Annotated in this window: 53 protein-coding genes, 4 tRNA genes and 5 pseudogenes (2 of these 62 only partly in view); 45 read left to right on the top strand and 17 right to left on the bottom strand. The window is 62.0% G+C overall.

What is annotated here, in order from left to right:
• The 5 genes from ACN6NG_RS20105 to ACN6NG_RS20085 all read left to right on the top strand — a co-directional run.
• A protein-coding gene (locus tag ACN6NG_RS20105) for a TonB-dependent siderophore receptor (RefSeq protein WP_474315719.1) crosses the window boundary here: on the top strand, nucleotides 1–1,941 show its 3' portion. The gene continues 300 nt to the left of window position 1, outside the view; only the last 1,941 of its 2,241 coding nucleotides appear in the window; its start codon lies off the left edge, out of view; the stop codon is at nucleotides 1,939–1,941.
• 50 nt (nucleotides 1,942–1,991) lie between these two features.
• A complete protein-coding gene (locus tag ACN6NG_RS20100) occupies nucleotides 1,992–2,279 on the top strand; it encodes a hypothetical protein (RefSeq protein ID WP_028613446.1) in 288 nt (95 codons plus the stop codon).
• Complete coding sequence (locus tag ACN6NG_RS20095; protein WP_474315714.1) at nucleotides 2,276–3,796, top strand: PepSY-associated TM helix domain-containing protein; 1,521 nt, start codon at nucleotides 2,276–2,278, stop codon at nucleotides 3,794–3,796. The genes ACN6NG_RS20100 and ACN6NG_RS20095 overlap by 4 nt, the downstream gene beginning before the upstream one ends.
• Complete coding sequence (locus ACN6NG_RS20090) at nucleotides 3,793–4,131, top strand: DUF3325 domain-containing protein (protein ID WP_474315712.1); 339 nt, start codon at nucleotides 3,793–3,795, stop codon at nucleotides 4,129–4,131. The genes ACN6NG_RS20095 and ACN6NG_RS20090 overlap by 4 nt, the downstream gene beginning before the upstream one ends.
• A 111-nt stretch (nucleotides 4,132–4,242) precedes the next feature.
• The gene (locus tag ACN6NG_RS20085; RefSeq protein ID WP_474315708.1) at nucleotides 4,243–4,782 is read left to right on the top strand and encodes a histidine phosphatase family protein; all 540 of its coding nucleotides are present in this window, start codon (nucleotides 4,243–4,245) and stop codon (nucleotides 4,780–4,782) included.
• Between the two features lie 3 nt (nucleotides 4,783–4,785).
• Here the strand turns inward: ACN6NG_RS20085 and ACN6NG_RS20080 are convergent, their stop codons facing one another.
• The gene (locus tag ACN6NG_RS20080; protein WP_043204391.1) at nucleotides 4,786–5,571 is read right to left on the bottom strand and encodes a sulfite exporter TauE/SafE family protein; all 786 of its coding nucleotides are present in this window, start codon (nucleotides 5,569–5,571) and stop codon (nucleotides 4,786–4,788) included.
• Between the two features lie 105 nt (nucleotides 5,572–5,676).
• Nucleotides 5,677–6,270, bottom strand: a complete 594-nt coding sequence (locus tag ACN6NG_RS20075) for a helix-turn-helix domain-containing protein (RefSeq protein ID WP_474315704.1) — start codon at nucleotides 6,268–6,270, stop codon at nucleotides 5,677–5,679.
• A 115-nt stretch (nucleotides 6,271–6,385) separates the two neighbouring features.
• On the opposite strand from ACN6NG_RS20075, the gene ACN6NG_RS20070 reads away from it, so the two are divergent.
• The 3 genes from ACN6NG_RS20070 (at nucleotide 6,386) to ACN6NG_RS20060 (ending at nucleotide 9,136) form a co-directional block, all read left to right on the top strand.
• Complete coding sequence (locus ACN6NG_RS20070; RefSeq protein WP_474315701.1) at nucleotides 6,386–7,522, top strand: NAD(P)/FAD-dependent oxidoreductase; 1,137 nt, start codon at nucleotides 6,386–6,388, stop codon at nucleotides 7,520–7,522.
• 12 nt (nucleotides 7,523–7,534) lie between these two features.
• Complete coding sequence (locus ACN6NG_RS20065) at nucleotides 7,535–7,912, top strand: RidA family protein (RefSeq protein ID WP_016500580.1); 378 nt, start codon at nucleotides 7,535–7,537, stop codon at nucleotides 7,910–7,912.
• A 159-nt stretch (nucleotides 7,913–8,071) separates the two neighbouring features.
• Nucleotides 8,072–9,136: a YkvI family membrane protein gene (locus ACN6NG_RS20060; RefSeq protein WP_474315698.1), complete on the top strand. Its 1,065-nt coding sequence runs from the start codon at nucleotides 8,072–8,074 to the stop codon at nucleotides 9,134–9,136.
• 152 nt (nucleotides 9,137–9,288) lie between these two features.
• On the opposite strand, the pseudogene mcpA (ACN6NG_RS20055) reads toward ACN6NG_RS20060, so the two are convergent.
• The 3 genes and pseudogenes from mcpA (ACN6NG_RS20055) to ACN6NG_RS20045 form a co-directional block, all read right to left on the bottom strand.
• A pseudogene (gene mcpA / locus ACN6NG_RS20055) lies at nucleotides 9,289–9,885 on the bottom strand (methyl-accepting chemotaxis protein McpA); the annotation flags it as partial.
• Between the two features lie 258 nt (nucleotides 9,886–10,143).
• A pseudogene (mcpA, locus tag ACN6NG_RS20050) lies at nucleotides 10,144–11,175 on the bottom strand (methyl-accepting chemotaxis protein McpA); the annotation flags it as partial.
• 142 nt (nucleotides 11,176–11,317) lie between these two features.
• On the bottom strand, nucleotides 11,318–12,196 hold the full coding sequence (locus ACN6NG_RS20045) for a LysR family transcriptional regulator (protein WP_474315695.1): 879 nt from the start codon (nucleotides 12,194–12,196) through the stop codon (nucleotides 11,318–11,320).
• 102 nt (nucleotides 12,197–12,298) lie between these two features.
• Here ACN6NG_RS20045 and ACN6NG_RS20040 point away from each other — a divergent pair, with 102 nt between their 5' ends.
• A complete protein-coding gene (locus ACN6NG_RS20040) occupies nucleotides 12,299–12,727 on the top strand; it encodes a PACE efflux transporter (protein WP_016500576.1) in 429 nt (142 codons plus the stop codon).
• Here ACN6NG_RS20040 and ACN6NG_RS20035 read toward each other — a convergent pair.
• The 4 genes from ACN6NG_RS20035 to ACN6NG_RS20020 form a co-directional block, all read right to left on the bottom strand.
• Nucleotides 12,724–13,785: a hypothetical protein gene (locus tag ACN6NG_RS20035; RefSeq protein ID WP_016500575.1), complete on the bottom strand. Its 1,062-nt coding sequence runs from the start codon at nucleotides 13,783–13,785 to the stop codon at nucleotides 12,724–12,726. The two genes, ACN6NG_RS20040 and ACN6NG_RS20035, sit on opposite strands and share 4 nt — an antisense overlap.
• A 212-nt stretch (nucleotides 13,786–13,997) precedes the next feature.
• Nucleotides 13,998–14,666, bottom strand: a complete 669-nt coding sequence (locus ACN6NG_RS20030) for a GntR family transcriptional regulator (RefSeq protein ID WP_016500574.1) — start codon at nucleotides 14,664–14,666, stop codon at nucleotides 13,998–14,000.
• 16 nt (nucleotides 14,667–14,682) lie between these two features.
• A complete protein-coding gene (locus ACN6NG_RS20025) occupies nucleotides 14,683–15,387 on the bottom strand; it encodes a FadR/GntR family transcriptional regulator (protein WP_016500573.1) in 705 nt (234 codons plus the stop codon).
• Nucleotides 15,388–15,431: 44 nt separating this feature from the next.
• A complete protein-coding gene (locus ACN6NG_RS20020) occupies nucleotides 15,432–16,745 on the bottom strand; it encodes a C4-dicarboxylate transporter DctA (protein WP_016485879.1) in 1,314 nt (437 codons plus the stop codon).
• 456 nt (nucleotides 16,746–17,201) lie between these two features.
• On the opposite strand from ACN6NG_RS20020, the pseudogene ACN6NG_RS20015 reads away from it, so the two are divergent.
• From ACN6NG_RS20015 to ACN6NG_RS20005, 3 genes and pseudogenes are all read left to right on the top strand, one after another.
• Nucleotides 17,202–17,483, top strand: a pseudogene (locus ACN6NG_RS20015) (PAS domain-containing protein); the annotation flags it as partial.
• Between the two features lie 789 nt (nucleotides 17,484–18,272).
• Nucleotides 18,273–18,767, top strand: a pseudogene (locus ACN6NG_RS20010) (methyl-accepting chemotaxis protein); the annotation flags it as partial.
• 13 nt (nucleotides 18,768–18,780) lie between these two features.
• Nucleotides 18,781–20,469: a putative bifunctional diguanylate cyclase/phosphodiesterase gene (locus ACN6NG_RS20005; protein WP_061203050.1), complete on the top strand. Its 1,689-nt coding sequence runs from the start codon at nucleotides 18,781–18,783 to the stop codon at nucleotides 20,467–20,469.
• Between the two features lie 93 nt (nucleotides 20,470–20,562).
• Here ACN6NG_RS20005 and ACN6NG_RS20000 read toward each other — a convergent pair whose 3' ends face one another.
• The gene (locus ACN6NG_RS20000; RefSeq protein WP_474315691.1) at nucleotides 20,563–22,311 is read right to left on the bottom strand and encodes a sigma-54-dependent Fis family transcriptional regulator; all 1,749 of its coding nucleotides are present in this window, start codon (nucleotides 22,309–22,311) and stop codon (nucleotides 20,563–20,565) included.
• A 223-nt stretch (nucleotides 22,312–22,534) separates the two neighbouring features.
• Between ACN6NG_RS20000 and ACN6NG_RS19995 the strand changes: the two genes are divergently transcribed.
• The 6 genes from ACN6NG_RS19995 to ACN6NG_RS19970 are packed head-to-tail and all read left to right on the top strand — an operon-like array spanning nucleotide 22,535 to nucleotide 28,457.
• Complete coding sequence (locus ACN6NG_RS19995; RefSeq protein ID WP_063423871.1) at nucleotides 22,535–23,629, top strand: ABC transporter ATP-binding protein; 1,095 nt, start codon at nucleotides 22,535–22,537, stop codon at nucleotides 23,627–23,629.
• Complete coding sequence (locus ACN6NG_RS19990; RefSeq protein ID WP_063423872.1) at nucleotides 23,629–24,726, top strand: ABC transporter ATP-binding protein; 1,098 nt, start codon at nucleotides 23,629–23,631, stop codon at nucleotides 24,724–24,726. The genes ACN6NG_RS19995 and ACN6NG_RS19990 overlap by 1 nt, the downstream gene beginning before the upstream one ends.
• A complete protein-coding gene (locus ACN6NG_RS19985; RefSeq protein ID WP_016500567.1) occupies nucleotides 24,723–25,589 on the top strand; it encodes a carbohydrate ABC transporter permease in 867 nt (288 codons plus the stop codon). The genes ACN6NG_RS19990 and ACN6NG_RS19985 overlap by 4 nt, the downstream gene beginning before the upstream one ends.
• Nucleotides 25,590–25,592: 3 nt before the next feature.
• Nucleotides 25,593–26,393 (top strand): carbohydrate ABC transporter permease, encoded by an 801-nt coding sequence (locus tag ACN6NG_RS19980; protein WP_016500566.1) that lies wholly within the window; start codon nucleotides 25,593–25,595, stop codon nucleotides 26,391–26,393.
• Between the two features lie 12 nt (nucleotides 26,394–26,405).
• The gene (locus tag ACN6NG_RS19975) at nucleotides 26,406–26,678 is read left to right on the top strand and encodes a DUF2160 domain-containing protein (protein ID WP_016500565.1); all 273 of its coding nucleotides are present in this window, start codon (nucleotides 26,406–26,408) and stop codon (nucleotides 26,676–26,678) included.
• Between the two features lie 39 nt (nucleotides 26,679–26,717).
• Nucleotides 26,718–28,457 (top strand): ABC transporter substrate-binding protein, encoded by a 1,740-nt coding sequence (locus ACN6NG_RS19970; protein ID WP_016500564.1) that lies wholly within the window; start codon nucleotides 26,718–26,720, stop codon nucleotides 28,455–28,457.
• Between the two features lie 186 nt (nucleotides 28,458–28,643).
• Here the strand turns inward: ACN6NG_RS19970 and folD are convergent, their stop codons facing one another.
• The gene (gene folD, locus ACN6NG_RS19965) at nucleotides 28,644–29,498 is read right to left on the bottom strand and encodes a bifunctional methylenetetrahydrofolate dehydrogenase/methenyltetrahydrofolate cyclohydrolase FolD (RefSeq protein WP_063423873.1); all 855 of its coding nucleotides are present in this window, start codon (nucleotides 29,496–29,498) and stop codon (nucleotides 28,644–28,646) included.
• 270 nt (nucleotides 29,499–29,768) lie between these two features.
• Between folD and ACN6NG_RS19960 the strand changes: the two genes are divergently transcribed.
• From ACN6NG_RS19960 to ACN6NG_RS19910, 11 genes are all read left to right on the top strand, one after another.
• A tRNA-Arg gene (locus ACN6NG_RS19960) sits at nucleotides 29,769–29,845 on the top strand.
• A 42-nt stretch (nucleotides 29,846–29,887) separates the two neighbouring features.
• Nucleotides 29,888–29,963: transfer RNA gene (locus ACN6NG_RS19955), tRNA-His, on the top strand.
• Between the two features lie 52 nt (nucleotides 29,964–30,015).
• Nucleotides 30,016–30,100: transfer RNA gene (locus tag ACN6NG_RS19950), tRNA-Leu, on the top strand.
• A gap of 44 nt (nucleotides 30,101–30,144) precedes the next feature.
• Nucleotides 30,145–30,220, top strand: a tRNA-His gene (locus ACN6NG_RS19945).
• A 470-nt stretch (nucleotides 30,221–30,690) separates the two neighbouring features.
• Nucleotides 30,691–30,990, top strand: coding sequence for a DUF6388 family protein (locus ACN6NG_RS19940; protein WP_474315685.1), 300 nt, complete (start codon nucleotides 30,691–30,693; stop codon nucleotides 30,988–30,990).
• Nucleotides 30,991–31,240: 250 nt separating this feature from the next.
• Complete coding sequence (gene tig, locus ACN6NG_RS19935) at nucleotides 31,241–32,554, top strand: trigger factor (RefSeq protein WP_474315683.1); 1,314 nt, start codon at nucleotides 31,241–31,243, stop codon at nucleotides 32,552–32,554.
• A gap of 92 nt (nucleotides 32,555–32,646) precedes the next feature.
• Nucleotides 32,647–33,288, top strand: coding sequence for an ATP-dependent Clp endopeptidase proteolytic subunit ClpP (gene clpP / locus ACN6NG_RS19930; RefSeq protein ID WP_012271562.1), 642 nt, complete (start codon nucleotides 32,647–32,649; stop codon nucleotides 33,286–33,288).
• 108 nt (nucleotides 33,289–33,396) lie between these two features.
• Nucleotides 33,397–34,680 (top strand): ATP-dependent Clp protease ATP-binding subunit ClpX, encoded by a 1,284-nt coding sequence (gene clpX / locus ACN6NG_RS19925; protein WP_016485885.1) that lies wholly within the window; start codon nucleotides 33,397–33,399, stop codon nucleotides 34,678–34,680.
• 163 nt (nucleotides 34,681–34,843) lie between these two features.
• Complete coding sequence (gene lon / locus ACN6NG_RS19920; protein ID WP_049276841.1) at nucleotides 34,844–37,240, top strand: endopeptidase La; 2,397 nt, start codon at nucleotides 34,844–34,846, stop codon at nucleotides 37,238–37,240.
• Between the two features lie 152 nt (nucleotides 37,241–37,392).
• Nucleotides 37,393–37,665 (top strand): HU family DNA-binding protein, encoded by a 273-nt coding sequence (locus ACN6NG_RS19915; protein ID WP_016485887.1) that lies wholly within the window; start codon nucleotides 37,393–37,395, stop codon nucleotides 37,663–37,665.
• 181 nt (nucleotides 37,666–37,846) lie between these two features.
• A complete protein-coding gene (locus tag ACN6NG_RS19910; RefSeq protein ID WP_353455001.1) occupies nucleotides 37,847–39,718 on the top strand; it encodes a SurA N-terminal domain-containing protein in 1,872 nt (623 codons plus the stop codon).
• An 89-nt stretch (nucleotides 39,719–39,807) separates the two neighbouring features.
• On the opposite strand, the gene ACN6NG_RS19905 is transcribed toward ACN6NG_RS19910, so the two are convergent.
• A complete protein-coding gene (locus ACN6NG_RS19905; protein WP_063423876.1) occupies nucleotides 39,808–40,848 on the bottom strand; it encodes a patatin-like phospholipase family protein in 1,041 nt (346 codons plus the stop codon).
• Between the two features lie 178 nt (nucleotides 40,849–41,026).
• On the opposite strand from ACN6NG_RS19905, the gene ACN6NG_RS19900 reads away from it, so the two are divergent.
• The 3 genes from ACN6NG_RS19900 (at nucleotide 41,027) to ACN6NG_RS19890 (ending at nucleotide 42,973) form a co-directional block, all read left to right on the top strand.
• Nucleotides 41,027–41,305 (top strand): lipoprotein, encoded by a 279-nt coding sequence (locus ACN6NG_RS19900; protein ID WP_003250254.1) that lies wholly within the window; start codon nucleotides 41,027–41,029, stop codon nucleotides 41,303–41,305.
• Between the two features lie 14 nt (nucleotides 41,306–41,319).
• On the top strand, nucleotides 41,320–42,087 hold the full coding sequence (locus ACN6NG_RS19895; protein ID WP_016500555.1) for a CHAD domain-containing protein: 768 nt from the start codon (nucleotides 41,320–41,322) through the stop codon (nucleotides 42,085–42,087).
• A gap of 88 nt (nucleotides 42,088–42,175) precedes the next feature.
• The gene (locus ACN6NG_RS19890; RefSeq protein ID WP_016500554.1) at nucleotides 42,176–42,973 is read left to right on the top strand and encodes an acyl-CoA thioesterase; all 798 of its coding nucleotides are present in this window, start codon (nucleotides 42,176–42,178) and stop codon (nucleotides 42,971–42,973) included.
• 136 nt (nucleotides 42,974–43,109) lie between these two features.
• Here ACN6NG_RS19890 and ACN6NG_RS19885 read toward each other — a convergent pair whose 3' ends face one another.
• The 3 genes from ACN6NG_RS19885 to ACN6NG_RS19875 form a co-directional block, all read right to left on the bottom strand.
• On the bottom strand, nucleotides 43,110–43,478 hold the full coding sequence (locus ACN6NG_RS19885; RefSeq protein WP_016500553.1) for an Mpo1-like protein: 369 nt from the start codon (nucleotides 43,476–43,478) through the stop codon (nucleotides 43,110–43,112).
• A 75-nt stretch (nucleotides 43,479–43,553) separates the two neighbouring features.
• Complete coding sequence (locus tag ACN6NG_RS19880) at nucleotides 43,554–45,032, bottom strand: methyl-accepting chemotaxis protein (protein ID WP_474315677.1); 1,479 nt, start codon at nucleotides 45,030–45,032, stop codon at nucleotides 43,554–43,556.
• A 109-nt stretch (nucleotides 45,033–45,141) separates the two neighbouring features.
• Nucleotides 45,142–45,939, bottom strand: a complete 798-nt coding sequence (locus ACN6NG_RS19875) for a TatD family hydrolase (protein WP_197899552.1) — start codon at nucleotides 45,937–45,939, stop codon at nucleotides 45,142–45,144.
• Between the two features lie 156 nt (nucleotides 45,940–46,095).
• Here ACN6NG_RS19875 and ACN6NG_RS19870 point away from each other — a divergent pair, with 156 nt between their 5' ends.
• The 4 genes and pseudogenes from ACN6NG_RS19870 to greB form a co-directional block, all read left to right on the top strand.
• Nucleotides 46,096–47,502 (top strand): MltF family protein, encoded by a 1,407-nt coding sequence (locus ACN6NG_RS19870; protein WP_353455005.1) that lies wholly within the window; start codon nucleotides 46,096–46,098, stop codon nucleotides 47,500–47,502.
• Nucleotides 47,503–47,615: 113 nt separating this feature from the next.
• A complete protein-coding gene (locus ACN6NG_RS19865) occupies nucleotides 47,616–48,053 on the top strand; it encodes a DoxX family protein (protein WP_063423880.1) in 438 nt (145 codons plus the stop codon).
• Nucleotides 48,054–48,300: 247 nt separating this feature from the next.
• Entirely contained in the window at nucleotides 48,301–48,609 is a 309-nt protein-coding gene (locus ACN6NG_RS19860; protein WP_016500548.1) for a hypothetical protein, read from the top strand.
• A gap of 11 nt (nucleotides 48,610–48,620) precedes the next feature.
• A pseudogene (greB, locus tag ACN6NG_RS19855) lies at nucleotides 48,621–48,761 on the top strand (transcription elongation factor GreB); the annotation flags it as partial.
• A gap of 241 nt (nucleotides 48,762–49,002) precedes the next feature.
• Here the strand turns inward: greB and ACN6NG_RS19850 are convergent.
• Complete coding sequence (locus tag ACN6NG_RS19850) at nucleotides 49,003–49,467, bottom strand: helix-turn-helix domain-containing protein (protein ID WP_474315672.1); 465 nt, start codon at nucleotides 49,465–49,467, stop codon at nucleotides 49,003–49,005.
• A gap of 325 nt (nucleotides 49,468–49,792) precedes the next feature.
• On the opposite strand from ACN6NG_RS19850, the gene ACN6NG_RS19845 reads away from it, so the two are divergent.
• From ACN6NG_RS19845 to ACN6NG_RS19835, 3 genes are all read left to right on the top strand, one after another.
• Nucleotides 49,793–50,215, top strand: coding sequence for a hypothetical protein (locus tag ACN6NG_RS19845; RefSeq protein WP_474315670.1), 423 nt, complete (start codon nucleotides 49,793–49,795; stop codon nucleotides 50,213–50,215).
• 147 nt (nucleotides 50,216–50,362) lie between these two features.
• Entirely contained in the window at nucleotides 50,363–50,887 is a 525-nt protein-coding gene (locus ACN6NG_RS19840; RefSeq protein WP_474315667.1) for an HAD domain-containing protein, read from the top strand.
• A 98-nt stretch (nucleotides 50,888–50,985) separates the two neighbouring features.
• Nucleotides 50,986–51,327, top strand: a complete 342-nt coding sequence (locus tag ACN6NG_RS19835) for a hypothetical protein (protein ID WP_474315664.1) — start codon at nucleotides 50,986–50,988, stop codon at nucleotides 51,325–51,327.
• A gap of 79 nt (nucleotides 51,328–51,406) precedes the next feature.
• Here the strand turns inward: ACN6NG_RS19835 and ACN6NG_RS19830 are convergent, their stop codons facing one another.
• Nucleotides 51,407–51,697 (bottom strand): hypothetical protein, encoded by a 291-nt coding sequence (locus ACN6NG_RS19830; RefSeq protein ID WP_474315662.1) that lies wholly within the window; start codon nucleotides 51,695–51,697, stop codon nucleotides 51,407–51,409.
• A 181-nt stretch (nucleotides 51,698–51,878) separates the two neighbouring features.
• On the opposite strand from ACN6NG_RS19830, the gene ACN6NG_RS19825 reads away from it, so the two are divergent.
• The 6 genes from ACN6NG_RS19825 to ACN6NG_RS19800 all read left to right on the top strand — a co-directional run.
• The gene (locus ACN6NG_RS19825) at nucleotides 51,879–52,196 is read left to right on the top strand and encodes a hypothetical protein (protein ID WP_474315660.1); all 318 of its coding nucleotides are present in this window, start codon (nucleotides 51,879–51,881) and stop codon (nucleotides 52,194–52,196) included.
• A 384-nt stretch (nucleotides 52,197–52,580) separates the two neighbouring features.
• Nucleotides 52,581–52,874, top strand: coding sequence for a DUF6555 family protein (locus ACN6NG_RS19820; protein WP_008091005.1), 294 nt, complete (start codon nucleotides 52,581–52,583; stop codon nucleotides 52,872–52,874).
• Nucleotides 52,875–52,902: 28 nt separating this feature from the next.
• Complete coding sequence (locus ACN6NG_RS19815; RefSeq protein WP_008091007.1) at nucleotides 52,903–53,061, top strand: hypothetical protein; 159 nt, start codon at nucleotides 52,903–52,905, stop codon at nucleotides 53,059–53,061.
• 16 nt (nucleotides 53,062–53,077) lie between these two features.
• Entirely contained in the window at nucleotides 53,078–53,302 is a 225-nt protein-coding gene (locus ACN6NG_RS19810; RefSeq protein WP_008091008.1) for a DUF2188 domain-containing protein, read from the top strand.
• The gene (locus tag ACN6NG_RS19805; protein ID WP_474315656.1) at nucleotides 53,299–53,739 is read left to right on the top strand and encodes a DNA methylase; all 441 of its coding nucleotides are present in this window, start codon (nucleotides 53,299–53,301) and stop codon (nucleotides 53,737–53,739) included. The genes ACN6NG_RS19810 and ACN6NG_RS19805 overlap by 4 nt, the downstream gene beginning before the upstream one ends.
• A 288-nt stretch (nucleotides 53,740–54,027) precedes the next feature.
• On the top strand, nucleotides 54,028–54,355 hold the 5' portion of the coding sequence (locus tag ACN6NG_RS19800) for a response regulator (RefSeq protein WP_474315654.1). Its footprint extends 104 nt past the window's final position; only the first 328 of its 432 coding nucleotides appear in the window; the start codon lies at nucleotides 54,028–54,030; its stop codon lies beyond the right edge, outside the window.

Raw genomic sequence — 54,355 nt, 5'->3', positions numbered from 1 at the left:
AGCGGCGCACGGGGCAACAACCGCCAGATCGACCTGCGCGGCATGGGCCCAGAAAACACCCTGATCCTCATCGATGGCAAGCCCTCCAGCGCCCGCAACGCGGTGCGTTATGGCTGGAACGGTGACCGTGATACCCGGGGTGAAACCAACTGGGTGCCCGCCGAGGCAGTCGAGCGTATCGAGATCCTGCGCGGCCCGGCCGCCGCTCGCTACGGCTCCGGCGCCATGGGCGGGGTGGTGAATATCATCACCAAACGCCCCACCGACGAGCTCAAGGGCAGCGTCAGCCTGTTCACCCAGTTGCCGGAAGACAGTGCCGAGGGTGCCAGCCGCCGCGCCAACTTCAACCTCGGTGGCGGCCTCACCGATAACCTTGGTTTCCGGCTGTTCGGCGGCCTGGCCAAGACTGACGCTGACGACCTCGATATCAACGCCAGCCACGCCAACAGCGCACTGGTTGCCGGCCGTGAGGGTGTGCGCAACAAGGACATCAACGGCCTGCTCAGCTGGAAGCTGAACGATGAGCACCGCTTCGAAGCCAATGCAGGCTACAGCCGGCAGGGCAATATCTATGCTGGCGACACCATGAACAGCAACGGCGGCAGCGACGTCGCACTGATTTCCAGCCTGTATGGCCACGAAACCAACGTCATGCAGCGCAGCACCTACGACCTGACCCACCTGGGCGACTTCACCTGGGGTACCAGCAAGACCACGCTGGCCTACGAATACGTGCGCAACTGGCGCCTCAACGAGGGTTTGGCCGGTGGCCCGGAAGGGGCGATCAACGACAGCGGCGCGGCGATGTCGCGGTTGCGCAACACGCGCTTGAACAGTGAGGTCAACTTGCCGTTCGCCCTGGGCAGCACCGAGCATGTGCTGACCCTGGGGGGCGAGTACCTGTACGAGTCGCTCAACGACCAGGGCTCGTTCCGTCCGCAGAGCTTCGACCCGAGTGGCTCGGGCAATGACGCGATCAGCGGTTTCGACCGCAGCGAATCGAAGATGACCGCCAAAAGTTACGCGTTGTTCGTCGAGGACAATATCGTCATCGGCGACACGACGGTGACGCCTGGCTTGCGTTTTGACCATCACGAGATGTTTGGCGACAACTTCAGCCCGAGCCTGAACCTGTCGCACAAGCTCACCGAGGCGCTGTCGGTCAAAGGCGGCATTGCTCGCGCCTACAAGGTGCCAAACCTTTACCAGTCCAACCCCAATTACCTGCTGTACAGCCGCGGTAACGGCTGCAGTGTGGAGCAGACCAACTCCGGTGGTTGCTACCTGCAGGGTAACGCCGACCTCAAGCCGGAAATCAGCGTCAACAAAGAGATTGGCCTGCTGTACGACCGCGGCACCTGGCGTACCAGCGCCACCTACTTCCGCAATGACTACAAGAACAAGATCATCGGCGGTACCGATGTGCTCTATGCCATCAACAGCGGCCGCCGCGTGACCGAATGGGAAAACGCCGGCAAGGCGAGGGTGGAAGGCATCGAAGGCAACTTCTTCATCGAGCTGACGCCGACCCTGGACTGGAACACCAACCTGACCTGGATGCTGGACAACGACAATCGCGAGACCGGCGAACCGCTGTCGGTGATCCCTGAGTACACCGTCAACACCACCCTCGACTGGCGCGCCACCGAGCAGCTGTCGTTCCAGGTGGCGGGTACTTACTTCGGTAAACAGAAGTCGCCGACCTACAACTACCGCACCCAGCAAGACTATGACCAGGCCGCGCAGCAGGACGTCGAGGCCTATGGCCTGGTGGACGTGAGCGCGGGGTACAAGTTCAACGCCAACTACGACGTGCGGGTGGGCGTGAACAACGTGTTCGACAAGCAGATCCTGCGTGGCGGCAACGCCAGCAGTTCGGGGGCCAACACGTATAACCAGCCGGGCAGGGCGGTGTTTGCTGCGCTGAATATCAACTTCTGATCCCAGGGGCCGCTATGCGGCCCAATCGCCGGACCTCAAGGAACCCTCCGATGATCAAAGCCCCTGCCTGGCTACAACTACTCTCCCGCAGCGCCGCCGCACTGCTCGGCGGCTACGCCCTCAGCTACGCCGCCAGTGCCTGCCTGGCCCGCATCCTGCCGCTATCTGCGGCCGATGCGGTCATTGTTGCGACCCTGCCAGCGTTCATTTTTTACACCGTCGCCATCCTCTGGGCCTTCGCCTGCCGTGATGCCCTGCGCGCCTGGGCGCCGCTGGCACTGGCTGCGCCCCTTGCCCTGATCGGTTTCTGGCCGCAGGTAATGGAGCGGCTGGCATGAAGAACACTTTCACCCAATCGATGGCCTGGCTGCACACCTGGGCCGGGCTGATCTTCGGCTGGCTGTTGTTCGCCATCTTCGTCACCGGCACCCTGGCGGTGTTCGACAAGGAGCTCAACCACTGGATGCAGCCGGAAATCCCGGCCACCCAGGTGTCCCAGGCCGACGCTGCCCGGCGCGCTATCAACTACCTGCAGGCCCATGAACCACAGGCTGGCAACTGGGGTATCAGCCTGCCGAGCGAGCGCGCGCCAGGGCTGCGCGTTTCTACCGGCGAGCGCCGCCACGGCGGTGGCGTGCAGCTGGACCCGCGCACCGGCGAGGCCATCGAGGTGCGCGACAGTGTCGGCGGCAACTTCTTCTTCCGCTTCCACTTCACCCTCGACCTGCCGCGCAACTGGGGTATTTTCGTGGTCGGTGCGCTGGCGCTGGTGATGCTTGCGGCACTGGTGACCGGCATCGTCATCCACAAGAAGATCTTCAAGGAATTCTTCACCTTCCGGCCGAACAAGGGCCAGCGCTCGTGGCTGGATTTCCACAACGCCAGTGCGGTGCTGTTGCTGCCGTTCCACCTGATGATCACCTACACCGGCCTGGTGATCTTCATGCTCATCTACATCCCCGCCGGGGTCGACGCGCTCTTTGCCGGCGACGCACGCGCCTACTTCCAGGCCCAAGGCAATGCTCGCATGGAACAGCCCCGTGGCCTGGCCAGGCAGCCGGCCGCGCTGGTGGACGTAGCACCGCTGCTGGCCCAGGCTGAGGCGCGGCTGGGGCCGATTGGCGGCTTGAATATCCGCAACCCGAACACGGCGGCGGCGCGCGTCGAAATCCGCCCCGAACTGGGCAACCGCATCGCGCTGGCCAAGGGGCAGGCCATGGTCTTCGATGGCGTCAGCGGGCAACTGCTCAGCGACGTGCCTGAGTGGCGCGCGGTGCCTTTGACCCAGCGGGTCATGGTTGGCCTGCACTTCGCGCAGTTCGGCGGCTATCCGATGCGTTGGCTGTACTTCGTGTGCGGGCTGGTCAGCTGCCTGATGATCGCCAGCGGCCTGGTGCTGTTCTGCGTGAAGCGCGGGCGCAAGTATGCCAGCGCCACTGCCAATACTTCGGCACGGCGCTGGTACCGGGTGGCCGAGGTGTGCAACGTGGGCTTCATCAGCGGTTTGCTGCTGGCGTGCGTCGGGCTGCTGTGGGCCAGCCGCTTGTTGCCGGTGGAACTGGCACAGCGGGAGAGCTGGGAAGTACGTGCGTTCTTTGGTGTATGGCTGCTGGCGCTGTTGCATGCGGGTGTCAGGCCGGCACGCCGGGCATGGGCCGAGCAACTGTTGCTGACGGCGTTGCTGTGCATCGGCCTGGGTGCGTTTGGCGGCCTCGAAGATGCCATGCGCCTGGGCGTAGCGGCCTGTGCCTTGGTACTGGGCGTGTTGGTTGGGCTGGTGGCCTGGCGGGTGCGGCAAGCACAACCGGTGCAGCAGAAGGCCCGGGCAGGGCGGCGACAGGAGGCCGAGGCATGATGATGTGGATTGCAGGCGCAGTGTTGTTCGCTTATGCCGGTATGCTCGGGCTGTGCCAGGGGCTGGAGCGGCTTTACAAACAGGTGTGGAATCGCACCTGCCCGCGCGCGTGGAGGATCAGCCTGCGCAGTGCCGGTTGGTTGGCGTTGCTGGCGAGCCTGAAGCTGTGTGCCCAGGCCTGGGGCTGGGCCATGGGGCCGGTGGCCTGGTTCGGCGTGCTGTCGCTGGCGGGGTTGGTGCTGGTGATGTTGTTGCCGTACTGGCCGCGGCTGGCGGTGGGATTGGTGGGGGCGCTGCCGGTGTGGGGTTTGGTGCAGGTGGTTACCCATCTATGAACTGAACGGGCCTGCAAGGTATACGCGTTTGTGCGGGCGGCGACATTGTTGCAGCCAAAAGCCTCGCAGCATGCTAAACCATGGGCCCCTGCCCGCTGCGAGTGAGCCCCGGTGAAAGCCGTCCGCCTTACCCTGATCTGCCATGCCCTGACCCAGGCCCAGAAGACTGGGCGCCTGCACCGTGCAGATGACGGCATCTTGCCGTTGACCCAACACCCCGACGCCATCGTGCCCTGCATGCAGGTGCTGACTGGGCCAGAGCGGCGAGCCTGCGAGACGGCGGCGTGGTTGTCGGGGCCGGCGCAGATCGAGCCGGCATTGGCCGATTGCGACCTGGGGCGTTGGCAGGGTTTGCCGTTGAAGCAGTTGCAAACCGAACAACCGCAGGCGTTGGCAGACTGGCTGCAGGACCCGGCCAGTGCGGTGCATGGTGGGGAGTCGTTTGCTGCGCTATGCCAGCGTGTGGCCACCTGGCTGGCGGCTTTCGACACGCCGGGTGAGTGGCTGGCGGTGACTCACCCGATGGTCATGCGCGCCGTGCTGGTACAGGTGTTGGGGTGCCCGATGCAGGCCAGCCAGCGTATCGACGTGCTGCCGCTTTCGCGCCTTGAGCTGAGCTTTACCGGGCAGTGGCGCTTGCGCCTGGGCTGAAGGTCAGAACGCCAGCTTGTAGCCGATCAGCAGCAGCATCGCCGCCAGGCATGGACGCAGCACGCGGTCGGAGATCCGTCCGGTGAGGTGGCTGCCCAGGTAAATGCCCGGCAGCGAGCCCAGCAGCAGGTAACCCAGCAGCGACCAGTCCATGTTGCCCATGCCGGCGTGGCCCAGGCCTGCTACCAGGGTGAGCGGCACGGCGTGAGCGATTTCGGTACCGACCAGGCGGCGCGTGACCAGAAACGGGTACAGCAGGAACAGCGCCACCGTACCCAGTGCGCCAGCACCGATGGAGGTGAGGGTGACCATTACCCCCAGTACCACGCCAGTAAGCACGGTAAGGGTGTTCAGGCTACGGTCGCTGAGGTGGTAGTGGTCACCGGCATGGCGGCTGGCGAAAGCCTGCAGGCGCGATTTGAACAGGATGGCCAGCGCGGTCAGGATCAGTACCACCGCCAGGCCTTGCTTGATGATGGCGTTGAGCGCCGAGGTGTCGGTGTGCAGGGTGTTGAGGAACCACAGCGTCAGCGCTGCGGCGGGCACGCTGCCCAGGCTGAGCAGGCCGGTGATCTTCCAGTCGATGTTCTTGTGGCGCGCATGCACCCAGACGCCACTGGCCTTGGTGATTGCCGCATAGAGCAGGTCGGTACCGACGGCCGTCGCCGGGCTGATGCCAAACCACAACAGGATCGGGGTCATCAGCGAGCCGCCACCGACGCCGGTCATGCCGACGATGAAACCCACGACCAGGCCCGCAATGGTGAAACCGAAAGAACCTACATCCATACGCTACTCGACTGCCCATCTTTGCCCGTTATCGGATGCAGCCAGCATATAGATTTTTTTATAGCCAAATAGACTTGTTCGTTATTAGGTTATAACCGGGCGCCTTCAGCGATCGGTCATCACCACCATCACGTGCGCGTCCCCGCCATCCTCGCTTTCCGACAGGTAGATGTGCCCCACCTGGCTGTCGAAGTACGCGGTTTCCTGCGGCCCGATGCTCACGGCTTCCCCGGTTTCGAACTCGATGCGCACGCGCCCGCTCAGCACCAGGGCGAACTCTTGCCCGGGGTGGCGGATAAAGTCGTCGAACTGGCCCCGTTCGCGGGCGATGATGCGGGCATAGGCCGGGGTCATGCGCCGCTCGGGGAAGTCGCCAGCAATGGGGTGGTAGTCGTAGGTGCCGGTGGAGTACCCCGCCGCTGCAGGTAGCGAGTCGACCACCACGGTCACCGGCACCGGGGTGGTGACCGTACCGCCGGCGCGAAACAACTGGGCAATGTCGACATTCAACGCCCGTGCGGCGGCAGCCAGCTTCTCGTAGCTGACCGAGACTTGTGCCAGCTCCAGCTTCGACAGGGTGGACACCGGTACGCCACTGGCTTCGGACAATTGCTTGAGTGTCATCTGGCGCGCCTTGCGCACCTGGCGCAGGCGCTGGCCGACTACAGTGCGGTCAAGCAGGGGTAGGGCAGCGGGCATTCAGGGCTCTCGGCATACGGCGTGGGTCGGGCATCTTACCTTGGACACTTGCGTATTTCTAAATTCTCATATATTAGAATTCTCATAAATGATAATTAGCCTGGCAGGAGCGTGCATGACCCCAACCTACGACACCCTGATCATCGGTGCCGGCATTGCCGGTGCGTCGCTGGGCTATCGCCTGGCGGGCCAGCAGCGCGTACTGCTGCTCGAGCGCGAATCACAGCCTGGTTACCACTCCACCGGGCGCTCGGCGGCGATGTTCATGGAGGCCTACGGCACCGCGCAGATCCAGGCACTGACCCGCGCCAGCCGGGCCTTTTACGAAACGCCGCCGCAAGGCTTCTGTGAGCATCCGCTGCTGGAACCGCGCGGCTGCCTGTATGTGGCCAGCGTGGAGCAGCGTGAGCTGCTTGAGCAGACCCATGCGCAGAACCTGGCCAATGGCACCGAAGTCCGCCTGCTTGACCGTGACGCCGCCCTGGCCCTGGTGCCCAGCCTGCGGGGCGAAGCCCTGGCCGGCGCAGTGCTTGAACCGGGTGCCATGGACCTGGATGTTCACGCCTTGCACCAAGGCTTCTTGCGCGGTTTACGCGTCGCCGGCGGAGAGCTGCGCTGCAACGCCGAGCTTGTCCAGGCCTCGTACCTGGACGGGCTGTGGCAGGTGGAGCTGGGTGACGGCAGCCGGGTGCAGGCCCGTCAGTTGGTGAACGCTGCTGGCGCCTGGGCTGACCGCGTGGCCGAGCAGTGCGGCGTGGCGCGCATCGGCCTGCAACCTTGCCGGCGGAGCGCGTTCACCTTCCCCGGCCCGGCAGACCAGGACTTCGCCCGCTGGCCGGCAGTGATCGGCGTCGACGAAAGCTTCTACTTCAAACCCGACGCCGGCCAGTTGCTGGGGTCGCCAGCCAATGCCGACCCGGTGGAACCCCAGGACGCCGCGCCCGAAGAGCTCGACGTCGCCTTGGGCATCTACAACATCGAAGCCATGACCACCTTGGCGATCCGACGCCCCAGCCACACCTGGGCCGGGCTGCGCTCGTTCGTTGCCGACGGTGACCTGGTGATCGGTTTCGATGCGCACGCCCCCGCGTTTTTCTGGCTGGCGGCGCAAGGTGGCTATGGCATCCAGTCCGCCGCCGGCGCCTCGCGCCTGGCCGCCGACTTGCTGCTTGGCCAACACCTGTGCCCTAGTCTTGTCAGCCAGGGCGTGGCGCCCGAGCGCCTGTCCCCGGCCCGTTTCCAGCAACCCTGAAAGGAGCATCTCATGAGCAATGACATCCAGCGTTTCCCCAGCAGCCTGCCGTTTCCGTTTTCCCGTGCGGTGAAGGCGGGTGGTTTCCTGTTCCTCTCCGGCCAGGTGCCGATGAGTGCCAGCGGCGAAGTGGTGCGCGGTGATATCCAGACCCAGACCCGCGCCGCCTGCGAGCGCATCGCCGAAAGCCTGGCAGCGTGCGGCGCGCGTTTCGACCAAGTGGTAAAGGCCACGGTATGGCTGTCGGACATGAGCCATTTCGCCGGTTTCAACGAGGTCTACAAGGAGTTCTTCGGCGCGGCGCTGCCAGTGCGTTCGACTGTGGCCTCGGCGTTGGCACTGGGGGTGGACGTGGAGATTGAAGTGCAGGCGTTTGTCGGCGACGAGTAACCAAGCACGAAGCTTTTGTAGGAGCAGCCTTGCGCTGCGAAGAGGCCAGTAAAGCCAAAGCGCTTGCAACGACCTTACCGGCCTCTTCGCAGCGCAAGGCTGCGCCTACAAGAGATATGGGGTGTCAGTAAGACAACAACAATAAATCCAGAGGTTCACATGCAAGAGCAACTGAAGATTGCCGGCGCATTTGTCGGCGTGATCGTGGGGGCAGGGTTCGCTTCAGGGCGGGAACTGTTGTTGTTCTTTGTCGACTTCGGCGTGTGGGGGTTGGCTGGCGCACTGGTCAGCGCCGCCCTGTTCACCTTCCTCGGCATGGCCCTGGCGGCGTTGGGCAACCGCCAGCAGGCCACCTCGCACAAGGATGTGATCAAGGCCATCTGCGGCCGCCACCTGGGCCTGTTCGTCGACTGGCTGATCACCTTTTTCATGTTCGCCGTCACCGTGGTCATGCTGGCCGGCGGCGGTGCGCTGCTGGAGCAGCAGTTCGGCATTCCGGCACTGACCGGTAGCGTGTTGGTAACGCTGGTGGTGGTGGGCATCGTGTGCCTGGACGTGCGCAAGGTCATCCTGGCCATTGGCGCCATCACCCCGCTGTTGATCCTGGTGGCGTCGGCAATCGCGTTGTACGCCGTGTTCACCCGCGAGCAGAGCTTCGCCGCGCTCGATCACCTGGCCAGCCAGCAGCAAGCCGGCACCCGTCACTGGCTGCTGGGCGCGTTCCTGTATGTGTCCTACAACATCGTGGCGGGTGCGCCGATCCTGGCCATCTTGGGTGGGTCGGCCAAGGGCGAGAAAACCGCAGTGTGGGGTGGCCTGCTGGGTGGCGCGGCGTTAGGCGGCCTCATGCTAGTGATGAGTGCCGGGCTGTTGTCGCGCCTGGACAGCGTGGCCGACTTGCCCATGCCGATGCTGTCGATTGCCAACGAGGTGTCGCCGCTGCTGGGGCTGGTGATGTGCCTGATCATCTTCGGCATGATCGTCAACACCGCGGTGGGCACGATGTTTTCGTTTCTTTCGCGGCTGCTGCCGGCGGGCACGGCGAAGTTCCGCTGGGGCTCGGTGGTTACCGGGGTGGTGGCGTTTGGTTGCAGCCTGGTGGGGTTCATCAGCCTGGTGGGTGAGGTGTACCCGTTCTTTGGCTACCTAGGCTTCGTGCTGATGGCGGCGGTGTTGCTGGCTTGGGTGCGGCGGGGCAGGGCCGCGAAAGTGGCGGTGGCATAAGGGGCTGCTACGCAGCCCAATCGCCGGCAAGCCAGCTCCCACAGGGATATGCAGGGCTTATGTTCAGCGCTTTGGCTGTGGGAGCTGGCTTGCCGGCGATTGGGCCAGTACAGGCGGCAACAGGCGGTGGCCGTTGCCGTCTATGACAGGGCTTAAATCCTGAAGCTGCCCACCAGTTGCTTCAAGCGCCCGGCCTGCTGGGCCAGCTGGTCGCAATGGCGCAGGGTGTCGTTAAGGTTTTCCACACCCTGCTGGTTCAGGGCGTTGATCTGGGTAATGTCCAGGTTGAGGCTTTCGACCACGGCAGTCTGCTCTTCGGTAGCGGTAGCCACCGACTGGTTCATGCCATCGATTTCGCCAATGCGCTGGGTCACGCTGGCCAGGCGCGCACCGGCCTGGTTGGCCACCTGCACAGTCTGCTCGCTGGACACCTGGCTGGTGTTCATGGTGTGCACCGCTTCGCGCGAGCCTACTTGCAGGCTGGTGATCATGCGGTGGATCTCTTCCGCCGATTCCTGGGTGCGGTGCGCCAGGTTGCGCACTTCGTCGGCCACCACGGCAAAGCCACGGCCAGCTTCACCGGCACGGGCCGCCTCGATGGCGGCGTTCAGGGCCAGCAGGTTGGTTTGCTGCGAGATGCCCTTGATCACGTCGAGGATCTTGCCGATTTCGTCAGTGCTGGCGTTAAGCGTTTCGATCTGCGCGCAGGATTCGCTGATGCGCTGCGACAGGGCGGTCATGGCGCTGATCGCTTCCTCGACCACCTCACGGCCGCCGTGGGCCTGCTCGCTGGCGCCGCTGGCATGCTGCGAGGCATCGGCGGCGTTGCGGGCGATTTCCTGGGTGGCGGCACCCAGCTCATTGATGGCCGCGGCCACGCTGTTGGTGCGCATGCTCTGTTCTTCAGAACCGCTGATCGAGGCGTTGGAGGCGCTGACCACTTTCTCCGACAGGTCATGCACCAGGCGGGTGGCCGAAGACACTTCGCTGATCGAGGCATGGATGCGCTCGACAAAGCGGTTGAACGAGGTGGCCAGCTCGCCGAACTCGTCCTTGTTCTGCACGGTCAGGCGGCGGGTAAGGTCACCTTCACCCTCGGCGATGTCGCGCATGGCGCGGCCCATGGTGGTCAGCGGGCTCATCAGCACCGGGATCAGCAGGCCGAGCAGGCCGGCGATGACCGCCACGGCAATCAGCATGGCGATGATCGCCGAGGTGCGGAACTGGCTGAGCGCGGCGTAAGCCTTGTCTTTGTCGATCGACAGGCCGATGTACCACTGCGCCGACGGCAGCCCGGCCACCGGGGCGAAGGAGATGATGCGGTCCTGGCCGTTCAGGGTGACATCCTGCATGCCGGCGGCAACCCGCAGGTTGCTGCCGGGGTAGATGTCCTTGAGGTTCTTCATCACCTGGTCTTTGTCTGGGCTGACAATCACCTGGCCATTGGCGTCGGCCAGGAAGGCGTGGCCGATGCCACCGAAATCGACCGAGTTGATGATTTCGACCAGGGTGTCGAGGGTCACGTCACCACCGACCACACCCAGCAGTTCGCCATTGTTCTTGCTCTTCACTGGGGTGGCGATGGTCACCATCAGGCCACCGACGGCGCCCTGGTACGGGGCTGTCAGCACGGTTTGCCCGGCGTTGGCGGCGGCGCCATACCACGGGCGCTGGCGGGGGTCGTAACCGGCAGGCATCTGGGTGTCCGGGCGCTGGGTGAACACCCCGTTGGCCTGGCCCAGGTAGGTGAACAGGAAATTGCGCGTGTAGGAAGGCTGCTCGATCAGCCCGGCCAGGGTCTCGCCGGCACCTTGCTGGCCGATGTCCTGGGCCAGGTTTTCCAGCACCAGGATGCGCCCGCTCATCCAGTTTTGCACGCTGCTGGCGGTCAGTGCACCGGACTGCTGCACCGAGGCTTCGATGTTCTGGCGGATAGTGTTGCGTTGCAGGTAGTCGTTGTAGAGCGTGAACAGGGCAAATGCCAGGACCACGACGCCGCAGGCGCTGAGCAGGATCTTGTGGCGAAATTTCAGGTTCATGTTTCGAGACCTTGAGCCAATGAGGGGAGGGCGCAGCACGCTCATGACGCGATGCGGGGCCTGTCGACCGGGATATCGGCCCAAGGGGTAAAAGATTGAAGCACTTACAGTAATTTCTTAGGAGCGTTTCGACAGACGGCAGTCACTGATTCGCCAGCTGTTCGATCAACAGCCGTGCAGCCTGCTGCAGCGGTTGTTGTTTGCGCCAAAAAATGTGTACCGGCAACTGCAACTCGTTGCGGGTATTGCGAAAATCCAGGCGTACAAGGCGCCCGCTGGCCAGTAGCGGCGCGACCCGCGACAGCGGCAGGTCGCCCCAGCCCAGGCCGGCTTCGACCATCTGTAATGCCAGGTCGAAGCTGTCGGTGGACCAATGCGTTGCACCAATCAGCGGGCGCGGGTCGGCCAGCGGCAGGTCGCGGCTGCGTACAAGAACCTGGCGCACCCGGGTCAGGTCTTCGAGGTAGTGGATGCGCCCCTCGCGCAAGGCTGAGTGGGTGGGCGACAGGGTCGCCACCAGCGACTCCATGCCGATGTGCTGGAAGCCTCGGCGGGCATCGACCTGCAGGCCGGCAAAGGCCACACAGAGGTCGGCCCGCCCACTGTCCAGCAGATGCAGGGCTTCTTCGTGCGGGGCGCTGAGCAGGGCGATGTCCAGCAACGGGTGGCGCTCGCCGAGGCTGGCGATGGCGGCCAGCAACGGGCGGTGGTCGATGTCTGGCACAACGGCCACGCTCAGGCTGCTTTCCAGCCCCTGGGACAGCTCCAGGGCATGTACCTGAAGCAGCCCCAGCTGTTCGGCAATCAGCCTGGCGTGTGGCTCCAGGGCCAAGGCCTTTGCGGTAGGCCGGACCTCGCGTGAGCCGCGTTCGAACAGGCTGTAGCCCAGCTCGGCCTCAAGGTTGCCGATGGCCATGCTCACGGCCGAGGGCACCCGCTGCAGGGCGCGTGCGGCGGCGGAAAACGAGCCGCGGTCGAGCACGGCAAGAAACAGCTGGATGTTGTCGCTGGAAAAGTTCATGGCAGCCTCCTGTCAGTAGATCTGACAGCTGCTGACTTTTGCTGTCAAGCACGATGAAGCATGATCGCGCCCCATCGCTATTGTCATTGGAGGTAACCCCGGGTGCAGGGACTGAAACGCAAACTGGTCTACGTGACTTTCTATGAACTGATCGGGCTGTGCATGTCGACCCTCGGGCTGGCCTACCTGTCGGACACCCAGGCGTCGCATACCGGGCCACTGGCGGTCATGATCACCACCATCGCCATGCTCTGGAACCTGGTCTACAACACCCTGTTCGAACACTGGGAGAGCCGCCAGGCCAAGCGCGGTCGCAGCGTGGGGCGCCGAGTGGCGCATGCCATCGGTTTTCAGCTGACCCTGGTGGTGTACCTGATCCCGCTGATTGCCTGGTGGTTGGACATGACGCTGGTTGAAGCGCTGCTGGTGGACATGGCGTTCATCATTCTGGTGCCGTGTTACACCTTTGCCTACAACTGGGCGTTTGACCGGGTGTTTGGGCTGCCCAGCTCGGCCATGGCTACCGCCTAAGGCGGCAGGCGGATGATCAAAGGTTCTTGCTGCTGCTTCACCTGCTGCTCAGCCGGTTGCTCGGCTGGCCGCGGCATGCTGGCCAGCAAGCTGTCCTCAACCTGCCCCGACAGGTAATACACCCCCGCCATTGCCCCGCTCTGGCGGTTTTCCATCAACTCCTGCCATTCCTGGTTCAGTGCCACGTTGAGGATCACCCGCAACTGCTCGACCATCTGCGGCTGCTCGCGGTCATGGGTCATCATGCCGTAGCCGGCCGCGGCGATCGAAATCATGGCCCCTGCCACTTTGCCGACTGCCGATGCCACGGCGCTGGCGATGCCGCGTGGGGCCAGGGTAGCGCCGAGCTTGTCGCTCGCCTGGGTGGCCACCGAATTCAGCCCGACATCGGTCTTCCCGGGGCCTTTGCTGGCCAGTTGATGAAGGTGCTGGCGCATGGCTTGCCAGGCCGGCTGCTGGTCCAGCGGCTTGGCCCGTAGCAGTTGATACAGGCTGGCATTGCGGGCATCCGGTGGCCCCAGGGCGATGGCGGGGATCCGGTTGAGGCGCTGGCTGAGCTGCTCGGGCGGTGCGTTGTAGCGGCTGATGATGGCTGGCAGCTGCTGGCCGAACAGTTGCAGGTACAGCTCGCAGGCCCGGTCGCGGATGCCCTCGGGGTTGATCTGTTCGGCCACCGGCTCGATCACCCGCTCGTGGTACTGCTCCTGCAGGTACAGGGCCAGGCGCTTTTCCGCAGGTTCCCGGCCTTTGCCACTGTCCAGTTTGTACCAGGCCACCTTGAGGGTCAGCCACTGCTGGGTCCAGTAGCCGGTGAACCAGGGGATGAAGTCACTTTCAGTGCGCTGTTGCACCTGCTCCCGCCACACCCGCATGGAGCGCCGCGCATAGTCATTGGCCGAGCCGGCTGCACCGACCGAGGCGTCGATCAGTTCCTGGTCGATGCGTTGCCAGGCGGCGGGCGTGAGCACCGCAGGGGGTGGCGGGGCAGGCGGGCGCTTGCCCGCGCAACCGGCGAGCGCCAGCAGAAGGCACAGCAGCAGAGGGATTCGAGAACTCACGCAACCGCCTCCCTAGTAGAGGCTGGGGTGGTTCTCGCAGTATAGGGTGGGGTTATTGGAGCTGCTGTGCAGCCCATCGCCCGGCCACCGCGGCCCCTGTAGGAGCAGCCTTGTGCTGCGAAGAGGCCGGCAAGGCAAAAGATCATCTTCGCCAGCTATGGCCTCTTCGCAGCACAAGGCTGCTCCTACAGGGACCGCGTCAGCATGAGTGGCTATTTCAGGTCGAGCTTTTCTTCCAGGCGGTCCAGGTGCTTGTGCATCAGCCCAAGCGCCGCCTCGGCATTGCCTTGCTCCACGGCATCGATGATCGCCGCATGTTCCTGCCAGGCGCAGTGGTCGCAGCACGGCGATTCGTAGCGGGCGATGATCAGCGAGGTCATGGGAACCAGGCCATTGAGAAACCGCGCCAGTGGCGCATTGGCTGCCACCTGCGCCAGCTTGAGGTGAAACTCGCCGCCCAGGCGGATCGCCGCGCAACGTTCGCCGCTTTCATGGTGCTGGCGTTCGCGGTCCACCAGTTGCCGCAGCTGGCGCACCTGCGCCGGCCGGGCGCGCTGGGCAGCCAGGGTGATCAGTGTGGTTTCGGCCAGGCGCCGGGCACTGAGCACCTGGCGCGCCTGGTCCGGGTCGGGCGCGGCCAGGTGCGCGGTGTGGCTGGGGCGCTGCACCACCACCTGCTGGTCGGACAGGCGCCCAAGTACACGCCGAATCACGGTGCGGCTGACACCAAAGGCATGGCCCAGCGCCTGCTCGGGCAACAGGGCCCCCGGTGGCAGGCGCTGTTCGAGAATGGCGTCGAACAGCCGAGGGTAGATCTGCTCGGCCGACAGGCGGGTTTCGCCAGCAGCCAGCAGGGCTGGCAGGTGGGGGGCGGCGTTCATGGTCGCTCTCCTGGGGTCATGGGCGCGGGTGGTCGTCCGGGATGTTCAACGGGATGCCCATGCGCTGGCCTTCGGCCAGAATATGCTGGCGCATCTGGGCGCTGGCCTGGGCACTGTTGCGTTCGCGAATGGCGCGTACCACGGCTTCGTTTTCCTTGAGCCGCGCGGCCAGGTGTTCCGGCGAATTGCGCAGCATGTCGGCACTTTGCTTCAAGGCATTGCCGGTCTGCTGCACCACGCTCTGGAAGATCGGGTTGGTGGTAAGGGTGAACAACGCCTCATGGAACGCGATGTAGGCTTTTACCCCGGCTTCGCTGTCATCGGCCTCCAGCGCTTCACGCATGTCCATCAGGGTGAGGCGCAACTGGCCGACGTCCTGGCTGTTGGCCGACTGCGCCACCAGCCCGACGATGAAGGGTTCGAGGGTGTAGCGCAGCTCCAGCACATCGGCCAGGCTGGCCGCAGCGCTGGTGTCCATGCCTGGTTCCGGGATGACGGCGTCGGCGTCCAGTACCAGTACGCCCTTGCCCGGCAGCGAGCGTACCAGGCCCAGGGTTTCCAGTACGGTCACCGCTTCGCGCAGGCTTGGGCGGCTGATGCCCAGCTGTTCGGCCAGCTCACGCTGGCCCGGCAGCATGTCGCCGGTGCGCCATTGGCCCCGGGCCAGGGCCTGGCGCAGTTTTTCCACCACTGAGGTGACGACGGTCGATGAGCTGATCACGGTTCGCTCCTGCAAGGGCCGGCGTCATCGCCGGCCACTTTCGGTCAAAATTCCTGTTGATGATGTGTGTTGGGCTGTTTGCGCGGCGTCGGGGTAAAGCCGAGCTTGCCGTCGAGCACGTTCTGCGCGCGCTCCAGGTCAATGTCCTTTTCCCAACGGGCGATGGCCACGGTCGCCACGCAGTTGCCAATCAGGTTGGTCAATGCCCGGCCGATGCCCATGAACCAGTCCACCGCCAGCACCAGCACCAGGCCCACCACCGGAATCGCCGGCACGGCTGTCAGGGTGGCGGCGAGGATCACCAGCGCCGAGCCTGGGATGCCGTGAGCCCCCTTGGAAGTCACCAGCGACACCAGCAGGATGGTCAGCAGGTCGGTCATTTCCAGCGGCGTGCCGGTGGCGTTGGCGATGAACACGATGGCCAGGGTCAGGTAGATGGAGAAGCCGTCGAGGTTGAACGAGTAGCCGGTGGGGATGACCAGGCCGACCGTGGAGCTGCCAATGCCCAGGTGCTCCAGCTTGCGCATGATCTGTGGCAGCACGGCGTCGGACGACGCGGTGCCAAGGACGATGGTCAGCTCTTCACGCAGGTACTTGATCAATGGCAGCAGCTTCAGGCCCGACAGGCGCATCACCGTACCCAGCACGATCAGCACGAAGCCGGCGCAGGTCAGGTAGAACAGTGCCACCAACCCGCCCAGGTGCTGCAGCGACTCCAGGCCGTACTTGCTGGTGGTGAAGGCGATGGCGCCGAACACGCCGATGGGGGCCAGGCGCACGATCATGCCCATGATGCGGAAGATCACATGGCTCAGTTCGTTGATCAGCCTTGAGATGCCGGCGGCCGAGTCACCCACCAGGTTCAGTGCGCTACCGAAAAGCACCGAGAACAGCAGCACCTGGAGAATGTTGTTGTCGGCGAAGGCACCCACCACCGAGGTGGGGATCAGGTCCATGAAGAACGCCGTGGCGCCATGGATGTGCTGGCCGCGCTCGGCCAGGCCGTTGGCATCGGCGCTGGACAACTGGTCCAGGTGGATGTTGGCACCGCTGCCGATGCCGCTGCTGAAGGCGAACACCAGGCCGATCACCAGCGCCAGGGTGGTCAGCACTTCAAAGTAGATCACCGACTTCAGGCCGATGCGCCCGACCTTTTTCAGGTCGCCCGCGCCCGAGATACCGCTGACCACCACGCAGAACACGATCAGGCCGATGAGCATCTTGATCAGCTTGATGAAGCCGTCGCCGAGGGGTTTGAGTTGCAGGGAGAGGTCGGGAAAACTGAGACCGCAGGCGATGCCGAGGGCAAGGCCGAGCACGACTTGCAGGAATATCGAACGCGAGCACCATTTGAGCATGGGGGGAGTCTCTGATCGGTGTCCTTGCTTCGGTAGCCGCACGGGGCGAAAGAGCGCAGGACTTAATTATTGTGGTCTTACCGGTTTGTTCAGCGCGAAGCCATAAAAGCGCGAAAAATCCGACATTGCAAGGGTTTTTGGCCTTACCGGTCTGACCAGTTGTGGTGCAATTTGGCTTGCCAGGCTCTACTTCGGTGCGTGCCGTGAGGGGAGCCGGTACGCGTTTGTGCAGGGCCCGGCCACTGCCGGGAATACCGCTGCAATCAGCTTGCCAAGCGCAGCCGGGAACGTTGAATCATCGATAGCGCCATGATCCGTAAGGTTTATTTGCTTTATGTGGCGGGACTCGTAGAATCCCGCGCCTGACCGGGCAGTCACCAAGAGCGCATTGACGGATTTTTTTATCCCGCAAAGGCTCGCAGCAGGCGCCTGGCACCCCTTGAATGGAGTCTCATCGTGCGCCTCAACCTGCCGGTAACCCCGGTCGAGCAACGTTTTCCCTCTGGCCAGCGGCTGATTTCCGCTACCGATACCGCCAGCCTGATCACCTATTGCAACCCCGAATTCGCCGCCATCAGCGGCTACAGCGATGCCGAACTGATCGGCAGCCCGCACAACCTGGTGCGCCACCCGGACATGCCGCCGGCGGTATACGAGTTGATGTGGCGCTACCTGAAGGCTGGCAAGAGCTGGATGGGCATCGTCAAGAACCGCTGCCGTAACGGCGACTATTACTGGGTCAACGCCTACGTCACGCCTATCCTCGAAGGCGGGCGGGTGGTTGGCTATGAGTCGGTACGGGTGTGCCCCACGCGTGAGCAGGTGGCCCGCGCCGAGGCCCTGTATGCACGGATGCGTACCGGCCAGGCGGTACTGTCGGTGCCGCGTCGGCTGAGCCTGCTGGTGCAGGCCCTGGCGTTGCCCCTGGCCGGTGGGCTGTTGGCGCTGGGCGCCAACCAGCTGTGGCCTGGCCTGGTGGGGCAAGGGCTGACCGTGGGGCTGTTCATGGCCTATGGCCTGTGGGCACGCAACGCCCTCGGCCGCCAGATGCAGCAGGTGGTCGCGGGGGCCGAAGGTACCTTCGCCGACCCGGTCGCGGCGTTGACTTACAGCGACCTGCCTGGCGCTGCCGGGCAGCTGCAACTGATGCTGATCAGCGAAGAGGCACGGTTGAAAACTGCGTTGACGCGGTTGAGCGACCTGGCCGGGCAAATGGCCGTGGCGGCCCACGATGCCGGGCAGTTGTCACGCAGCACCGAGGCAGCGTTGCTGGAGCAGCGCGCAGAAACCGACCTGAGCGCCACGGCAATGAACCAGATGGCGGCCTCCATCGGTGAAGTGGCCAACCACGTGCAGTTGACTGCGGCCGAAGCCCACACGGCCCACCAGCTGGCCGAACAGGGTAGCCAGGTGGCCGATGCCAGCGGCGCGGCCATTCGCACCTTGGCCAGCACGGTGACCCAGATCAACCAGGCAGTCAGCCACCTGGCCGGTCAGACCGGTGCCATCGCCGAGGCGGCCGGGATGATCCGCGGTATTGCCGAGCAGACCAACCTGCTGGCCCTGAACGCAGCCATTGAAGCCGCGCGTGCGGGCGAACAGGGCCGTGGTTTTGCCGTGGTCGCCGATGAGGTGAGGGCGCTGGCTGACAAGACCCGCCAGTCGACCCTGCACATCCAGGCCATCATCGACACCCTGCGCAGTGGCGCCGAGGAAGCCGTGGCAATTGCCAGCCAGGGCATCACGGGCGCAGAGCAGGGCGTTGCCCAGGTACAGGAAACCCGCGAAGCACTGCATGGCATTCGTGATGCGGTGCAGCGTATCAGTGACATGAGCCAACAGATGGCCACCGCCTCGCAGCAGCAGTCGGCAGTGGCTGAAGACGTTTCGCGGCAGATCAATGGCGTGGCCGGCATTGCCCAGCACAGCGCTCAAAGCGCAAACGCTGCCGCCTCGCGCGGGGCCGAACTGGAACAGGTGTGCGTTGGCTTGCGCGCCCTGGTGGAGCGCTTCAACCGCTAAGGCAGGATGCTTCATGGATGATAACTATCGTGCGGCCGTGGACGCGGCCGCGATCTTCTCCGAAACCGACCTGCGTGGGAACATCACGTACGTCAACCAGCAGTTCTGCAGCATCTCGGGCTACAGCCGCGAGGAGCTGCTGGGCGCCAACCACCGTATTCTCAACTCTGGCCTGCACGAGCCGGCATTCTTCGTCGGCATGTGGCAGGCCCTGACCGCCGGGCGGGTGTGGAAGGGCGAAATCTGCAACCGGTCCCGGGACGGTTCGCTGTACTGGGTCGACAGCACCATGGTGCCACTGGTCGACCCGCTGACTGGCCAGGTGCGCAAGTATGTGTCGATCCGCTTTGACGTCACCGAGAAGCGCCAGCTGCTGCATACCTTGCAATGGCGGGTGGGCCACGATGTGCTCACTGGCCTGCCCAACCGCGCCTACCTGTCCGACCTGCTGAACCAGGCCCTGGCCTACTCGCGCCGCGAAGACATCTCGCTGGCGGTGTGCATGCTCGACCTGGATGGCTTCAAGGCGGTCAACGACGGCTACGGGCATGCCGTGGGCGACCTGCTGCTGGTGGAGGTGGCGCAGCGCTTGGAGAGTATCTTGCGCGGTGCTGATGCCGTGGCCCGGTTGTCGGGTGACGAATTCGTGCTGATCCTGCGCAATGTCGATGATGAGCGCCAGCTGCATGCAGCCCTGAGGCGGGTGTTGCGGGCATTGGCGGCGCCCTGTGTGGTACGCGAACACACGCTGTCGCTCAGCGCCAGCATCGGCGTGACCCTGTACCCCCAGGATGACGAAGATGCCGATACGCTGGTACGCCACGCCGACCAGGCCATGTATGTGGCCAAGCAGCGCGGGCGCAACCGCTATCACTTGTTCGACGTATCGCAGGAGCAGGAACTCAAGGCCACCCACCAGACGGTGGCGCGGGTGCGACGGGCCCTGAACAACCACGAGCTGTGCCTGTATTACCAGCCCAAGGTCAACCTGCGCAGTGGCCAGGTGCTAGGTTTCGAGGGCTTGCTGCGCTGGCAGCGGCCAGGCCGTGGCGTGGTGCCGCCCGGCGATTTTCTGCCCTGGGTTGAGCAGACCGACCTGATCGTCGAAATCGGCGAATGGGTGATCGGCCAGGCCCTGAGCCAGCTGCAGGCCTGGGGGCGCCAGGGGCAGCCTTGGTCATTGAGCGTGAACATCGCTGCACGGCATCTACAGCGCAGTGACTTTACCGAGCGCCTGCAGCAGCTATTGGCAGCGTACCCGCAGGTGGACCCGTCGCGGCTGGACCTGGAAATCGTCGAGTCAGTGGCCATCGACAACCTGCAGCACGTCAGCCGCTGCCTGGACGCCTGTCGTGCGCTGGGCGTGCGCTTTTCGCTGGACGATTTCGGCACCGGTTACTCGTCGTTGAGTTACCTGAAACGCTTGCCGACCCAGACGATCAAGATCGACAAGTCGTTCGTGCGGGACATCCTGCACGACCAGGATGACCTTGCCCTGACCGCCGCGGTGATCGGCCTGGCGCGAGCCTTCGGCCGCGAGGTCGTAGCCGAAGGCCTGGAGAGTGTGGAACACGGCAGGGTGTTGATGGGCCTGGGCTGCGAGCTGGCGCAGGGCTATTGCATCGCCAGGCCGATGCCGGCCAGTGAAGTGCAAGCTTGGGCGCAGACCTACCGCCAGCCGGTGCAGTGGCGCGACCCTTGAACGGCCATCAGCCGCTCTGACTGGCCTGGATGCAATAACAGCCAAATTGGCTGAATGAACGCGGTCAAGTGCAGCATTGGTGCAAATATGGCTTCATCGCGCCCGCAAACGCTTGTACAGCGTGGTGCGGCTGATCCCGAGCCGACGTGCGACCGCCGAGAGGTTGCCGTTGGCTTGCTCGACCAGCATCTGCAGGTCAGTCTCTTCGGCCGCCACCAGCACCGCCATCTGCGACTCGGCCAGAAAGCCGGCAGGCAGGTGCTCGACGCCGACAGGCCCGTTGCCCGCCAAGGCCAGCGCAACTTGCAGCACGCTTGCCAGTTCACGCAGGTTGCCTGGCCAAGGGTGTTGATCCAGCAGGTCGATAATGGCCGGGGACAGCCGCGCGGGTTGCCCGGGGTCGCGAAAACGCGCATGCACCTGCTCGATCAACTGGCGCCGGTCACCGCGTTCGCGTAGCGGCGGCAGTACCACGGCCAGGCCGGCGATACGGTAATACAGGTCTTGGCGAAAGCGCCCGGCGCGCACTTCTTCGGCCAGGTCGCGGTTGCTGGCCGACACCACGCGGATATCCACTGCCACCGGCTCGCCACTGCCCAGCGGCTGGATGCTCCGCGACTGCAGCACACGCAGCAGGCGTGCCTGTGTAGGCAGTGGCATGTCGCCGATTTCATCGAGAAACAGGATGCCGTGGTGGGCTTTGCGAATCAGCCCCGGGTTGCCCTTGTGGTGCGCGCCAGTGAAAGCGCCTTTGTCGTAGCCGAACAGCTCCGACTCCACCAGCTCGGCGGGGATCGCCGCACAGTTGACGGCGACCAGCGGCCGGTTGGCGCGGCTGCTGGCGCGGTGCAGGCTGTCGACGAACACTTCCTTGCCGACGCCGGTTTCACCTTGCACCAACACTGGGATGTCCTTTTCCAGTAACAGGCCGGCCTGTTGCAACGCTTTTTCCAGGCGCGGCTCGCCACTGTCGGCCTCGGGGCGGCGAGCGGTTTTGCCTGGGGGATGCCACTGGCAATGAAAGCGGTTGCGCCCGGTGGCTTGCAGGGCAAATGCCTGTTCTCGGGGATGACTGAGCAGCTGTTGCAGGGGCAACTGGAACAGCTGCTCGATGTTCTGCCGCAGCGGATTACCACCGAGCAGGCTGTCGGCCCGGTGATTGGCGGCCAGCACCTGCCCGCGCTCATCGAACACCAGCAGGCCGGCCCAAGGGCTGTCGAGGTTGTCGGAGGCGCTATTGAAGATCAGCTGCGCATGCCGGTCGGCATGCTCGGCGAGGATCAGGCGGTTTTCCAGGCTCTGGCCCATCATGCGCACCAGGCCAAGCGTCTGGCTGGCCGGCAGGTAGCCGTCGCTGGCAACGTCGAGCACCCCGACCAGCTGCCGCGCGGCGTCGAACAGGGGGGCGGCTGCGCTGGACATGTAGCGGTTCTGGCGCAGGAAGTGCTCGTCCTGGCCCACGTGGATCGCCTGGGCGCAAATCAGCGTGGTGCCCAGGGCATTGGTGCCGACGCCACGCTCAAGCCAATGGGCACCGGCGCTGAAACCCTGCTGCTGGTTCGGCTCGATGAAACGCCGCGAGCCCCAGCTATCGAGTATGCAGCCGCTGGCATCGGCCAGCATCACCAGGTAGCTGGCGTTGCCCAGCAGGTGTGTGTATTGCGGCAGTACTTCCTCGCGGGTCAGGCGCAGCAGAGCCTGGCGCTGTTCCAGCAGGGCGCTGAGCTCGGTGCGGGTCAGGCAGTCGAAATCCGGCGCGTGCTGCGGCTGCAGGCCGTGATCGCGGCAGCGGGCCCAGGAAGCCTGGATCAGCTGGGCGTGGGTGGAAGCGGATGCGGCCATGGGCCTGTCCTTTGGGTTGTTGTTATGGGCCGACCGCTGTTCAGTGTTGTCCACGGGTGTTCATTGTCAAACCGGCAAGTGTTCAGTTGTTCAGTGATTGTGTTCAGGTGTGAAGCCGCGATTTGCCAGCGCTGCCACCCAGGCCCCGGACCAGAGCACCGGGGGGGCGACTGGCACGGAACTGGCTGTGCACCGCAGACAACAATCACAAGAAGGCCACGCCATGTCCCTGGTGCTGGAGCAAGTCAGCCGCAGCGTCGATAACCAGCCCTGGATCGTCGAGGCTTCGCTGCGCTTCGAGCCCGGTTCGTTCAACGTGCTGCTGGGCCGCACCCTCGCCGGCAAGACCAGCCTGATGCGCCTGATGGCGGGGCTCGACCGCCCGGACCAGGGCCGGGTGCTGATGGATGGCCAGGACGTCACCGGTGTGCCGGTACGCCAGCGCAATGTGTCGATGGTGTATCAGCAATTCATCAATTACCCGACCTTGAGCGTGTTCGAAAACATCGCCTCGCCGCTGCGCCAGGCGCGCATGGCCGAGGACCAGATCCGCCGGCGGGTGCAGGAAACCGCCGAGATGCTGCGCATTGAAACCTACCTGCAGCGCCTGCCGCTGGAACTCTCCGGCGGCCAACAGCAACGCACGGCGATGGCCCGGGCGTTGGTCAAGGATGCCTCGTTGATCCTCTTCGATGAGCCGTTGGTGAACCTCGACTACAAGTTGCGCGAAGGCCTGCGCCAAGAACTGCGCGAACTGTTTGCGGCGCGTCATTGCATTGCCGTGTACGCCACCACCGAGGCCAACGAGGCGCTGGCGCTGGGCGGCACCACCACTCTCGTGCACGAAGGCCGGATCGTGCAGAGCGGGCCCACCACCGAGGTGTATCAGCGCCCGGGCAGTGTGCTGGCTGCCGAGCTGTTTTCCGAGCCGCCGATAAACCTGGTGGCGGGCCGTATCAGTGGCAACGAGGTGAGCCTTGCCCAGGCTGTACACTTTGCCCGCAATGCCGACTTGCAGCCGCTGGCCGAGGGCGACTACCGCTTTGGCGTGCGCCCCAGCCATATCACCCTGGTGCCGGCCCATGACGATGACCTGGAGCTGGCGGTGTTGGTGGAACTGGCAGAGATCAGCGGTTCAGAAACCTTCCTGCATGTGCGCAACGAATACTGGCGCATGGTCCTGCACCTGCCCGGTGTGCACGAATACCAGGTGGACACGCCGATTCGCGTGTTCATCCCCACGCACAAGCTGTTCGTCTTCGACAGCGCCGGGACGTTGGTGCAGGCCCCGGGGTTGCGCCAGGCAAGGAGAAGGTGATGGCCGAAATCCGCCTGCGCCAACTGGCGCACAGTTACAGCCGCCAGCCCGCCAGCGAGGCCGACTATGCCCTGCACGCACTGGATCATGTGTGGGAGCAGGGCGGTGCCTATGCCTTGCTCGGGCCGTCGGGCTGCGGCAAGTCGACCTTGCTCAATATCATTTCCGGGCTGCTGACGCCGTCCCATGGCGAAGTGCTGTTCGACGGCAAACCGGTCAACCAGCTGTCACCACAGGCCCGCAATATCGCCCAGGTGTTTCAGTTCCCGGTGGTGTACGACACCATGACGGTGTTCGACAACCTGGCCTTCCCCTTGCGCAACCAGGGGCTGGATGAAGCCCGGGTGCGTGCCCGGGTGGAAGAAATTGCCGAGGTGCTCGACCTGGCTGGCGTGCTGCGCAAGAAGGCGCGCAACCTCAGTGCCGACGAAAAACAGAAGGTCTCCATGGGGCGCGGCCTGGTGCGCGATGACGTGTCGGCGATCCTGTTCGACGAGCCGCTGACGGTGATCGATCCGCACCTGAAGTGGAAGCTGCGGCGCAAGCTGAAGCAGATCCACGAGCAGTTCAATATCACCATGATCTACGTCACCCACGACCAGTTGGAGGCCTCCACTTTCGCCGACAAGATCGCGGTGATGCACGGCGGGCGCATTGTCCAGTTCGGCACCCCGCGCGAACTGTTCGAGCGGCCGCGGCATACCTTCGTTGGCTACTTCATCGGCAGCCCGGGGATGAACCTGATCGACGTGCGTGCCAAGGCGGACGGGGTGGTGTTCGGCGATGTCCACCTGGCGCTGCCCGATGGCCTGCGCGAGCGCCTGGCGGTGACGGCGGGTGGGCGACTGCAGGTGGGCATTCGCCCGGAGTTCGTGCAGCTGTGGGACAGCCCGTTCGAGGGTGCCCACCCTGCACGGGTGCTGGATGTCGAAGACCTGGGCACCTACCGCATCGTCACCCTCGAACTGGGCGGTGTCGCGCTCAAGGCGCGGCTGGGCGAGGACCGTCCGTTGCCCGTGGAGCAGGCCTGGGTCAGCCTGCCGGCGCAGTGGCTGATGTTGTACGTCGACGATGTGCTGCTGGAGGCCGGGCCATGAGCAACAAGGTGCAGAACAACAAGGCCTGGTGGCTGGTGTTACCGGTGTTTCTGCTGGTGGCGTTCAGCGCAGTGGTACCGATGATGACGGTGGTCAACTACTCGGTGCAGGACATCTTCGATCAGTCCAACCGCTACTTCGTCGGTGCCGACTGGTACCGCCAGGTGCTGCGTGACCCGGCGCTGCACGATGCGCTGCTGCGCCAGTTCATCTACTCCGCCTGCGTGCTGCTGATCGAGATCCCGCTGGGTATCGGCATTGCCCTGACCATGCCGACCAAGGGGCGTATGGCCTCGGTGTGCCTGATCATCATGGCGATCCCGTTGCTGATCCCGTGGAACGTGGTCGGCACCATCTGGCAGATTTTCGGCCGTGCCGACATCGGCCTGCTTGGCGCCACCCTGGCCAAGCTTGGGGTCAGCTACAACTATGCCGGCGACCCGTTCGACGCCTGGCTCACCGTGCTGGTGATGGATGTGTGGCACTGGACCTCGCTGGTGGCATTGCTGTGCTATTCGGGGCTGCGCGCCATCCCCGACGTGTACTACCAGGCTGCACGCATCGACCGTGCCTCGGGCTGGGCGGTGTTCCGCCATATCCAGCTGCCCAAGCTGAAGAACGTGCTGCTGATCGCGGTGATGCTGCGCTTCATGGACAGTTTCATGATCTACACCGAGCCATTCGTGCTGACCGGTGGCGGGCCGGGCAACGCCACGACGTTCCTCAGCCAGACCCTCACGCGCATGGCCGTGGGGCAGTTCGACCTGGGCCCGGCGGCGGCGTTCTCGCTGGTGTACTTCCTGATCATCCTGCTGGTGTCGTGGCTGTTCTACACAGCCATGACCCATGCCGACAAGGACTAGGCCATGAGCACGCGCAAATCGCTGGCCCTGCTGCTGTACTTCTTCTTCCTGCTGGTGCCGATCTACTGGCTGCTGAACATGTCGTTCAAGAGCAATACCGAGATCCTGGGTGGCCTGACCCTGTGGCCGCAGGCGTTCACCCTCGACAACTACCGGGTGATCTTCACCGACGCCAGCTGGTACAGCGGCTACCTCAACTCGCTGTATTACGTGTGCCTGAACACGCTGATTTCGCTGCTGGTGGCGTTGCCGGCGGCGTATGCCTTCTCGCGCTACCGCTTCCTCGGCGACCGCCACCTGTTCTTCTGGCTGCTGACCAACCGCATGGCGCCACCGGCGGTATTCCTGCTGCCGTTCTTCCAGCTGTACTCGTCGATTGGCCTGTTCGATACCCATATCGCCGTGGCCCTGGCCCACTGCCTGTTCAACGTGCCGCTGGCGGTGTGGATCCTGGAGGGGTTCATGTCGGGGGTGCCTAAGGAAATCGACGAAACGGCCTACATCGACGGCTACAGCTTCCCGCGCTTCTTCGTGAAAATCTTCATTCCGCTGATTGGCTCCGGCATAGGCGTCACGGCGTTTTTCTGCTTCATGTTCTCCTGGGTCGAACTGCTGCTGGCGCGCACCCTGACCTCGGTGAACGCCAAGCCGATTGCTGCGGTAATGACCCGCACCGTGTCGGCATCAGGCATCGACTGGGGTGTGCTGGCGGCGGCGGGGGTACTGACCATCTTGCCGGGCATGCTGGTGATCTGGTTCGTGCGTAACCATGTGGCCAAGGGCTTTGCCCTGGGCCGGGTGTGAGGAGGGCAATGCATGGAGTGGATGGCCTGGACCCTGCCGACGGCGCTGTTCTTCGTCGCCGTTGGCGTGCTGCTGGTGGGCATGACCCTGCTTGAACTGCGCCGCCCCTGCGTAGCGCGCCGGGGCTTCTTGCCGCTGGTCACCAGCCGTGGTGACCGCTTGTTCATCGGCCTGCTGGCCAGCGCCTACCTGCACCTGCTGGTGGTCGGCGTCAGCGACTGGCCCTTGTGGGTGGCCTCGCTGCTATCGCTGGCGTGGCTGGTGGTGGTGCTGCGCTGGGGCTGAGCGAGCGGCCCTGTGGGATAACTGAAACGGGAGATCACAATGTTCGATAACAAGCACAACAGGCGACATTTGACCCTTGCCGCGTTGCTGGTACTGGCCAGCGCGCATGGCGCTGCCTGGGCCGACCAGTACGAAGATGCAGCAAAAAAATGGATCGGCAGTGAGTTCAAGCCCTCAACCCTTACCCCTGAACAGCAACTGGCTGAATTGCAGTGGTTCATCAAGGCCGCCGAGCCGTTCCGTGGCATGAAGATAAATGTGGTGTCGGAAACCATCACCACCCATGAGTATGAATCCAAGGTGCTGGCCAAGGCCTTCAGCGAGATCACTGGCATCCAGCTGACCCACGACCTGCTGCAGGAAGGCGATGTGGTGGAGAAACTGCAGACGCAGATGCAGTCGGACAAGAACATCTACGACGGCTGGGTCAACGACTCCGACCTGATCGGTACGCACTTTCGCTATGGCAAGGTGGAATCGATTACCGACCTGATGGCCAACGAGGGCAAGGCCTACACCTCGCCGACCCTCGACCTGAAGGATTTCATCGGCATTTCCTTCACCACTGCGCCGGATGGCAAGGTCTACCAACTGCCCGACCAGCAGTTCGCCAACCTGTACTGGTTCCGCGCCGACTGGTTCGAGCGCCCAGAGCTGAAGGCTAAATTCAAGGAAAAGTACGGTTATGAGCTGGGCGTGCCGGTGAACTGGTCGGCCTACGAGGACATTGCCAAGTTCTTCACCGAAGACGTCAAAGAAATCGACGGCAAGCGCGTTTACGGGCACATGGACTACGGCAAGAAAGACCCCTCGCTGGGCTGGCGCTTCACCGATGCCTGGTTCTCCATGGCCGGTGGCGGTGACAAGGGCCTGCCCAACGGCTTGCCGGTGGATGAATGGGGCATTCGCGTCGAGGACTGCCATCCTGTGGGTTCCAGCGTGACCCGCGGCGGCGACACCAACGGGCCGGCGGCCGTCTATGCCACGCAAAAGTACGTGGACTGGATGCGTGCCTACGCGCCCAAGGAGGCCCAGGGCATGACCTTCTCCGAAGCCGGCCCGGTACCGGCGCAGGGCAACATTGCCCAGCAGATATTCTGGTACACCGCGTTTACCGCCGACATGACCAAGCCTGGCTTGCCGGTGGTAAATGCCGACGGCACGCCGAAGTGGCGCATGGCGCCTTCGCCGAAGGGGCCGTACTGGGAGGAGGGGATGAAACTGGGCTACCAGGACACCGGCTCGTGGACGTTCTTCAAGTCCACCCCCGAGAAGCAACGCTTGGCGGCGTGGCTGTATGCCCAGTTCGTCACCTCCAAGACCGTGTCGCTGAAAAAGACCATCGTCGGCCTGACGCCGATTCGCGAGTCGGACATCAACTCCCAGGCCATGACCGACCTGGCGCCCAAGCTGGGCGGGCTGGTGGAGTTCTACCGCAGCCCGGCGCGGGTGCAGTGGACGCCGACCGGCACCAACGTGCCGGATTACCCGCGGCTGGCGCAGCTGTGGTGGAGCCATATCGCCGAAGTGGCCAGTGGCGAGAAGACCCCGCAGGAAGCCCTGGACGGCCTGGCCCGCGACCAGGACCGCATGATGGAACGCTTGCAGCGCTCCAATGCCCAGGCGACCTGTGCACCCAAGATGAACCCGGAGAAAGACGCCCAGTACTGGTTCGACCAGCCGGGCGCACCGAAGCCCAAGCTGGCCAACGAAAAGCCCAAGGGCGAGACAGTCAGCTACACCGAACTGCTGAAGTCGTGGGAGGCGGCGCGCAAGTGATCGGCTGAGCACCGCGTTGGTTTCTTCGCGGGCTCGGCCGCTCCCACAGGCACTGCACCGCTCTCAAGGGTTGCGGTGTTCCTGTGGGAGCGGGCAAGCCCGCGAAGAGGCCAGCAGGGCCAATGCATAAATCACAGGCAAAAAAAACGGCACCTGCCAGAGGTGCCGTTTTCGCATCACGCGCTATTACTTATGCAGCTCTTCCGCCGCATACAGCGTGTTTTCCAGCAGGCAGGCCCGGGTCATCGGCCCGACGCCACCCGGCACCGGGGTGATCCAGCCCGCGCGCGGCAGGGCGGTCTCGTAGACCACGTCGCCGACCAGCTTGCCGTCTTCCTGGCGGTTGATGCCCACGTCGATGACGATGGCGCCTTCCTTGACCCACTCACCCTTGACCAGGCCCGGCTTACCGGCAGCCACGACCACCAGGTCGGCACGCCCGACATGGCCGGCCAGGTCCTTGGTGAAGCGGTGGCAGACGGTCACGGTGCAGCCGGCCAGCAGCAGCTCCATGGCCATCGGGCGACCCACGATGTTGGAGGCGCCAACGATCACCGCATCCATGCCATACAAGTCCTGACCAGTGCTTTCCAGCAAGGTCATGATGCCTTTCGGTGTGCAGGGGCGCAGCAGCGGAATGCGCTGGGCCAGGCGGCCTACGTTATACGGGTGGAAGCCGTCCACGTCCTTGTCCGGGCGAATGCGCTCGAGCAGCAGCGAGGCGTCCAGGTGCTCCGGCAGCGGCAGTTGCAGCAGGATGCCGTCTACAGCCGGTTCGTCATTGAGGCGATCGATCAGCTCGGTCAGGGCCTGCTGCGAGGTTTCGCTGGGCAGGTCAAATGCCTGCGAAATGAAACCGACCTCTTCGCAGTCCTTGCGCTTGTGCGAGACATAGACTTGCGAGGCGGGGTCGGTGCCGACCAGGATCACTGCCAGGCCTGGCGTACGCAGGCCTTGCTGGCGACGCTCCACGACACGTTGAGCGATCTGCTTGCGCAGGCTGGCGGCGATCGCCTTGCCATCGATTAGGTGTGCAGTCATAGACGCGTGATTAACCATCGAGAAGGAAACAATAAAGAGCGCGTATTCTCGCACGACACGCGCCAAGGGCAAAGGCGGGTGGTCGGGCAAATCCCCTAACCCCTTAAATAATTTAAATTTTTTTGAAAAAGGTGTTGACGACTTTCGGGGTCGCCTATAAGATTCGCCGCACTTGTCGGGCACAGCCTAGCACTGGTTGGCTAAGTCGGGCAGAATGAGTGGTTTAGCAGTTACCTGTTAATGACTCGTTCGGTTAGGCTTCAAGCTTAAGCGCCCGTAGCTCAGCTGGATAGAGCATCCGCCTTCTAAGCGGATGGTCGCAGGTTCGAGTCCTGCCGGGTGCGCCATTAGGCAGCATGGGCAAGCAAGTAAGGTTGTAATGCAATATGGTGGGCGTAGCTCAGTTGGTAGAGCGCCGGATTGTGATTCCGGTTGTCGTGGGTTCGATTCCCATCGTCCACCCCATATTCTTCAAAGGCGCCTCGATAGCATCTGGCGCCTTTGTTTTAAGCGTTACGCGGACGTGGTGAAATTGGTAGACACACTGGATTTAGGTTCCAGCGGCGCAAGCTGTAAGAGTTCGAGTCTCTTCGTCCGCACCATGCTTCTGTAAAGCTGTACTGCAACACCGCAACACTGCAATATGGTGGGCGTAGCTCAGTTGGTAGAGCGCTGGATTGTGATTCCAGTTGTCGTGGGTTCGATTCCCATCGTCCACCCCATATTCCAGAAAAGGCGCCTTGATCGTGAGATCGGGCGCCTTTTTGTTTTGGGTTTTGAGTGGTTGTGGTGTGTATGGCTTGGGTGTTTCGGCGCCAGTGAGACCGAGCGCCGCCCGCGCGGCGCTTCGAAGCACAAGGCTGCTCCTACATTTGTTTCGGGCCAATTATTTCTGTGAGATTTGCGCGCGAACACCTTGGCGTATGACGCGATATCGCGCCGTACAAACAAGGCGGTCGCGTGCGTCTGCCACAGGATTGACTGGCCCGAAACAAATGTAGGAGCAGCCTTGTGCTGCGAAGCGCCGCGCGGGCGGCGCCCGGCCTCACAGGCGCTGAAAATGTCGTGGCGCACGCCCTCACGGCCAATTCACATTCGACCCCTTGCAATCCTCTAGTGGCATCCCAATAAAAGCTGTTAGATTTCAGCCGGTTGACACACCGGCCTGGTTGGCCGGCAGAGGAACAGCTCAATGATTGCAAAAGAATCCCGTCAGGCCCTGGCGCTACAGCGCTTTGCCGAGGCCAACCCGCAGCTGCTCGAAGAGATTCGTGAGCTGGATGCGCGCGAGCAGGCCCAGCAGATCGAGTGGGCATTCGAGGATGCGGCCGATGAGCAGGGCATTCAGCCCTGGGAGCTGGCGCTGCAATTGATTGCCGAAACCCCGGGGCAGCTGCAGGCCATGCGCCTGGAGACGCACCGCGAGGTGGCCGAGGCGCTGGGGATGGGGTGGGAAGAATATTGCCAGTTCAACGAAATCGATCCTGAGTAATAAAGGAAGCGAATTCGCCACTGGCAGTTGTTTGACAAGGTATTTCGGCTGCAGGTCGCCCCGGGCGTCGTGCGGCCCTTATTGAAGCAGGCTCGGCGGTAAGCCGTGCGGGCCTTGAAAGTTAATCGACCGGCGTGGTTTCCCGTCGTCCCGAGTGGGGTGACTTCTGCTGCGCGACTCACTAGAATGCTTGCCCTTGATTCTGGAGTCGGGCTAACGCCGGCTAACGTCTGTGCAACGAGGAATATCCATGCAAGTTTCTGTTGAAAACACTTCCGCTCTCGAGCGCCGCATGACCATCGCCGTTCCGGCCGAGCGCGTCGAGAACGAAGTCAACAAGCGTCTGCAGCAGACTGCCAAGCGCGCCAAGATTGCGGGCTTCCGTCCTGGTAAAGTGCCGATGAACGTGATCCGTCAGCGTTTCGAAGCTGACGCCCGTCAAGAGGCTTTCGGTGACCTGGTCCAGGCTTCCTTCTACGAAGCCATCGTCGAGCAGAAGCTGAACCCGGCTGGCGCCCCTGCTGTAGAGCCAAAGTCCTTCGAAAAAGGCAAGGACCTGGAATTCGTCGCCATCTTCGAAGTGTTCCCTGAGTTCACCGTTGCCGGCCTCGAGTCGATCAACGTCGAGCGCCTGAGCGCCGAAGTGGCTGACGCCGATCTGGACAACATGCTGGAAGTGCTGCGCAAGCAGAACACCCGTTTCGAGGCTGTCGAGCGCGCCGCGCAGAACGACGACCAGGTAAACATCGACTTCGTCGGCAAGGTTGACGGTGAAGTGTTCGCCGGTGGTTCGGCCAAGGGTACCCCGCTGGTGCTGGGCTCCGGCCGCATGATCCCGGGCTTCGAAGAAGGCCTGGTTGGCGCCAAGGCTGGCGAAGAGCGCGTTGTCAACGTGATCTTCCCAGAGGACTACCAGAACCTGGACCTGGCTGGCAAAGCTGCCGAGTTCACCATCACCGTCAACAGCGTTGCCGCCCCTGTGCTGCCAGAGCTGAACGAAGAGTTCTTCGCCCAGTTCGGTATCAAAGAGTCGACCCTGGAAGGCTTCCGCACCGAAGTTCGCAAGAACATGGAGCGTGAACTGCGCCAGGCGATCAAGACCAAGGTGAAAAACCAGGTCATGGACGGTCTGCTGGCCGCCAACCCGATCGAAGTGCCAAAGGCCCTGCTGGAAAACGAAGTCAACCGTCTGCGCGTGCAGGCTGTTCAGCAGTTCGGTGGCAACATCAAGCCTGAGCAACTGCCTGCCGAGCTGTTCACCGAACAAGCCAAGCGCCGCGTAGTGCTGGGCCTGATCGTGGCCGAAGTGGTCAAGCAGTTCGAGCTGAAGCCGGACGACGCCAAGGTTCGCGAGATGATCGAAGAAATGGCTTCGGCTTACCAGGAGCCTGAGCAGGTCATCGCCTGGTACTACAAGAACGACCAGCAAATGAACGAAGTGCGTTCGGTTGTGCTGGAAGAACAAGTTGTAGATACTGTTCTGCAGAAAGCGACTGTGACCGACAAGTCGGTCTCGTACGAAGAAGCCGTAAAACCAGCCGAGGCACCAGCCGAAGCCGAGTAATACGTTTTCTCTCGTAGGAAACCCCCACAAGCCAGCCTTCGCGCTGGCTTGTGCGTATTCAAGCCATGACTATTTGGGAGTGAGCGCAGGACATGTCCCGCAATTCTTATATTCAGCAGAGCTCTGACATCCAGGCCGCCGGCGGCCTGGTCCCGATGGTTATCGAGCAGTCCGCCCGTGGCGAACGCGCCTATGACATCTACTCGCGTCTGTTGAAGGAGCGAGTGATCTTCCTGGTGGGTCCTGTAGAAGACTACATGGCCAACCTGGTAGTGGCGCAGATGCTGTTCCTTGAGGCGGAAAACCCGGACAAGGATATCCATCTTTACATCAACTCCCCAGGCGGCTCGGTCACTGCAGGCATGTCGATCTACGACACCATGCAGTTCATCAAGCCGGACGTCTCGACCATCTGCATCGGCCAAGCCTGCAGCATGGGTGCGTTCCTGTTGACCGCCGGTGCCAAGGGTAAGCGTCACTGCCTGCCTAACTCGCGGGTGATGATTCACCAGCCATTGGGCGGCTTCCAGGGCCAGGCTACCGACATCCAGATTCACGCCCAGGAAATCCTCAGCATCAAGGCGCGTCTCAACGAGCTGCTGGCCTACCACACCGGCCAGGACCTCGAGACCATCCAGCGTGATACTGAGCGTGACAACTTCATGAGCGCCTCGCGCGCGGCCGAGTACGGCCTGATCGACTCGGTCTACGACAAGCGGCAACTGGCCTCCTGAACCGGGGTGTCAGAGCAGGTAGGCGCGGAAAGCGCCTACCTGCGGACTTGAAAAAGCCCGCAATTGCCTTCATCTTGTGTTGCAAGCCTACCGGATTGGATCGATCGAATGACTGACACCCGTAACGGCGAGGACAGCGGCAAATTGCTCTATTGCTCCTTCTGCGGCAAAAGCCAGCACGAAGTGCGCAAATTGATTGCCGGGCCCTCGGTATTTATCTGCGACGAGTGCGTCGACCTGTGCAACGACATCATCCGTGAGGAGGTGCAGGAAGCCCAGGCCGAGAGCAGCGCGCACAAATTGCCTTCGCCGAAAGAAATCAGCGGCATCCTGGACCAGTACGTCATTGGTCAGGAGCGCGCGAAGAAGGTGCTGGCCGTAGCGGTATACAACCACTACAAGCGCCTGAACCAGCGTGACAAGAAGGGCGACGAAGTCGAACTGGGCAAGAGCAACATCCTGCTCATCGGGCCGACCGGCTCGGGCAAGACCCTGCTCGCCGAAACCCTGGCACGCCTGTTGAACGTACCGTTCACCATTGCTGACGCCACCACCCTGACCGAGGCCGGTTATGTGGGTGAGGACGTCGAAAACATTATTCAGAAGCTGTTGCAGAAGTGCGACTACGACGTGGAAAAGGCCCAGATGGGCATTGTCTACATCGACGAAATCGACAAGATTTCGCGCAAGTCGGACAACCCGTCCATTACCCGTGACGTCTCGGGTGAGGGCGTGCAACAGGCGCTGCTGAAACTGATCGAGGGCACTGTGGCCTCGGTACCGCCGCAAGGTGGGCGTAAGCACCCGCAACAGGAATTCCTGCAGGTCGATACCCGCAACATCCTGTTCATTTGTGGTGGCGCGTTCTCGGGCCTGGAAAAAGTCATCCAGGGCCGTTCCACCAAGGGTGGCATCGGTTTTGGCGCAGAAGTGCGCAGCAAGGAAGAAGGCAAGAAGGTTGGCGAGTCCCTGCGTGAGGTCGAGCCGGACGATCTGGTCAAGTTTGGCCTGATTCCGGAATTCGTCGGTCGTCTGCCGGTGCTGGCTACCCTCGACGAGCTGGACGAGGCTGCGTTGATGCAGATCCTCACCGAGCCGAAGAACGCCCTGACCAAGCAGTATGCCAAGCTGTTCGAGATGGAAAGCGTCGACCTCGAGTTCCGCAGCGATGCGCTCAAGGCCGTTGCACGCAAGGCTCTGGAGCGCAAGACTGGCGCCCGTGGCCTGCGTTCGATCCTCGAAGGCGTGCTGCTCGACACCATGTACGAGATCCCTTCGAAGAAGGATGTCAGCAAGGTGGTGATCGACGAGAGCGTCATCGAAGGCACGTCGCAGCCGCTGATGATCTACGAGAACAGCGAGCCGCAAGCCAAGGCCGCGCCAGACGCCTGATTCAGGCAATGGCCGGTGACGGTTGCAAGCAAGAAGGGGGCCTACGGGCCCCTTTCTGCTTTTCCTGCGCTAGCGCTTGTAATTTCCCAAGCGTGCCCCCACATTAGGTCCAAGCATCATTTCCACCGGTTTCCGGCCATAAGGCCGCTGTAGAGGCGAAATCATGAAGACCACCCTCGACTTGCCTCTTTTGCCATTGCGCGATGTCGTTGTTTACCCGCACATGGTTATCCCGCTGTTCGTGGGGCGCGAAAAATCCATCGAAGCCCTCGAGGCAGCGATGACGGGCGAAAAGCAGATCCTGCTGCTGGCCCAGAAAAACCCGGCCGACGACGATCCGGGCGAGGACGCCCTGTACCGTGTCGGCACCGTTGCCACTGTGCTGCAGCTGCTGAAACTGCCTGATGGTACCGTCAAGGTGCTGGTCGAGGGGGAGCAGCGTGGCGCGGTCGAGCGTTTCACCGAAGTAGAAGGGCACATCCGTGCCGAAGTCTCCCTGATCGACGAAACCGACGCCGCCGAGCGCGAGTCGGAAGTGTTCGTGCGCACGTTGCTGTCGCAATTCGAGCAGTACGTGCAGTTGGGCAAGAAAGTCCCTGCCGAAGTGCTGTCCTCGCTGAACAGCATCGAAGAGCCAGGGCGTCTGGTCGATACCATGGCCGCCCATATGGCCCTGAAGATCGAGCAGAAGCAGGAAATTCTCGAAATTGTCGACCTGACCACCCGTGTCGAGCACGTGCTGGCGCTGCTGGATGCGGAAATCGACCTGCTGCAGGTTGAAAAGCGCATTCGTGGTCGGGTCAAGAAGCAGATGGAGCGCAGCCAGCGCGAGTACTACCTGAATGAGCAGATGAAGGCCATTCAGAAAGAGCTCGGCGATGGCGACGAAGGCCACAACGAAGTCGAAGAGCTGAAAAAGCGCATCGAAGCCGCTGGCCTGCCCAAAGATGCCCTGGCCAAGGCCCAGGCCGAGCTGAATAAGCTCAAGCAGATGTCGCCGATGTCGGCCGAGGCCACGGTGGTGCGTTCGTACCTCGATTGGCTTGTGCAGGTACCCTGGAAGGCCCAGAGCAAGGTGCGTCTGGACCTGACCAAGGCCGAGGAAATTCTCGATGCCGACCACTATGGCCTGGAAGAGGTCAAGGAACGCATTCTCGAGTACCTTGCCGTGCAGAAGCGCGTCAAGAAAATCCGCGGCCCGGTGCTCTGCCTGGTCGGCCCACCTGGCGTGGGCAAGACCTCGCTGGCCGAGTCGATCGCTGCTGCCACAAACCGCAAGTTCGTGCGCATGGCCCTGGGTGGCGTGCGTGACGAGGCCGAGATCCGTGGCCACCGCCGTACCTATATCGGCTCCATGCCTGGCCGCCTGATCCAGAAGATGACCAAGGTGGGTGTGCGCAACCCGCTGTTCCTGCTCGACGAAATCGACAAGATGGGCAGCGACATGCGTGGCGACCCGGCTTCGGCACTGCTGGAAGTGCTCGACCCGGAGCAGAACCACAACTTCAACGACCACTACCTGGAAGTCGACTACGACCTCTCGGACGTGATGTTCCTGTGCACCTCGAACTCGATGAATATCCCGCCGGCGCTGCTCGACCGGATGGAAGTCATTCGCCTGCCGGGCTACACCGAGGACGAGAAGATCAACATCGCTGTCAAGTACCTGGTGCCCAAGCAGGTCAAGGCCAACGGCTTGAAGAAAGAAGAGCTTGAGGTCGACGTTTCGGCGATCCGCGACATCATCCGCTACTACACCCGCGAAGCCGGTGTACGTGGGCTGGAGCGGCAAATCGCCAAGGTCTGCCGCAAGGTGGTCAAGGAACATACCGGGCAGAAGCAGGTCAAGGTCAAGGTGGCCAGCGAGCAGCTGGAGCACCTGCTGGGCGTGCGCAAGTTCCGTTACGGCCTGGCCGAGCAGCAGGACCAGATCGGCCAGGTCACCGGCCTGGCCTGGACCCAGGTGGGTGGCGAACTGCTGACCATCGAAGCCGTGGTCATCCCCGGCAAGGGCCAGTTGATCAAGACCGGCTCGCTGGGCGATGTGATGGTCGAGTCGATCACCGCCGCACAGACCGTGGTACGTAGCCGCGCCCGTAGCCTGGGGATTGCCGCCGACTTCCACGAGAAGCGCGACGTACACATCCACATGCCGGAAGGCGCCACGCCGAAGGACGGCCCAAGCGCGGGCGTGGGCATGTGCACCGCGCTGGTGTCAGCGCTGACGCAGATTCCGGTACGTGCCGACGTGGCCATGACCGGCGAAATCACCCTGCGTGGCCAGGTGCTGGCCATTGGCGGGTTGAAGGAAAAACTGCTGGCGGCACACCGTGGCGGCATCAAGACGGTGATCATTCCAGAGGAGAATGTTCGCGATCTGAAGGAGATTCCGGAAAATATCAAACAGGATCTTCAGATCAAACCGGTCAAATGGATTGACGAAGTCCTGCAAATTGCGCTGCAATACGCCCCGGAGCCCTTGCCAGATGTGGCTCCTGAGATTGTCGCGAAAGATGAAAAGCGCGACGGCGATGCTAAGGAAAGAATCAGCACGCATTAGTAGTTTTTGGCTGGGGGGCTTTCCTTGACAGTTTTTTCGGGCCCTTGCTATAAAGCGGCACGCTATTGTCATCAAGCCACCCAGCGCACGTTTCATAAGCTTTTCATTACATACTTAGAAACAAACTCAATAGAGAAATAAGGGGACTTAGAGTGAACAAGTCGGAACTGATTGACGCTATCGCTGCATCGGCTGACATTTCCAAAGCTACCGCAGGTAAGGCTCTGGACGCTGTGATCGACTCCGTAACCGGTGCCCTGAAAGCAGGCGACGACGTCGTTCTGGTTGGCTTCGGTACCTTCTCGGTCAAGGACCGCGCCGAGCGTACTGGCCGTAACCCGCAAACCGGTAAGGCGATCAAGATCGAAGCCGCCAAGGTTCCAGGTTTCAAGGCTGGCAAAGGCCTGAAAGACGCCGTCAACTAAGTCGTCTTTCAGCCGGATCTGGCTTTGCCGGGTCCGAGCACGCTGAAGGCGGGGCGCAAACGTTCCCGCCTGACACGTTTGCTAAGAAAAGGCGCATCCTCGGATGCGCCTTTCTTTTATCAGGATTCTACCCACGCTCCGCGGTTGTCGACGCAGTGGTACAGCCGTTTCTGGGGGACGCATGCTGCAAAATATCAGGGACAATTCACAAGGTTGGATTGCCAAGACCATCATCGGCCTTATCGTCGTCTTGATGGCGTTGACCGGTTTCGAAGCTATTTTCCAGGCCGCCACCCATAGCCAGGACGCCGCCAAGGTGAACGGCCAGACCATCAGCCAGAACGAGCTGGCCCAGGCGGCCGACATGCAGCGCCGTCAGTTGATGCAACAGTTGGGCAAGGATTTCGACCCAGCGCTGCTGGAAGACAAATTGCTGCGTGAAGAGGCGCTCAAGGGCCTGATCAGCCGCAAATTGCTGCTGCAAGGCGCCGAAGATGCCAAGTTTGCCTTCTCCGAGGCCGCGCTGGATCAGGTGATCCTGCAAACGCCGGAGTTCCAGGTGGACGGCAAGTTCAGTGCTGACCGTTTCGACCAGGTCATCCGCCAGATGGGCTACGGCCGCATGCAGTTCCGCGAGATGCTCGCCGAGGAAATGCTCATCGGCCAGCTGCGCACCGGCCTGGCGGGTAGCAGCTTTGTCACCGACCAGCAGGTCGATGCCTTCGCTCGCCTGGAGAAGCAGACCCGCGACTTCGCCTCCCTGACCTTCAAGGCCGACCCGGCCGCGGTCAAGGTCAGCGACGAAGAGGTCAAGGCGCATTACGAGCAGCACGCCAAGGAGTTCATGTCGCCTGACCAGGTGGTGATCGACTACATCGAGCTGAAGAAGTCGGTGTTCTTCGACCAGGTCAAAGTGACCGACGAAGAGCTCAAGGCCCAGTACGAGAAGGAAATCGCCAACCTCGCCGAGCAGCGCCATGCCGCGCACATCCTCATCGAGGTCAACGACAAGGTCACCGACGCCCAGGCCAAGGCCCGTGCCGAAGAGATCGAGCAGCGTCTGGCCAAGGGTGAAGACTTTGCCGCGCTGGCCAAGGAGTTCTCCCAGGACCCGGGTTCGGCCAGCAGCGGTGGTGACCTCGGCTTTGCCGGCCCGGGTGTGTACGACCCGGCGTTCGAGGATGCGCTGTACAAGCTGCAGGACGGCCAGGTCTCGACGCCAGTGCGCACCGAGTTTGGCTACCACCTGATCAAGCTGCTAGGTGTGCAGGCACCTGAAGTGCCGAGCTTCGCCAGCTTGAAGGACAAGCTGACCCGCGACCTGAAAACCCCGCTGGTCGAGCAGCGTTACGTCGATGCCAGCAAGCAGCTGCAGGATGCTGCCTACGAGGCTTCCGACCTGGCCCAGCCGGCCCAGGACCTGAACCTCAAGGTGCAGACCTCTGCAGCCTTCGGTCGCGAGGGTGGTGAAGGTATTACCGCCAACCGTTCGGTGGTGCAGGCTGCGTTCTCCGAAGAAGTGCTGGAGGAGGCTGCCAACAGCACCGCCATCGAGCTCGACCCAGAGACCACCGTGGTATTGCGCGTCAAGGAGCACCGCAAGCCGGAGCAACTGCCGCTGGAAGCGGTGGCCAGCAACATCCGCGAACACCTGGCCAAAGAGAAGGCGACTGCCGAGCTCAAGGCCAAGGCGGACAAGCTGATCGCCGGCCTGCGTGACGGTTCCATCGCAGCAGACAGCGTGCACGAAGGGCAAGGCTGGAAGGCCTATGAAGCAGTTACCCGTGGCGAGGACGGTATTGACCCGGCCGAACTGCAGGCGCTGTTCCGCCTGGGCAAGCCGCAAGCCAAGGGCAAGCCGGTGTATGGCAGCGTAGTGCTGCGTGACGGTAGCCTGGTGGTGCTGCAGCTCAAGGGCGTCAACGAAGGCGCTACCGCCACCGACGAAGAGAAGCAGCAGATCCGCCGCTACCTCGCGTCGCGTGCTGGCCAGCAGGACTTCGCGGCCTACCGCAAGCAGCTGGAAGCCAATGCGGATATCACCCGTTACTAAGGTGATCGCTGCATGAAGAAACAGGCCGCCTTGTGCGGCCTGTTTCGTTTCTGTCGCTTGTGCCGGCCTCTTCGCGGGTGCTACGACGCTTAGCGTTTCACCCCTTCATAGTTATCCAGCGTATCCCGCGCAATCTCCCGTCCCAGCGCAATCAGCTCGGGCGCTTTGTAGAACTCGAAGAACCGGCAGACCCGCTTGGGCACGTTGATCAGCACATCCGGTGGATACCCGGCGATCTTGTATTGTGCCAGAGACGTCTGCATGACCTCGAAGCTCTGGTTGATCAAGTCCAGCAGCGAAGCAGGCCCCACGTTGTCGATGATGAACGAGCCGGTCGCCGACTTTGGCGCGCCCTCGCGTTCCGGTGCCGCCGCCGGTTGCTGGCCTTCCGGGTCGGCGGCATCTGCCAGCCACGGGTTGGGCGGCGCCAGGCCTTCGGCGACTATTTCCTGTTCGATGCGCATCAGCTCTTCCGCCGGCTTGCGCCGGAACGGCAAGCGAGAGCCCAATGAGCTCAGCAAGGAGTCAAAGCGCATCTTGAACGCCGCGGGGCGCTCGATCACCGGCAACTGGTACTGCTTCTGGTTGGTGGCGTTGAGGTTGACGGCGATGATCAGGTCGCAGTGGCTGGACACCACAGGCACAATCGGCAGCGGGTTGAGGATGCCCCCGTCGACCAGCATACGGTTGCCCTGCATCACAGGGGTAAACAGGCTGGGGATGGCCGCCGAGGCGCGCATGGCCTGGTGCAGGCAACCTTCCTGAAACCAGATTTCCTGCTGGTTGGTAAGGTCGGTCGCAACCGCTGTATAGGGGATGCGCAATTGCTCGATGTTGATCTCGCCGACGATCTTGCGGATTTGCCCGAACACCTTGTCGCCACGAATGGCGCCGAGGCGAAAGCTGACGTCGACCAGGCGCAGTACATCCAGATAGTCGAGGCTTTCGATCCAGTTGCGATAGTCGCTCAGCTTGCCGGCAGCATAGATGCCGCCAACCACTGCACCCATGGAGCAGCCGGCAATGCAGGCAATGTCGTAGCCGCGCCGCTCGATTTCCTCGATCACACCGATGTGTGCATACCCCCGGGCTCCGCCCGAGCCCAGTACCAGTGCCACGCGTTTGCTCATGAATATTCCCCGTCCAGTGCAACCATGGTCCTACAATGCACCCATCACAGGCTGTGCTTCAATGTAGATCGCGCTGAGCTACTGTAATAAAACTGGCCAGGCACAGCCGGCCGGGCAGGGCACTTTTCAGCTGCCGGGGCGTCGAACAGCCACTGTTTTTTCCATTGAGGTATTACCGATGAAAGCCTGGATCTGCCTTCCACTGATTGCCTTGGCCCTTGCTGGCTGCGCGGGCAAGACGGCCTACCGTGACAGCTGCGCGACCCAGCTGGATGCCGCCTGGAAGGAACTGGACCTGGCCAAGGCCGAAGGCTTTGCCGGTGCAGTGAGTTACTCCAAGGCCTTGTCGCTGCTGACCGGGGCCAAGACCCAGCAGCAGTTCGAAGGTTACGAGAGCTGTACGCGCAAAGCCGAAAAGGCGCGCTTCTACATTCGTGAGTCGCGCGCCGGGCGCTGATCAAGGAGCGTCGTATGTCTGCCATGCTAGACCATGTAGTAGCCCAGATACTGGCCTTGCAGGTGCGCCTGATGGCCTGCCGCGAACGCCTGGCTGCCGATACCGACCGCGAAGCCTTGCACGACTTGCGCATCAGCCTGCGGCGCTTGCGCAGCCTGCTGCGGCCGCTGCGCGGGCTGCCTGGCGTGGAGCAGCTGGAGGGTGCCGCCAGCGCGTTGGGTACCCTGACCACGCCGCTGCGTGACCGGGAGGTGCTGGCAGCGGAGCTGATCGCGCGCGGCTATACCGCCGCCGGCCAGCGGCGCCTGGAAGGGCGTGGCAGGACCTTTGCCAGTGTCGCTGCCAGCCCGCAGCTGGCCCGGGTGCTGGCGATTGTCGACGCGTTTCCGTTGTTCCTGCGGGCGGCAGGCCGCGAGGGGCTGGTCAAGTCACTGGACAAACGCATTGACAAGCGCCTGGTCAAGCAATGGCGCAAGTTGCACGAAGCCTTGCAAGACCCCGCTCACGACCGCCACCGCCTGCGCTTGCTGATCAAGCGTGCGCGCTATGGCGACGAGGCCTACCCACAACTCGACCACGCCGGGAAGAAACTGCAGCGCCTGCTGAAAAAGGCACAGGGCGACCTGGGCAACTGGCATGACCGCCTGCAGTGGTTGCTGCAGGCACGCGAGCATGCTGACCTGGCCCCCTGCAAAGTCGCGTGGGAGCAAGAGCTGCACGAGGCCGAGCGCAAGTCGGATGTGACGCTGGATGCCCTGCTGCAGGCGCTGGCGCGTCGCTAGCCCGACAATTGACCGATATGCGGGCTGATCGCCCGGGGTTTGCTGGCTACGATGGGCAGACCTTTTCGCTGCGGGCAGGAGCCAGCCAATGAACTTCAACCAACTGCTAGAGGCCGTGCGGGGCAACCCGGATGCCGTCAGCATCCCGCCCAGCTGGGCCCAGGGCCGCGCCGCCTTTGGCGGGCTGATGGCGGCCATGGTCTACGAGGCCATGCGCCTGAAACTCTCCGACAGCCGCCCTGTGCGCTCGCTGGCCATCAGCTTTGTTGCGCCTGCGGCAGCAGATGTGCCAATTCGTTTCGAGGTGGAGGTGCTGCGTGAAGGCAAGGCGGTCAGCACCTTGCTCGGCCGCGCCGTTCAGGATGGCCAGGTGGTGACCCTGGTGCAGGGCAATTTCGGTGCAGGCCGGCCTTCGGTGGTCGAGGTGCCAGCGTTGCCGGCGATGGAAATGCCCGCACTCGACGACGCAGCGCCCGAGTTGCCCTATATCAAGGGCGTTACGCCTGAATTCATGCGCCATGTAGCCTTGCGTTGGGCAGTGGGTGGGTTGCCGTTCAGTGGTAATCAATCGCGCAAGATGGGCGGCTGGGTGCGCTTGCGGGATGTGGCTGAAGAGCAGGTCAATGAGTCGCACTTGCTGGCGTTGGTCGATGCCTGGCCGCCGAGCCTGATGCCGTTTCTCAAGCAGCCCGCAGCGGGCAGCACCCTGACCTGGACCATCGAGTTCATCCAGCCCACGGCGAAGCTGTCGACCCTGGACTGGTGCCGGTACTGCGTGGAGACCGAGCATGCGCGGGAGGGTTATGGGCATGCTGCTGCGGCGTTGTGGACGGCAGAGGGCGAGTTGCTGGCCCTGAGCCGACAGACCGTCACCGTGTTTGCCTGATCAATCTTGGGAGCGCTACGCGCTCCTTTCGCGACACAAGGCCGCTCCCACAAGGATCTCGCAATTTTCAGATTGCGCGTGATTCCTGTGGGAGCGGCCTTGCGTCGCGATTGGGCTGCAAAGCAGCCCCATGGCATCAATGGCGGTGTTTGTGCCGCTCCCGCCAGGCCTTCCACCAGGCCCCGCTCAGCACAAAGCGCGGAAAGGTGATGAACTGCTCCGTCAGCAAACGCTGCACGGCATCCTGGCGATTGGCGAACGGCTCAGGTTGTTCGGCCTCCAGGCGATGACCATGGCGCTGTAAGCCAAGGCCGGCAATCAGGGCAATCACGCCAACGGCAATCTGGCCCAGGTCCAGGCCGAACAGCCCCGACAGAATCAGCAGCGCGCCGAGAATGAACAGCGGCACGGCAATCAGGTGCAGCACCAGATTGGCCGGGTGGCGGTGGTTATTGTGGTAGCCGCGCCATTGCCAGGCGGGCAGGTTGGGCAGGCGTTTGCTCATGGGCATTTCCTCTCGGTCATGCTCAAAGCTTAGTGCGGCCCCCGGGCGGGGGCCAATCGAGGCTGGCTATGGTGACTATAGCTTGAGCTGGCCAATGGCCCTGTTCAGCTCGCCGGCCAGGGTCGCCAGTTCGCTACTGGTGGTTGCCGAGCCCACTGTCTGTTGCACGGTCTGTTCGGTGACATCGCGGATGCTGACCACGGCGCGGTTCATTTCCTCGGCCACCTGGCTTTGCTGCTCGGCCGCCACGGCAATCTGGGTATTGCTTTCGCGCATCTGCGCCACAGCACCGGTAATCTCCGCCAGCGCCTCGCCGGCCTCCTGGGCCTGGCGGACGCAATCGTCGGCCTTGTACGAGCTTTCCTGCATGAATTCCACTGCATCGCGGGTGCCCGATTGCAGGGCAGAGACCATGGTGGTGATTTCGTCGGTAGAGGTTTGCACGCGCTTGGCCAGGTTGCGCACCTCATCGGCCACCACGGCAAAGCCTCGGCCCAGATCTCCGGCGCGCGCCGCTTCGATGGCGGCGTTGAGCGCCAGCAGGTTGGTCTGCTCGGCGATGCTGTGGATTACACCGACCACGCTGTTGATCTTCTGGCTGTCTTCGGCCAGTTGGCGAATCATTTCGGCGGTTTGCTGCACACCGCTGGACAGCCCGGAAATCGAATCCTGCACCCGGCTGACCACCTCTTTGCCGCTGCCGGCCAAGGTGTCGGCGGTTTGTGACAGGTCACGGGTGGCACCGGCATGCTGGGCAATGTGGTGCACCGTCGCCGACATTTCGTTGATGGCGGTGGCGGCCTGGTCAGTCTCGCTCTGCTGGCCGAGCATGCCGGTGCGTACGTTGTTCATGCTGGCAGCTAGGCGTGCGGCGCCCGAGTCCAACTGTGCAGCGGTGTGGGCGACGGTGCTGACCACGCGGTGGTAGGTGGCCTGCATGGCATTGAAGGCCCCGGCCATCTGGCCGACCTCGTCGCCGCAAGCCAGCGGCACACGGGCCGCCAGGTCGCCGGTCCTTTCCACGTGCAGCATCACATCCTTCAGGGTATTGAGCTGGCTGAGCAGGAAGCGGATCAGCAATTGCGAAGCGCCGAGCATGGCCAGCATCAGGATCAGCACGCATACCGCGTAATTGCTGAAGCGCTCGAAGAATACCTGGCGCAGGCTTGGCGACTGGGCGAGCACGGCCACCTGTTGGTCGCCGTGGCGCACTACCTGCGCCCCGCGCAGCGGGTTTTCGCCGAGGATCCAGGCGCTTGGTAGCTCCACCCAGCCCTGGGCGTTGCGCAGGCTATCGAGCGCTTCACCGGCGAAAGCCGGCGTTTGCCCGGCCGACCAGCTGATGACGTTGTCCGGGCGCGGCAATGCTTGCCCGGCAGGCCAGGCAGCCAGCAGCTGGGCTTGCGCTGCCGCCTGCGCCTGCGCCGCTTCGGCGCGGGCGCGTTGCTCCAGGTGCACGGCATAGAGCACCAGCAGCAGGGTCGTGACAAAGGCCACCGCATTGACGGCCCAGAATTTGTACTTCAGGGAAACATTGCTAAGCCAGGCACCCATGGGCAGGTCTTCTCTGAGTTGAGCGGGAACAATATTGGCAAGGTGCCATCATTGTGCCTGCACCCACTCAGCGAGATGTTGACCCACATCAACAGCTAGCGCGCAGGGCTCAAGGGAGCTGGAAGAACGCCCGCGCCGTCGCGGTGGTATGCGCCGCCGTGTGCTCGGCCGATTCGCCCCGATGCAGCGCCACTTCGCGCAGCACTTCCGGCAGAAACGCCGGCTCGTTGCGCCCGTTCTTCGGCTTGGGTCGCAGGCTGCGTGGCAGCAGGTACGGGGCATCGCTCTCCAGCATCAGCCGCCCTTCGGCAATGTTGCCCACCAGCGGGTGCAGGTGGGTGCCGCGGCGCTCGTCGCAGATCCAGCCGGTGATGCCGATGTGCAGGTCCATGTCCAGGTAGGCGAACAGTGCCTCGCGCTCGCCGGTAAAGCAGTGCACCACAGCGCCGGTAAGATGGTCGCGGTAATGCTTGAGGATCGCCAGCAAGCGCTCGCTGGCGTCCCGCTCGTGCAGGAACACTGGCAGGCGCAGCTCTGCGGCCAGCGCCAACTGGGCTTCCAGGGCTTGTTCCTGGAGTAGGCGAGGGGAGAAGTCACGGTTGAAATCCAGGCCGCATTCGCCCACGGCGCGCACGCGTGGTTCATTCAAAAGCTGGCGCAACTGCCGCTCGCTGCCAGCATCCCAGGCCTTGGCATCGTGGGGGTGCACGCCTGCAGTGGCGAACAGGTGCGCACCGCTGGCGTCCAACTGCTGGCACAGCTCCAGCGCCTGTTCGCTGACTGCCAGGCTGGTGCCTGTCAGCACCATTTGTGTCACCCCGGCCTCAAGGGCGCGCTCAACGATTGCTGCCTGTTGGTCGTGGAAACTGCTGTTGGTCAGGTTGACGCCGATATCGATCAGTTGCATGGTGCTATCTCGTGCCGCGGGGCGGCCAGCATAGCAAAATCCGCGTTTTTTCTGAAAAACCAAGAACTTCATGCTGTTGCCGTGGTCTTTTATCGTCATTTCTCACTTGGCGGTGCAGTCCATGGATGCCGCCCAACCACCACGGACACGTTTTGCATGCTGCGATGCTGGCTTGTTTTCCTGCTGACGCTCGGGCTGACCCTGACCGGCCCGGCACAGGCGCGCGCGCCGGGGCCGCAGCAGAACATACCGCCAGCCAAGGTGCGTGACCTGCAGCAGATTCGTACCAGCAAAGTGCTGCGGGTGCTGGTCAACCAGAGCCGCAACAGCTCTGGCGAGGTCAAGGGCGAGCCGGTTGGCATCGAGTATTACCGCCTGCGGGCGCTGGAGCATTATCTCAATGCGCGTGCCGCCGATGACCAGCGGATCCAGCTAAAGCTCATACCGCGAGCCAAGGAGCAGTTGCTTGGCGCTCTGGCCCGCGGCGAGGGCGACCTGGCTGCGCCGGGCGAGCTGCTTGACCCCAGCGCGGTGCGCGGCGTGAGCAGCAGTGCGCCGATACTCGACCAGGTGCCGTTGATGCTGGTCGGGCGCAAAGGCGAGCGAAGCTTCAGCAAGGTCGAGCAGCTGTCCGGGCGTACGGTGGCCTTGACCAGCGCTAGTGCTGCCGGGCCGCTGATCCAGCAGGCTAACCAGCAACTGGCACTGCGCAAGCGTCCGCCGATCAAGGTGGAGTGGGTCGACTCGACGCTGGCGGTGGAGGATGTACTGGAGATGGTGCAGGCTGGCATCTACCACCTGACCGTGGTCGAGCAGCCCATTGCCCGGCGCTGGGCGCGGGTCATGCCGCGCCTGCGCCTGGACAGCCGGGTGCGCCTGGGGGCGCCGCAAGCCATGCGCTGGTATGTGGGGCGTGATGCGCCGCAATTGTTGGCCACGGTCGATCACTTCCTGCAAGGTTACCGCGCACCAGACAACCAGGATGCAGCCTTCGAGCGTATCTACCGGCGCCAGTACCGGGTGCACAACCCGTTGGCCAGCAAAGACCGCCAGCGCCTTGCCTCGGTGCGGGCGGTGCTGCAGAAGCATGGCCAGGCGCAGCAGATCGACTGGCTCAACCTGGCCGCCCTGGCCTTCAAGGAGTCGACGCTCAACCCGGCTGCACGCGGCACGGGAGGCGCCCATGGTCTGATGCAGATTACCCCTTCGGCCGCCCAGCGCGTGGGAGTGAGCAACACCGCCACGGTGGATGGCAATGTGCAGGCCAGCGCCCGCTACCTGGCGCTGATCCGGCGCAAGTTCTTCGCCAGCGCCAAGATCAACGAGCGTGAGCGCATGGCCTTTACGCTGGCGGCCTACAACCTCGGCCCCGAACGCGTCCAGGCGATGCGCTCCGAAGCCCGGCGGCGCGGCCTCAACGGGGACCAGTGGTTCTTCCAGACCGAACGCATCGCCATGGAGCAGGTGGGCATGGGGCCGGTCAACTTCGTCAACAGTGTCAACAAGTACTTTTTGGCGTTCAACCGCGAGCGGGCTGCGCTGGAGCGTGTGGCAAAGCGATGATGAATCGATTCTATCGATTGTTATGTTGGGTTTTTTGCGATTTTCATATCTATCAAATTGATTATGATGGCGCCCATCCCAACACAACTTCTTCGCTTCAAGGACGCTTCGACATGAACAACACTACCCTCAACGCCCTGTTCTCCACCCGCGCCGGCGCCGGTCTCAGCGTTATCCGCATCCTGGTCGGCATCATCTTCATGGCGCACGGCGCGCAAAAACTGTTCGGCCTGTTTGGCGGTTACGGCCTGGAAGGTACCGGCCAGTGGATGGAAAGCATCGGCCTGGCCCCGGGCTACCTGATGGCCCTGTTGTCCGGTAGCGCCGAATTCTTCGGCGGCCTGGCACTGGTGGTTGGCTTGCTGGCTCGCCCGGCGGCCCTGGCGCTTAGCGTAACACTGGTGGTGGCGATCCTCTCCGTGCACATCGGTAACGGCCTGTTCATGTCGAACAACGGCTACGAGTTCGCCCTGGCGCTGCTGGCCGGCACGCTTGCCGTCATGATCGAAGGCGCTGGCCGCTTTTCGCTGGACCGCCTGATCGCCCGGTAATCAGCTGCAAGCAGTGAGCTGCAAGCCGCAAGCAAGAGCGGGCCAGTACTCGGCCTGCTTTTGCTTGTGGCTTCTAGCTTGCAACTTGTAGCTCATCGCTCTAGCATACCGCCTGCGCCGATTTAAACAGCTACTTGCGGGGCGCAGGAAAGCCCCCCTCCGGGCCATCCGAAATACCGCTAAAGCGCTGGTTCGGTGACGCCTCCCACCGCTGCCCAGCGGGATTCGCGAGGCGGAGAGAAGCTCCATGAGTTGTCCACGTACCAGTGTCTGTTTGAGCCCTTTGCCTGCCAGCCAGGCGGCCCGCACACCGCGCATTCTGCTCGGCGGCCAGCATCAGCCCACCCTTTTGCGTCACCTCGAAGGCCTGTCCCGTCGCAAGGGCCAGGCGCGCGCCTTCCTGATCCAGTTCGTCGATATCGGCTGCCACCTGGCGCAATACGGCAATGACCGTTTCGACCTGGCCGTTATCCAGGCCCCGGCGCCGGACGAGGCCGCCGAAGTCATTGGCCACCTCACCCGCATTGCGCGCCAAGGCCTGATTACCCGCCGCTGAGGAGTGCGCTGTTGAGTACCAACATCATCACCACGGAAGGCCATGAGGCGCTGAAGAAAGAGCTGGACCACCTGTGGCGCGTCTATCGCCCGGAGATCACCCAGAAGGTTGCCTGGGCGGCGTCACTGGGCGACCGCAGCGAAAATGCCGACATCGCTCAATCACCCCACCGACCCTACTATTTCTGCTGAAACCCGCAGCAATATTAGGCTGCAGATATAGTAGGCCTACTCTTAAATGCCTACTATTTCCAGTAGGTCGAAATCTGATTTGCTGAGCTTTTTTCAGACAGCAGCCTAGTTTTAGCGTGCTACAGCTGCACGCTAGCGAGGTTTCTGGAGGATTGGGTAGTGTATGCCTGGTGGAAGATGCTTTGGATGCTAGCTTTTTCGTTCAGCTCGAAGGCTTCGTTAGGTAGCGCTGCACAGTGGACTTCGACACGCCTAACTCTCTGGCAATTTCAGAGTTCGACATGCCGGCCTCCTTCAAAAGAGGCGCGCGCACGAGTGCTTTCTGAACGTCGGGGGTAGCTGGTCGACCAGTGCGTCTGGCGGGCTGTGTGATGATTGCCTCGATGGCCCCGTCCTGTTTGAGAGTGTCGAGCTTCGACGAAATGCGCCTGAGCGCTATGTCAACAGGTTCGCCAGAGTGAGCAGAGTGGGCCAGCAGGAGTAACAGAGCGGCATCTACTTCGAGCATGGAGGCAACGTGGGATAGAGTCTCCATCGTCACGTTAGTCTTTCCACGCTCGATGCGATTTCTCCCTCTTCGCCCGATCATTGTCAGATCGTCCTGCGTCATTTTCCTGTTTTGTCGCAAGGCTCTGACAACTGCCGCAAGGGCCTCGTTGAGAGACATGTTCATCATCCGTAAAAGGCATGATGAAGCCACATTGCGCTGACCCATAACACGCCATATACTACCCGTTAAGAGTCGACAGTGACTATCCCGTACCCGCAGAAATCTTGCGAGGTAGCTCTGCACCCTGAATCTAGTTGGCTTAAATATATGCCATAAATTGACAAAAGTTGGATGCGGAGAAGTTGATGCACTGACTCCTGGCGGTAGCGATCACGTTACAGTCTGGACACACCAGTCAGAGTGGCGCGTTGCATTCATCGCGTAGTAACTGCTTTGGACTAAGGTTTTTGTGTGCGAGTAGATAACCGGAAGGATAGAGAATATGTTCGTTACTCATGAATCATGGAGCTCAAATGCATCTGCGTTGTTAGGTGAAGGCCACACATGCATGAGGATTGTGGAGTGGCAAAGCTTCTATCACTTGTATCAAATAGTCGTGAATGAAGTGCAGGACGGGAAAAAGGTTTCCCGGCAATATTTCCTAAGTGATGTGGATGAGCTGGAAAGCGTTCTTGAAAATCAGAGTGATAATTTTGAAGTGGCGGAGGTTTTGTTGCAAAGTCCTGGCTGGATGAACGGTAGTGGGGGATGGGCTCTTAATAAGGTTTTGAGTTTGATCGTGGGGCGTGGGCAAGAGGGCGGTAAAGTCATCATGCATAAAGTAGGTGAAGGCGTGGTTTACACGTCGCCGGCTGGGGGTAAGATTGATACGGTAGAGGAAGAGGGCTTCAAAGTCCTTCTCTAGCTTGGGTAAAGTTGGTTGTAGTGGGTTTGCTCGGCTAACCGCTAGGGTTATACAGCAGGCACGCTGCGCACGCTCGCGTGAAATGGCGAAATATACGGTGCCGTGGACGGTGCAAGACGAGATGCTGGGTTCGGTTGGGAGTGCGTCATGATTAGCTCAGTTCGACCACGGTTGATTAATCCAGGCGACGCCGTTCTGTTTCTAGATTTCGACGGCGTACTGCATCCTGATGCTGCATTCCGTACCAAGCACGGTATCGCGCTGCGGGCAGCCGGAGAGTTGATGATGCATGCAGAAGTGCTGCTGGGCATTTTGGATGACTTTCCAAGAGTTCGTATTTCCCTATCTACGTCTTGGGTTCGAATGCTCGGCTATCAGAGAGCGCGTGCGGCCTTGCCTGAAGGGTTGCGAAATCGAACAGTATCCGCGACTTGGCATTCTCGAATGCGCGCTACGGCGAGAGAAGGGTATGACCTTTTTACTCGCTATGAGCAAATTTGCGGTGCTGTAGCACGAGCTGGAATTACTCGGTGGGTCGCGATAGATGACGATCCAGATTTCAGTTGGCCCGACGGTGACACTCGTTTGGTTCGTTGTGACCCTAATCAAGGGCTGGGAAGTCCGACAACGCAAGAAGAACTGCGATTAAAGCTGGCGAAGCTGTTCAGCTGAACTCAATCCCACCGAGTAGGAATTTTCACCCGCTACAGGGTGCTCACCATCCTGTGCGCTGTGGCGATCGGACTCAATCACGCTTACCGAGGTTCCTGATGATAAAGAAGCGAGCTCCCCTTTCGACGCGTGATGCGGTTGATGATCCAGCGGTCACAATACCGCGCACCGTATTGAAGGCGATGGAGCTGAATTTTGGATTCCCGATCACGGCATATCTGTCGGCAGCTGCGTTCGGTGCAGGGGAGTTCTACATTGAGGGGTTCGTTTTTAAAGACAGCTGTAGACGCTTCGATGATGGAGCCAGGATTCGTAGCTCTATCATCATGTCGTCTCACACTGTCGAGGGGTACCTTGTTGCGCAGACGCTGAGTAGTACATATGTGATTTGTGATTGGGCAGGCGTCGACGCAACGGATCAAACAGGATTCAAGCATTGAAGTGACGCCTATGCGACGGACTCAATCCAGCCGGCCTGCAGCCGGAGAAGCGATAGGTCGAATTACAGATGCTGCTGCATCACAAAGTAGAGAGAAGATTTCTCAGAAAATTCTGGCGACGGTGAATGCTTCCGAGAATCTTGTAATCGCGCTCGCCGTCCTGGCTAAGGCTGCCCGCGTCCACCAAACCTAGGATATAGCCCTCGATTTTGTTCCTTGCCTCTCGGAGGTCAGATTCCGTTGCGCTGTTTTGAACATCATCAACAAGAATTTTCCATCGGCGAGCCTGGCTTTGGCCTGCCAAGTCGTTAGAAAACGTTGGAGCGTGGAGCAAGGTTTCGTAGTAACCCAAGACTGCTGGCGTGTTCAAGCAAGATCTCCAGTAGACAAATCTGGAGCGATTTTATCATGCGTACACTCAATCGCCTGTTAGTGCCCCGGCAGGGGCTGGCTTCTCGAGAGGTATTCAAACCTGAGCACTGAACTGTGGAGTCCCGCTAGGTCGAGACCAAGACGATGCCGCATGCGTTGAAAGGTGGAGGAGGTGCTGAATGAAGGTCACACAAGCAGGTCAGCTCGATGGGATCATCGATGTGGTATGCGATGTATGCGGGATGTCCACACGAAATGGTGACGGTGAGCTTCAGTACGGAACTATGCATGCGTCTTGGGGCAGGGGGGCAGTGCATTGCGGCGAAACGTATGAACTTCATCTTTGCGAAACCTGCTTCTTTTCTCAAGTGGCCGAGATGAAGCGGGCGCGATGGCTCGCTGCAATGTTCGATGAGCAAGGTGATGCGATTTTAGGTGATGAGGCTTACGGTCGGGTCACAGGAGCTACTCGAGATGGTGATGATAAGCGTAGCTAACAGTTAAGCCGCTCCCGTTTAGGACAAATTATGGCTCGGCAATAATTATCGCTGAGGAATAATTTATCCAAATTTTTGGAAGTGGGGCAGTCGCCGGGCCCGGGAAGATTGAAGGGAGTAGTGCGTGACGTACGGCACGGCTGTCGTGAACCGAGCCTAGGTTTACTTAGTCTCGGCCCTGCGGGGCTTCCATCCTCACGGCTGCGCGCACCGCTTACTCAGCCGCTTCGCGGAAAATGCGACGCTCTGAATTGATTGAGCGTGATGAGCCTGCCATCGATGAGATTTGACAGATAGGGCAGCACAGAGCCATTCCGGTTTCTCAACTGAATTTTTCTCGTATTCGACACCTCCATAGGGCATGACCTATAGGGAGGGATTCTTGTGTCAGCACTACAACTGTACGTGATCGAGTATGAACTGCACGGCGATCACCGGACATTCATCATCCGTCTCGAGAAGATGGATAACGCTACTGCTTGGCACTGGGCGAGCTGCGATGCTGGTGTCGGCATTATTCCGAGGTTTGGTCAGCACAATGTCAAGCTGGTGAGCCGGCCTTTGGCCGAGCGCTATGGCATTTCCGAAGTGAGATGGAGGTTAGCGGGGCAGGGGCCGGAGTTCATACCTACCCCTGTTGATTTTAAGAAGTTTTCGGAAGGGGCAGGTGGCGCGTAGCGCCAGGGAGATCAAACTGGAGGTAGCTATGCAACCTATGACTGAGGGCCCGGAAGAAAAAGGGCCAAGCGATGTCCCATTTATCAACGACCCGGAAAAGCCCACGTCGCCGCCTTTGAATGATGCCGATGCTACGGACGCAGCAGAGGCGGAGGAAGACATTCAAGACGACGCAGAGTCGATCTAGATCCGAGGAGCTACGCATGGATACCTATCACCTGAGCCCAACCGCCGATGGCTGGGAACTCAAAAAAGCCGGCGCTGAACGTGCTTCGAAGCGTGCCGCCACCAAGCAAGAACTGGTTAGCTCACTGTCCGACTTCTTTAACGGCACAACAGTATCGGTAAAGATCCACAAGGCGGATGGCACCATCGAAGAAGAACGCACCTACCCGCGTTCTGCTGATCCGAGGCGTTCAAAGGGGTGATCCCAGTCACCGCTAGTGACCTTGGAATTGAGCTCAGCGACACGAGCAGTCACGGTTTGTACGAGTGGCTGCTCGCAAGCTTTCTCATCGGTAAAAGGATTCGCTCAACTGTCGCGGTGGAGACCTATCGGAGCTTGGTTGATCGGCATGGCCTGGACACCCCCGCCAAGCTCGCCCGATGCTCTCACCAACAGCTGGTCGTATGGCTTGGCCAAGCGGGTTATGCCAGATATGACCAGTCCACTGCGAGACGACTGCATGCGTTGGGGATGGGGCTGTCCAGTGATTTGGATGCTCAGCTCAGCTTTTTACGCCAGGGTCTCATTGACCTGCCCACATTCCAACGCTGGCTTTTAAGTTTTGAGGGAATTGGCATTAAAACTTTGGAGATTTTCATGCGTGAAGCTGCCGCACTGCTCGATAACGAGAGGCTGTAAGGACTCTTGGAAGGGCACGACTGAGACCGCCGCCCTAGGCTATCAGTGCGAGCCTAAGTGCATGCCAGCGTTGGAACTTTACGCAATCAACTGCCACCTCCAGGGGGAGCCCGGCCGATACTATCCTCAAGGTGAACAGACCCAACGGCAGAGCACTACGGCGTTTCCGCAGTGCGGAGGTGCGTTTCGAGCGGCGTATGCTCCTGATTGTGTGCGGATGGCCATATGCCTTCATCGACCCGATGCCTTTAGCATGGAACACTGGAAGATCTCAGGACGGGAGGTTCCATGAAGCTCGAGGCCAAAGGACTATCGCTACGCGGACACACAGTGCTGGTCGTTGAAGACGATGTAACACTCAGAACGCTGCTCGTAGACATCCTGATTGAGCTCGGTGCTCATGCGTGTGGTTTTGGTAATGCGGAGGATGCCCTCATCCATCTTCTTGAAAACCACGGCAACTGTTCGTTGATAATCGCCGACCACGGTGTGCCTGGCACACTCAAGGGAGTGGAGTTCCTGCAGATGGTGGGGGAAAAGTGGCCCGACATTCCCACTATTCTGACTTCTGGTTTCCAGTTGGAGAGCTTAGGTGAAGGTCTATCCAATGAATTCT

The organism is Pseudomonas sp. TSO6 (genome assembly GCF_056098905.1).
The sequence above is the reverse complement of the archived record's forward strand: the minus strand, read 5'-3'. Positions and strand labels throughout refer to the sequence as shown.

What these genes read in the sequence shown, in the direction of transcription:
- ACN6NG_RS19970 (WP_016500564.1), top strand. Translation starts at nt 26,718, where the DNA reads ATGTTCGATAACAAGCACAACAGGCGACATTTGACCCTTGCCGCGTTG.
- ACN6NG_RS19990 (WP_063423872.1), top strand. Translation starts at nt 23,629, where the DNA reads ATGGCCGAAATCCGCCTGCGCCAACTGGCGCACAGTTACAGCCGCCAG.
- ACN6NG_RS19895 (WP_016500555.1), top strand. Translation starts at nt 41,320, where the DNA reads ATGTCTGCCATGCTAGACCATGTAGTAGCCCAGATACTGGCCTTGCAG.
- ACN6NG_RS19905 (WP_063423876.1), bottom strand. Translation starts at nt 40,848, where the DNA reads ATGAGCAAACGCGTGGCACTGGTACTGGGCTCGGGCGGAGCCCGGGGG.
- ACN6NG_RS19825 (WP_474315660.1), top strand. Translation starts at nt 51,879, where the DNA reads ATGAAGGTCACACAAGCAGGTCAGCTCGATGGGATCATCGATGTGGTA.
- ACN6NG_RS20045 (WP_474315695.1), bottom strand. Translation starts at nt 12,196, where the DNA reads ATGAACTTTTCCAGCGACAACATCCAGCTGTTTCTTGCCGTGCTCGAC.
- ACN6NG_RS19885 (WP_016500553.1), bottom strand. Translation starts at nt 43,478, where the DNA reads ATGAGCAAACGCCTGCCCAACCTGCCCGCCTGGCAATGGCGCGGCTAC.
- lon (WP_049276841.1), top strand. Translation starts at nt 34,844, where the DNA reads ATGAAGACCACCCTCGACTTGCCTCTTTTGCCATTGCGCGATGTCGTT.
- tig (WP_474315683.1), top strand. Translation starts at nt 31,241, where the DNA reads ATGCAAGTTTCTGTTGAAAACACTTCCGCTCTCGAGCGCCGCATGACC.
- ACN6NG_RS20020 (WP_016485879.1), bottom strand. Translation starts at nt 16,745, where the DNA reads ATGCTCAAATGGTGCTCGCGTTCGATATTCCTGCAAGTCGTGCTCGGC.
- ACN6NG_RS19875 (WP_197899552.1), bottom strand. Translation starts at nt 45,939, where the DNA reads ATGCAACTGATCGATATCGGCGTCAACCTGACCAACAGCAGTTTCCAC.
- ACN6NG_RS19910 (WP_353455001.1), top strand. Translation starts at nt 37,847, where the DNA reads ATGCTGCAAAATATCAGGGACAATTCACAAGGTTGGATTGCCAAGACC.
- ACN6NG_RS19890 (WP_016500554.1), top strand. Translation starts at nt 42,176, where the DNA reads ATGAACTTCAACCAACTGCTAGAGGCCGTGCGGGGCAACCCGGATGCC.
- ACN6NG_RS19880 (WP_474315677.1), bottom strand. Translation starts at nt 45,032, where the DNA reads ATGGGTGCCTGGCTTAGCAATGTTTCCCTGAAGTACAAATTCTGGGCC.
- ACN6NG_RS20080 (WP_043204391.1), bottom strand. Translation starts at nt 5,571, where the DNA reads ATGGATGTAGGTTCTTTCGGTTTCACCATTGCGGGCCTGGTCGTGGGT.
- ACN6NG_RS20090 (WP_474315712.1), top strand. Translation starts at nt 3,793, where the DNA reads ATGATGATGTGGATTGCAGGCGCAGTGTTGTTCGCTTATGCCGGTATG.
- ACN6NG_RS19860 (WP_016500548.1), top strand. Translation starts at nt 48,301, where the DNA reads ATGAGTTGTCCACGTACCAGTGTCTGTTTGAGCCCTTTGCCTGCCAGC.
- ACN6NG_RS19975 (WP_016500565.1), top strand. Translation starts at nt 26,406, where the DNA reads ATGGAGTGGATGGCCTGGACCCTGCCGACGGCGCTGTTCTTCGTCGCC.
- folD (WP_063423873.1), bottom strand. Translation starts at nt 29,498, where the DNA reads ATGACTGCACACCTAATCGATGGCAAGGCGATCGCCGCCAGCCTGCGC.
- ACN6NG_RS20030 (WP_016500574.1), bottom strand. Translation starts at nt 14,666, where the DNA reads ATGAACGCCGCCCCCCACCTGCCAGCCCTGCTGGCTGCTGGCGAAACC.
- ACN6NG_RS20000 (WP_474315691.1), bottom strand. Translation starts at nt 22,311, where the DNA reads ATGGCCGCATCCGCTTCCACCCACGCCCAGCTGATCCAGGCTTCCTGG.
- ACN6NG_RS20100 (WP_028613446.1), top strand. Translation starts at nt 1,992, where the DNA reads ATGATCAAAGCCCCTGCCTGGCTACAACTACTCTCCCGCAGCGCCGCC.
- ACN6NG_RS19810 (WP_008091008.1), top strand. Translation starts at nt 53,078, where the DNA reads ATGGATACCTATCACCTGAGCCCAACCGCCGATGGCTGGGAACTCAAA.
- ACN6NG_RS20095 (WP_474315714.1), top strand. Translation starts at nt 2,276, where the DNA reads ATGAAGAACACTTTCACCCAATCGATGGCCTGGCTGCACACCTGGGCC.
- ACN6NG_RS19985 (WP_016500567.1), top strand. Translation starts at nt 24,723, where the DNA reads ATGAGCAACAAGGTGCAGAACAACAAGGCCTGGTGGCTGGTGTTACCG.
- ACN6NG_RS20005 (WP_061203050.1), top strand. Translation starts at nt 18,781, where the DNA reads ATGGATGATAACTATCGTGCGGCCGTGGACGCGGCCGCGATCTTCTCC.
- ACN6NG_RS19850 (WP_474315672.1), bottom strand. Translation starts at nt 49,467, where the DNA reads ATGTCTCTCAACGAGGCCCTTGCGGCAGTTGTCAGAGCCTTGCGACAA.
- ACN6NG_RS20070 (WP_474315701.1), top strand. Translation starts at nt 6,386, where the DNA reads ATGACCCCAACCTACGACACCCTGATCATCGGTGCCGGCATTGCCGGT.
- ACN6NG_RS19900 (WP_003250254.1), top strand. Translation starts at nt 41,027, where the DNA reads ATGAAAGCCTGGATCTGCCTTCCACTGATTGCCTTGGCCCTTGCTGGC.
- ACN6NG_RS19940 (WP_474315685.1), top strand. Translation starts at nt 30,691, where the DNA reads ATGATTGCAAAAGAATCCCGTCAGGCCCTGGCGCTACAGCGCTTTGCC.
- ACN6NG_RS19845 (WP_474315670.1), top strand. Translation starts at nt 49,793, where the DNA reads ATGTTCGTTACTCATGAATCATGGAGCTCAAATGCATCTGCGTTGTTA.
- ACN6NG_RS20075 (WP_474315704.1), bottom strand. Translation starts at nt 6,270, where the DNA reads ATGCCCGCTGCCCTACCCCTGCTTGACCGCACTGTAGTCGGCCAGCGC.
- ACN6NG_RS19995 (WP_063423871.1), top strand. Translation starts at nt 22,535, where the DNA reads ATGTCCCTGGTGCTGGAGCAAGTCAGCCGCAGCGTCGATAACCAGCCC.
- ACN6NG_RS19980 (WP_016500566.1), top strand. Translation starts at nt 25,593, where the DNA reads ATGAGCACGCGCAAATCGCTGGCCCTGCTGCTGTACTTCTTCTTCCTG.
- ACN6NG_RS19815 (WP_008091007.1), top strand. Translation starts at nt 52,903, where the DNA reads ATGCAACCTATGACTGAGGGCCCGGAAGAAAAAGGGCCAAGCGATGTC.
- clpP (WP_012271562.1), top strand. Translation starts at nt 32,647, where the DNA reads ATGTCCCGCAATTCTTATATTCAGCAGAGCTCTGACATCCAGGCCGCC.
- ACN6NG_RS20065 (WP_016500580.1), top strand. Translation starts at nt 7,535, where the DNA reads ATGAGCAATGACATCCAGCGTTTCCCCAGCAGCCTGCCGTTTCCGTTT.
- ACN6NG_RS20060 (WP_474315698.1), top strand. Translation starts at nt 8,072, where the DNA reads ATGCAAGAGCAACTGAAGATTGCCGGCGCATTTGTCGGCGTGATCGTG.
- ACN6NG_RS19870 (WP_353455005.1), top strand. Translation starts at nt 46,096, where the DNA reads ATGCTGCGATGCTGGCTTGTTTTCCTGCTGACGCTCGGGCTGACCCTG.
- ACN6NG_RS19840 (WP_474315667.1), top strand. Translation starts at nt 50,363, where the DNA reads ATGATTAGCTCAGTTCGACCACGGTTGATTAATCCAGGCGACGCCGTT.
- clpX (WP_016485885.1), top strand. Translation starts at nt 33,397, where the DNA reads ATGACTGACACCCGTAACGGCGAGGACAGCGGCAAATTGCTCTATTGC.
- ACN6NG_RS19835 (WP_474315664.1), top strand. Translation starts at nt 50,986, where the DNA reads ATGATAAAGAAGCGAGCTCCCCTTTCGACGCGTGATGCGGTTGATGAT.
- ACN6NG_RS19865 (WP_063423880.1), top strand. Translation starts at nt 47,616, where the DNA reads ATGAACAACACTACCCTCAACGCCCTGTTCTCCACCCGCGCCGGCGCC.